Source organism: Streptomyces sulfonofaciens (assembly GCF_014656295.1).
Taxonomy (GTDB): Bacteria; Actinomycetota; Actinomycetes; order Streptomycetales; family Streptomycetaceae; genus Streptomyces; species Streptomyces sulfonofaciens.
On record NZ_BNCD01000012.1, the window covers coordinates 230687 to 288357 of the forward strand.

At 73.3% G+C, this 57671-nt stretch carries 47 protein-coding genes and 1 pseudogene (1 of these 48 cut by a window edge); 28 read left to right on the plus strand and 20 right to left on the minus strand.

What is annotated here, in order from left to right:
- Nucleotides 1-57: 57 nt before the first annotated feature.
- The 6 genes from pcaDC to IE313_RS20705 form a co-directional block, all read right to left on the minus strand.
- On the minus strand, nt 58-1194 hold the full coding sequence (gene pcaDC, locus IE313_RS20680; RefSeq protein ID WP_189934374.1) for a bifunctional 3-oxoadipate enol-lactonase/4-carboxymuconolactone decarboxylase PcaDC: 1137 nt from the start codon (nt 1192-1194) through the stop codon (nt 58-60).
- Nucleotides 1191-2588, minus strand: a complete 1398-nt coding sequence (pcaB, locus tag IE313_RS20685; RefSeq protein ID WP_189934486.1) for a 3-carboxy-cis,cis-muconate cycloisomerase — start codon at nt 2586-2588, stop codon at nt 1191-1193. Before pcaB ends, pcaDC begins: the two co-directional genes overlap by 4 nt.
- A 38-nt stretch (nt 2589-2626) precedes the next feature.
- Entirely contained in the window at nt 2627-3259 is a 633-nt protein-coding gene (pcaG, locus tag IE313_RS20690; protein WP_189934377.1) for a protocatechuate 3,4-dioxygenase subunit alpha, read from the minus strand.
- Nucleotides 3259-4029, minus strand: coding sequence for a protocatechuate 3,4-dioxygenase subunit beta (gene pcaH, locus IE313_RS20695; protein WP_189934379.1), 771 nt, complete (start codon nt 4027-4029; stop codon nt 3259-3261). The genes pcaG and pcaH overlap by 1 nt, the downstream gene beginning before the upstream one ends.
- A gap of 77 nt (nt 4030-4106) precedes the next feature.
- Nucleotides 4107-4799 carry a CoA transferase subunit B gene (locus IE313_RS20700; RefSeq protein WP_189934381.1) on the minus strand — a complete coding sequence of 231 codons (693 nt, stop codon included), beginning with the start codon at nt 4797-4799 and terminating at the stop codon, nt 4107-4109.
- Complete coding sequence (locus IE313_RS20705; RefSeq protein WP_189934383.1) at nt 4799-5554, minus strand: CoA transferase subunit A; 756 nt, start codon at nt 5552-5554, stop codon at nt 4799-4801. The genes IE313_RS20700 and IE313_RS20705 overlap by 1 nt, the downstream gene beginning before the upstream one ends.
- A 343-nt stretch (nt 5555-5897) precedes the next feature.
- Between IE313_RS20705 and IE313_RS20710 the strand changes: the two genes are divergently transcribed.
- On the plus strand, nt 5898-6410 hold the full coding sequence (locus IE313_RS20710) for a MarR family winged helix-turn-helix transcriptional regulator (RefSeq protein WP_229924809.1): 513 nt from the start codon (nt 5898-5900) through the stop codon (nt 6408-6410).
- A gap of 322 nt (nt 6411-6732) precedes the next feature.
- On the opposite strand, the gene IE313_RS20715 is transcribed toward IE313_RS20710, so the two are convergent.
- Nucleotides 6733-7809, minus strand: coding sequence for an ATP-dependent DNA ligase (locus IE313_RS20715; RefSeq protein WP_189934384.1), 1077 nt, complete (start codon nt 7807-7809; stop codon nt 6733-6735).
- A gap of 66 nt (nt 7810-7875) precedes the next feature.
- Between IE313_RS20715 and ligD the strand changes: the two genes are divergently transcribed.
- Nucleotides 7876-8901, plus strand: a complete 1026-nt coding sequence (gene ligD / locus IE313_RS20720) for a non-homologous end-joining DNA ligase (RefSeq protein WP_189934385.1) — start codon at nt 7876-7878, stop codon at nt 8899-8901.
- A gap of 334 nt (nt 8902-9235) precedes the next feature.
- Here the strand turns inward: ligD and IE313_RS20725 are convergent, their stop codons facing one another.
- Together IE313_RS20725 and IE313_RS20730 are read right to left on the minus strand one after the other, a co-directional pair.
- Nucleotides 9236-11392: an OmpL47-type beta-barrel domain-containing protein gene (locus IE313_RS20725; protein WP_229924818.1), complete on the minus strand. Its 2157-nt coding sequence runs from the start codon at nt 11390-11392 to the stop codon at nt 9236-9238.
- A 98-nt stretch (nt 11393-11490) separates the two neighbouring features.
- A complete protein-coding gene (locus IE313_RS20730; RefSeq protein ID WP_189934388.1) occupies nt 11491-14019 on the minus strand; it encodes a ThuA domain-containing protein in 2529 nt (842 codons plus the stop codon).
- 294 nt (nt 14020-14313) lie between these two features.
- Between IE313_RS20730 and IE313_RS20735 the strand changes: the two genes are divergently transcribed.
- The 5 genes from IE313_RS20735 to IE313_RS20755 all read left to right on the plus strand — a co-directional run bounded on the left by IE313_RS20735 (nt 14314) and on the right by IE313_RS20755 (nt 18618).
- Complete coding sequence (locus IE313_RS20735) at nt 14314-15270, plus strand: multicopper oxidase domain-containing protein (protein WP_189934488.1); 957 nt, start codon at nt 14314-14316, stop codon at nt 15268-15270.
- 154 nt (nt 15271-15424) lie between these two features.
- Nucleotides 15425-16483 carry a LacI family DNA-binding transcriptional regulator gene (locus tag IE313_RS20740; RefSeq protein ID WP_229924810.1) on the plus strand — a complete coding sequence of 353 codons (1059 nt, stop codon included), beginning with the start codon at nt 15425-15427 and terminating at the stop codon, nt 16481-16483.
- 187 nt (nt 16484-16670) lie between these two features.
- Nucleotides 16671-17450, plus strand: a complete 780-nt coding sequence (locus tag IE313_RS20745; RefSeq protein WP_189934390.1) for a VOC family protein — start codon at nt 16671-16673, stop codon at nt 17448-17450.
- Between the two features lie 179 nt (nt 17451-17629).
- Nucleotides 17630-17878, plus strand: a complete 249-nt coding sequence (locus IE313_RS20750; RefSeq protein ID WP_189934392.1) for a WhiB family transcriptional regulator — start codon at nt 17630-17632, stop codon at nt 17876-17878.
- A gap of 47 nt (nt 17879-17925) precedes the next feature.
- On the plus strand, nt 17926-18618 hold the full coding sequence (locus tag IE313_RS20755) for a maleylpyruvate isomerase family mycothiol-dependent enzyme (protein WP_189934394.1): 693 nt from the start codon (nt 17926-17928) through the stop codon (nt 18616-18618).
- A gap of 147 nt (nt 18619-18765) precedes the next feature.
- Here the strand turns inward: IE313_RS20755 and ddaH are convergent, their stop codons facing one another.
- Nucleotides 18766-19542, minus strand: a complete 777-nt coding sequence (gene ddaH, locus IE313_RS20760) for a dimethylargininase (RefSeq protein WP_189934396.1) — start codon at nt 19540-19542, stop codon at nt 18766-18768.
- 267 nt (nt 19543-19809) lie between these two features.
- On the opposite strand from ddaH, the gene IE313_RS20765 reads away from it, so the two are divergent.
- Nucleotides 19810-20478 (plus strand): GOLPH3/VPS74 family protein, encoded by a 669-nt coding sequence (locus IE313_RS20765; protein WP_229924811.1) that lies wholly within the window; start codon nt 19810-19812, stop codon nt 20476-20478.
- A gap of 18 nt (nt 20479-20496) precedes the next feature.
- On the opposite strand, the gene ssgD is transcribed toward IE313_RS20765, so the two are convergent.
- Complete coding sequence (ssgD, locus tag IE313_RS20770) at nt 20497-20913, minus strand: spore wall synthesis regulator SsgD (protein WP_189934398.1); 417 nt, start codon at nt 20911-20913, stop codon at nt 20497-20499.
- A gap of 621 nt (nt 20914-21534) precedes the next feature.
- On the opposite strand from ssgD, the gene IE313_RS20775 reads away from it, so the two are divergent.
- From IE313_RS20775 to IE313_RS20790, 4 genes are all read left to right on the plus strand, one after another.
- The gene (locus IE313_RS20775; protein WP_189934400.1) at nt 21535-22338 is read left to right on the plus strand and encodes an endonuclease V; all 804 of its coding nucleotides are present in this window, start codon (nt 21535-21537) and stop codon (nt 22336-22338) included.
- Between the two features lie 90 nt (nt 22339-22428).
- Nucleotides 22429-23592 carry a CaiB/BaiF CoA transferase family protein gene (locus IE313_RS20780; protein WP_189934402.1) on the plus strand — a complete coding sequence of 388 codons (1164 nt, stop codon included), beginning with the start codon at nt 22429-22431 and terminating at the stop codon, nt 23590-23592.
- Between the two features lie 103 nt (nt 23593-23695).
- The gene (locus tag IE313_RS20785) at nt 23696-24916 is read left to right on the plus strand and encodes an acetyl-CoA C-acetyltransferase (protein WP_189934404.1); all 1221 of its coding nucleotides are present in this window, start codon (nt 23696-23698) and stop codon (nt 24914-24916) included.
- 65 nt (nt 24917-24981) lie between these two features.
- A complete protein-coding gene (locus tag IE313_RS20790) occupies nt 24982-27237 on the plus strand; it encodes a 3-hydroxyacyl-CoA dehydrogenase NAD-binding domain-containing protein (protein ID WP_308439196.1) in 2256 nt (751 codons plus the stop codon).
- 343 nt (nt 27238-27580) lie between these two features.
- Here IE313_RS20790 and IE313_RS20795 read toward each other — a convergent pair whose 3' ends face one another.
- A complete protein-coding gene (locus IE313_RS20795) occupies nt 27581-28306 on the minus strand; it encodes a MerR family transcriptional regulator (protein ID WP_189934406.1) in 726 nt (241 codons plus the stop codon).
- 347 nt (nt 28307-28653) lie between these two features.
- Between IE313_RS20795 and IE313_RS20800 the strand changes: the two genes are divergently transcribed.
- Together IE313_RS20800 and IE313_RS20805 are read left to right on the plus strand one after the other, a co-directional pair.
- Nucleotides 28654-30186 carry an amino acid permease gene (locus tag IE313_RS20800; protein WP_229924812.1) on the plus strand — a complete coding sequence of 511 codons (1533 nt, stop codon included), beginning with the start codon at nt 28654-28656 and terminating at the stop codon, nt 30184-30186.
- 164 nt (nt 30187-30350) lie between these two features.
- A complete protein-coding gene (locus tag IE313_RS20805; RefSeq protein WP_189934408.1) occupies nt 30351-31256 on the plus strand; it encodes an oxygenase MpaB family protein in 906 nt (301 codons plus the stop codon).
- Nucleotides 31257-31361: 105 nt separating this feature from the next.
- On the opposite strand, the gene IE313_RS20810 is transcribed toward IE313_RS20805, so the two are convergent.
- A complete protein-coding gene (locus tag IE313_RS20810) occupies nt 31362-32852 on the minus strand; it encodes a M1 family metallopeptidase (RefSeq protein ID WP_189934410.1) in 1491 nt (496 codons plus the stop codon).
- Between the two features lie 263 nt (nt 32853-33115).
- Here IE313_RS20810 and IE313_RS20815 point away from each other — a divergent pair, with 263 nt between their 5' ends.
- Complete coding sequence (locus tag IE313_RS20815) at nt 33116-34753, plus strand: ABC-F family ATP-binding cassette domain-containing protein (protein ID WP_189934412.1); 1638 nt, start codon at nt 33116-33118, stop codon at nt 34751-34753.
- Between the two features lie 95 nt (nt 34754-34848).
- On the opposite strand, the gene IE313_RS20820 is transcribed toward IE313_RS20815, so the two are convergent.
- The 4 genes from IE313_RS20820 to IE313_RS20835 form a co-directional block, all read right to left on the minus strand.
- Nucleotides 34849-37263: a Tex family protein gene (locus IE313_RS20820; RefSeq protein ID WP_189934414.1), complete on the minus strand. Its 2415-nt coding sequence runs from the start codon at nt 37261-37263 to the stop codon at nt 34849-34851.
- 116 nt (nt 37264-37379) lie between these two features.
- Nucleotides 37380-37520 (minus strand): LPFR motif small protein, encoded by a 141-nt coding sequence (locus tag IE313_RS20825; protein ID WP_268256722.1) that lies wholly within the window; start codon nt 37518-37520, stop codon nt 37380-37382.
- Between the two features lie 95 nt (nt 37521-37615).
- Nucleotides 37616-38482, minus strand: a complete 867-nt coding sequence (locus IE313_RS20830; protein ID WP_189934416.1) for an SCO6745 family protein — start codon at nt 38480-38482, stop codon at nt 37616-37618.
- Between the two features lie 289 nt (nt 38483-38771).
- Nucleotides 38772-39539, minus strand: a complete 768-nt coding sequence (locus IE313_RS20835) for an enoyl-CoA hydratase/isomerase family protein (RefSeq protein ID WP_189934418.1) — start codon at nt 39537-39539, stop codon at nt 38772-38774.
- A 301-nt stretch (nt 39540-39840) separates the two neighbouring features.
- On the opposite strand from IE313_RS20835, the pseudogene IE313_RS20840 reads away from it, so the two are divergent.
- A pseudogene (locus tag IE313_RS20840) lies at nt 39841-40341 on the plus strand (ATP-binding protein); the annotation flags it as partial.
- Nucleotides 40342-40391: 50 nt separating this feature from the next.
- Here IE313_RS20840 and idi read toward each other — a convergent pair.
- The 3 genes from idi to IE313_RS20855 all read right to left on the minus strand — a co-directional run bounded on the left by idi (nt 40392) and on the right by IE313_RS20855 (nt 43500).
- Nucleotides 40392-40985 carry an isopentenyl-diphosphate Delta-isomerase gene (gene idi / locus IE313_RS20845; RefSeq protein WP_189934420.1) on the minus strand — a complete coding sequence of 198 codons (594 nt, stop codon included), beginning with the start codon at nt 40983-40985 and terminating at the stop codon, nt 40392-40394.
- A 368-nt stretch (nt 40986-41353) separates the two neighbouring features.
- Complete coding sequence (locus tag IE313_RS20850) at nt 41354-42289, minus strand: cation diffusion facilitator family transporter (RefSeq protein WP_189934422.1); 936 nt, start codon at nt 42287-42289, stop codon at nt 41354-41356.
- Between the two features lie 176 nt (nt 42290-42465).
- Nucleotides 42466-43500 (minus strand): NAD-dependent epimerase/dehydratase family protein, encoded by a 1035-nt coding sequence (locus IE313_RS20855; protein WP_189934424.1) that lies wholly within the window; start codon nt 43498-43500, stop codon nt 42466-42468.
- A gap of 647 nt (nt 43501-44147) precedes the next feature.
- Between IE313_RS20855 and IE313_RS20860 the strand changes: the two genes are divergently transcribed.
- The 12 genes from IE313_RS20860 to shc form a co-directional block, all read left to right on the plus strand.
- Nucleotides 44148-45983 carry a DUF5941 domain-containing protein gene (locus IE313_RS20860; RefSeq protein WP_189934501.1) on the plus strand — a complete coding sequence of 612 codons (1836 nt, stop codon included), beginning with the start codon at nt 44148-44150 and terminating at the stop codon, nt 45981-45983.
- A complete protein-coding gene (locus IE313_RS20865; protein ID WP_189934426.1) occupies nt 45980-46738 on the plus strand; it encodes a phosphocholine cytidylyltransferase family protein in 759 nt (252 codons plus the stop codon). Before IE313_RS20860 ends, IE313_RS20865 begins: the two co-directional genes overlap by 4 nt.
- The gene (locus IE313_RS20870; protein ID WP_189934428.1) at nt 46726-47790 is read left to right on the plus strand and encodes an iron-containing alcohol dehydrogenase family protein; all 1065 of its coding nucleotides are present in this window, start codon (nt 46726-46728) and stop codon (nt 47788-47790) included. The genes IE313_RS20865 and IE313_RS20870 overlap by 13 nt, the downstream gene beginning before the upstream one ends.
- A complete protein-coding gene (locus tag IE313_RS20875) occupies nt 47768-48547 on the plus strand; it encodes a CDP-alcohol phosphatidyltransferase family protein (protein ID WP_189934430.1) in 780 nt (259 codons plus the stop codon). Before IE313_RS20870 ends, IE313_RS20875 begins: the two co-directional genes overlap by 23 nt.
- Nucleotides 48548-48609: 62 nt before the next feature.
- Nucleotides 48610-49617 carry a glycosyltransferase family 2 protein gene (locus IE313_RS35340; RefSeq protein WP_229924820.1) on the plus strand — a complete coding sequence of 336 codons (1008 nt, stop codon included), beginning with the start codon at nt 48610-48612 and terminating at the stop codon, nt 49615-49617.
- 121 nt (nt 49618-49738) lie between these two features.
- Complete coding sequence (locus IE313_RS20890; protein ID WP_189934433.1) at nt 49739-50668, plus strand: ABC transporter permease; 930 nt, start codon at nt 49739-49741, stop codon at nt 50666-50668.
- Complete coding sequence (locus IE313_RS20895; protein ID WP_189934435.1) at nt 50661-51440, plus strand: ABC transporter ATP-binding protein; 780 nt, start codon at nt 50661-50663, stop codon at nt 51438-51440. The genes IE313_RS20890 and IE313_RS20895 overlap by 8 nt, the downstream gene beginning before the upstream one ends.
- Nucleotides 51441-52070: 630 nt before the next feature.
- Nucleotides 52071-52946, plus strand: coding sequence for a squalene synthase HpnC (gene hpnC, locus IE313_RS20900; RefSeq protein WP_189934437.1), 876 nt, complete (start codon nt 52071-52073; stop codon nt 52944-52946).
- Nucleotides 52943-53905 carry a presqualene diphosphate synthase HpnD gene (gene hpnD / locus IE313_RS20905; protein WP_189934439.1) on the plus strand — a complete coding sequence of 321 codons (963 nt, stop codon included), beginning with the start codon at nt 52943-52945 and terminating at the stop codon, nt 53903-53905. Before hpnC ends, hpnD begins: the two co-directional genes overlap by 4 nt.
- A gap of 136 nt (nt 53906-54041) precedes the next feature.
- Nucleotides 54042-55493 (plus strand): hydroxysqualene dehydroxylase HpnE, encoded by a 1452-nt coding sequence (gene hpnE / locus IE313_RS20910; RefSeq protein WP_189934441.1) that lies wholly within the window; start codon nt 54042-54044, stop codon nt 55491-55493.
- A gap of 161 nt (nt 55494-55654) precedes the next feature.
- The gene (locus tag IE313_RS20915) at nt 55655-56686 is read left to right on the plus strand and encodes a polyprenyl synthetase family protein (RefSeq protein ID WP_229924822.1); all 1032 of its coding nucleotides are present in this window, start codon (nt 55655-55657) and stop codon (nt 56684-56686) included.
- A gap of 128 nt (nt 56687-56814) precedes the next feature.
- A protein-coding gene (shc, locus tag IE313_RS20920; protein ID WP_189934445.1) for a squalene--hopene cyclase crosses the window boundary here: on the plus strand, nt 56815-57671 show its start. The gene runs 1153 nt beyond the window's last position; only the first 857 of its 2010 coding nucleotides appear in the window; the start codon lies at nt 56815-56817; its stop codon lies beyond the right edge, outside the window.

Here is a 57671-nt window from a genome sequence, read left to right on the forward strand (position 1 = left end):
ACCGCGCATGCGCCCAGCAGGAGTACCCAGGGCGCCCGGAGGGAACCGGTGCGCCCGTCAGGAATCCGCGCCGCCAGGACCGTCCTCCTCGGCCAGCACCCGCTGGGCGACGGCGAAGGCGCTGTTGGCCGCCGGGACCCCGCAGTAGACCGCGCTCTGCAGCAGCACCGCGCCGATCTCCTCGGGCGCCAGGCCGTTGCGGCGGGCGGCGCGTACGTGCATCGCCAGCTCGTCGAGGTGGCCGTGCGCCACCAGCGCCGTCAGAGTGATCATGCTTCGCTCGCGCCGGGACAGCGTGGTGTCCGTCCAGACCTCGCCCCACGCATAGCGGGAGATGAAGTCCTGGAACCGTGCGGTGAAGCCGGTGGTGCGGGACTGGGCGCGGTCCACGTGGGCGTCGCCGAGAACGGCGCGGCGCACCGCCATGCCGCTCGCCGGGTCACCGGTGAGATGGCCGCGCAGCGCCGCGCGCACGGCCGCGGGCCGCTCGGCTGGCGCCAGGTGGGAGGCGCCGGGCAGCTCGGTGAGCTGCGCGCCGGGCACGGCGTCGGCTATCTCGCGCAGGTGCTCGGGCGGTGTGGCCGGGTCCTCGCGCCCGGCGATGAGCAGGGTGGGCACGGCGACCTCGGGGAGCCTGTCCCGGATGTCGAAGGCGGCCAGTGCGTCACAGCAGGCCGCGTACGCGCCGGGGTCGGCCGTGCGGTGGTCCTCCAGGAGCGCGGGCACGCTGAACCCGGGCGTGAACCAGCGCGAGTCCGCCGTCTCCACCAGGGGTGCCAGGCCCTCGCCGCGGACCGAGGCGGCACGCTCGCGCCACCGGGCCCCGTCGCCGAAGTGCGCGGAGGAGCAGATCACGGCGAGACTGGTGAGCCGCTCGGGATGGTGGACGGCCAGGTGGAGCCCGACGGCGCCGCCGATCGACACCCCGGCGTACGCGAAGCGCTCGATGCCCAGCGCGTCGGCGAGTGCCAGCACCAGCCGGGCCAGGTCGTCCACGGTGGCGCCGGGCCCGATCAGCCCGGGGCTGGAGCCGCCGTGGCCCGGCAGGTCCCAGCGGATCACCCGGTGGCTGGTGGCCAGCTCGGGCGCCACCCCGTCCCACAGTGCGGTGGAGGTGCCGAGCGAGGGCCCGAGCAGCAGCGGGGGAGCGGTGGGCGCGCCCTCGTCCAGGTGGTGCAGCAGGGTGTCGGTCATGAACGCTCCAACGCGCGGTCGGTGAGGTGGGCGGCGTGCCCGGTGTACCGGGCGGGGTCGGTGAGCTCGACCAGGTCCAGGCCCAGTGCGGTGATCTCCCTCAGCTCGGCGAGGACGTCCACGAGCATGCGGCCCCTCTCCTCGGCGCGCCGGGCGGCCTCGGTCAGCAACTGCTTGGCGCGGGCCCGGCCGAGCAGCGGGGCGAGCTCGGCGGACAGCCGCTCGGACACGATCAGGCCATGGGTGAGGTCCAGGTGCGCCCGCATCCGGTCCGGGTGCACCCGCAGGCCCTCGGTGAGTTCCACCGCGTCACGGGCCGCGCCGCCGGTCAGCCGCAGCAACTCCCGCAGCGGCTCCCACTCGGCGTGCCACGTCCCTGCCGGGCGCTCGTCCGGGGCGGCGAGCGCGGCGCAGAGCGTGGCGGCGAGCGCAGGGGCGCGGTGGGCCGCGGCGGCCAGGAGGGTGGCGCGGACCGGGTTGGCCTTGTGCGGCATGGCGGAGGAGCCGCCCCGGACGCCCTCGGCCAGCTCCCCGATCTCGGTGCGGGAGAGGGTGGCCACGTCGGCGGCGGGTTTGCCGAGCGCGGTGGCCGTGAAGGCCAGCGCCGAGGCCAGGTCGGCCACCGGGGTGCGCAGGGTGTGCCAGGGCAGCACGGGCCGTGCCAGGCCGAGCTGGTGTGCGTAGGCGTCGAGCAGCGCGTCGACGTGCGCCGGGCCCGCCGGCTCCCGTCCGCGGACCGCGCCCCCGTGCGGGGTCACCGTGCCCCCGGGCGCGGGGAAGGCCGTGAACGCGGCCAGCGTGCCGGCCGCACCGCCCAGTTGGCAGGGCAGTGCGGCGCGTACCGTCCTCAGGCGGTCCCGGGCGTCCAGGACCAGTGACCGCCAGCCCGCCGCCTTGAGGCCGAAGGTGGTCGGTACGGCGTGCTGGGTGAGGGTGCGGGCCGGCATGGCGGTGGTGCGGTGCGCGGCGGCGAGCCGGGCCAGCGCCCCGGCCGCACGGTCGAGGTCCCCGAGGATCAGGTCCAGGGTCCGTGCGGCCATCAGCATCATCGCCGTGTCCATGATGTCCTGGCTGGTCGCGCCGCGGTGGACGTACTCCCGGTGTGGTTCGGGCACCAGCGCGGTCAGGTCCGCCACCAGCGGGATCACCGGGTTGCCGCCCGTGCGGGCCCGCAGTGCGAGGTCGCGGGCGTCGAACCGGGAGGCGTCGGCGGCGGCCGCCACCGCCTCGGCCGCCTCGGCCGGCGCGAGCCCGGCCGCCGCCTGGGCCCGGGGCAGCGCGGCCTCCGCGTCCAGGAGCGCCTGGAGGAACGCGGTGTCGCCGGTCGCGGCCTCGGCGGCGGATCCGGCCCGCCCCGGTGCCAGCAGGCCGGTGTCGGAGTCGGCGCGTGTCACGAACATCCCCTCACTGCGCGCGTTGCGTCCGCGCGCCCTCAGCCGAACTGCAGGAAGACCGTCTCCGCCTCGCCCTGCAGACGGATGTCGAAACGGTACGTCCGGTGCGGCTCCGGCCGGGCGACCAGCGTGGCGCGCCGCTGCTCGGGCAGCGAGGCGAGCAGGGCGTCACCCGCCGGCACCGGCCCGCCGGCCGTGCTGCCTCCGGCGTCGGGGGCGGCGTCGGCCAGGTAGGCACGGGTGAACAGGTGGTGCAGCAGGCCGCGCGCGAAGACGCACACGCTGATGTACGGCACGCCCGGGTTGCCGGGCGGCAGCGTGCGCAGGGCGTAGTGGCCGTCGGCGTCGGTGCCGACGCGGCCGAAGCCGGTGAAGTCGGTGCCGTTGCGGCCCAGGTGGCCGCCGCCCACGGTGTCGCGGCGCATCGAGCCCGGCCTGCCCTTCAGGGAGCCGTCCGGGCCGCTCTGCCAGAACTCCAGCAGGGCGTCCGGCACCGGGTCGCCGGCGCCGTCCAGCACGTACCCGTGCAGGGTGATGGTGTCGGGATGGCCCTCGGGCGCCACCCGGCCCCCGTCGGGGAAGGGCAGCGCGTAGCCGTAGAACGGGCCGACGGTGTGTGAGGGCGTGGGCGGGAGGGGCGGGGTGGCTTTGGGCGGTGTCGTCGCGGTCATCAGCGGCCTTCCTCGATCCAGGTGGCGGACGGCCCGTCCAGCACGATGTCCCACTCGTAGCCGAGCGAGAACTCGGGCCGGGACAGCTCGTGCCGGTAGGAGGCGACCAGGCGGGCGCGGGCGGATTCGTCGGTCACCGACCGCAGGATCGGGTCGTACCGGAACAGCGGGTCGCCCGGGAAGTACATCTGCGTCACCAGGCGCTGGGTGAACGCGGTGCCGAAGAGGGAGAAGTGGATGTGGGCGGGGCGCCAGGCGTTGGCGTGGTTGCGCCAGGGGTAGGCACCGGGCTTGACGGTGGTGAAGGAGTAGCGGCCCTCGTCGTCCGTCAGTGTCCTGCCGACGCCGGTGAAGTTGGGGTCGAGCGGCGCCGGGTGCTGGTCGCGCAGGTGCGCGTACCGGCCGGAGGCGTTGGCCTGCCAGATCTCCACGAGCTGGCCGCGCACCGGGTGGCCCTTGCTGTCCAGCAGCCGCCCGGACACGGTGATCCGCTCGCCCAGCGGCTCGCCCTGGTGCTGGACGGTGAGGTCGCTGTCGGTGTCGGTGATGTCGGTCGCACCGAAGACGGGGCCGTGCAGCTCCACGGTCTCCGGATCGCCGCCGTCCACCGCGACCAGCGGCTGCTGCGGGTGGCGCAGCACCGAGCTGCGGTACGGGCGGTAGTCGCGCGGCGGGTGGTGCTGCGCGGGGGCGCCGGCGGCCCGCGCCTTGTCATAGGCGTTCTGGAGGTCGCCGACCTCGGTGTCGATGTCCGACTGGGTAAGAGCCATGGTGACTCCAGGGTTGAGTGCCGATGTTCCCTGCCGCGGTCCTGCGCCGGGGTGTGCGGCGCCGGCGCGTGCGGCGTTCAGCGTCCGGTGGTGCTGTCCTCGCGGGGTGCGCCGGTCGAGGACCCGGCCGCGGCGCCGTCCGCGGGGTGCACCGCGGCGGCCGTCTTCTCGCGCACCTCGTCCTCGGTGACGCCCGGTGCGCACTCCACGAGGCGCAGGCCGCCGTCGGTGACGTCGAGCACGGCCAGGTCGGTGATGATGCGGTCCACACAGGACCTGCCGGTGAGCGGCAGCACGCACTCCTCGACGATCTTGGGAGCGCCGTCCTTGGCGGTGTGGGTCATGACCGCGATCACCCGGCGGGCGCCGTGCACCAGGTCCATGGCGCCGCCGATACCGGTGATCATCTTCCCGGGGACGGCCCAGTTCGCCAGGTCGCCGCGCTCGGACACCTGCATGGCACCGAGCACCGCCACGTCGATGTGGCCGCCGCGGATCATGCCGAAGGAGAGCGCCGAGTCGAAGAACGAGGCGCCGGGCAGGACGGTGACGGTCTCCTTGCCCGCGTTGATGAGGTCGGGATCGACCTCGTCCTCCGCCGGGTAGGGGCCGACGCCGAGGATGCCGTTCTCCGACTCCAGGACCACCTGCACGCCTTCGGGGAGGTGGTTGGGTATCAGTGTCGGCAGCCCGATGCCCAGGTTGACGTACTGCCCGTCCTCCAGCTCCCGCGCCGCCCTGGCCGCCATCTGCTCGCGTGTCCATGCCATCAGCCGCGCACCGTCCTCTTCTCGATCGCCTTGTCCGCGGCCTGCTCGGGGCTCAGGGCCACCACGCGCTGGACGAAGATCCCGGGCAGGTGCACCGCGTCCGGGTCGATGGCGCCCGGCTCGACGAGCTCCTCCACCTCGGCGACGGTGATCCGCCCGGCCATCGCCGCCAGCGGGTTGAAGTTCCGGCTGGACCTGGCGAAGACCAGGTTCCCGTGCCGGTCGCCCCGCGCGGCCCGCACCAGCGCGAAGTCGGTGCGGATGGCGTGCTCCAGGACGTAGGGGGTGCCGTCGAACTCCCTGACCTCCTTGGGCGGCGAGGTCACGGCGACACCTCCCTCGCCGTCGTACCGCCAGGGCAGTCCGCCGTCGGCGACCTGGGTGCCGACGCCCGCCGGGGTGTAGAACCCGGGGATGCCCGCGCCGCCGGCCCGCAGGCGCTCGGCCAGCGTGCCCTGCGGGATCAGCTCGACCTCCAGCTCACCGCCCAGGTACTGGCGCGCGAACTCCTTGTTCGCGCCGATGTAGGAGCCGGTGACCCGGGAGATGCGGCCCGCGGAGAGCAGCACCGCGAGCCCGGAGTCCATCGCCCCGCAGTTGTTGGAGACCACCCGCAGGTCCGTCACACCGCGCTCGTACAGCGCCTCGATCAGGGCGTTCGGCACACCGCTCAGGCCGAAGCCGCCCACGGCGAGCGACGCTCCGTCGGGGACGTCCGCCATCGCCTGCGCGGCGGAGGCGACCACCTTGTCCATCCGTGCAGCCCCACCTCTCCAGGGCGCCGGTACCCGCGCCGCCCGTGCCGCCATCGAACCGCGGGCAACGGGCGCCGTCCGGCCGGCACCTCCCGGTAAGAACGGTAAGAATTAATCAGCGCACTGACTATTTCAGCGAGCCGACCCACACGCTGCCACTGCTCACGTCGGCCGTCAATACCCCCTGGACCTCGCAGTACGCTGGAGTGGCCCGGGCGGCCGGTATGGTCGACAAGGCCCCGTCCAGGGCGAGAGTATGGTCAGTGCACAGACGAAACCCCGGAGACCCCGGAGCAGGCCCCACCCCGCCGACCGGGCGCCGGCAACCGAGCGGAGGACTCGCATGGCCGCGGTGGACCTGACCGCCCACCCTGGGCACCTGGCCCGGCGGTTGCAGCAGGCGCACTACCTGCTGTGGACCACGATGGTCTCCGAGGAGATCACCTCGCCGCAGTTCGCGGTGCTCAACGCCCTCGTGGCCGAGCCGGGCCTCGACCAGCGCACGGTGGGCGAGCGGGTGGGGCTCGACCGCTCCACCATCGCCGAGGTCATCAGCAGGCTCGGCCGGCGCGGCCTGCTCGACAAGGTGCGCGATCCCGGCGACGGCCGCCGCTTCCTGCTCCGGCTCACCGAGGACGGCGTCCGGACGCACCGCAGGCTGACCCTGCGCACCGCGCGGATGAACGAGGTGTTCCTCGCCCCGCTCTCCGCCGACGAGCGGCGGGTCTTCTTCGATCTGCTGCGGCGGGTCTCGGACGCGGCCGAGGGCCTGCGCAACCCGACCGCACCGCATGCCGCCGCCGAGGAGGACCGGGAAGCGGTGCCGGGCGCGGCACCGGCGCCGGGAGGCGCGTGAGCGAGCGGGAGCGCTGCGGCGGCCGCCTGAGCACCGCCGCCGCGCGCCTGGGAGCCGCGTAAGTGGAGGCGGCGCCCGGTGGAGTGCGCCTGGTGGAGAACCCGCGGGGGAGCGCCCGATGGAGCCTGCCCGGTCGGCGCGGCCCGCGCGGACGCTCGCCGGCGTGACGCCGCGTTCCTGCCCGCCGCCGGGACGGGCGAGCACGCCCTGGGTGTGCCGGCGGACGACCGGCGGCGGCAGCGCGAGGCGCCGGGGCGTCCGCGGCCGACGGCGCCCGGAGGCCGTCGGCGGCGGGGACGGCGGCCGGCTGCCCGGAACCCGTTCAGCCGGCCGGCGGCGTCCCCAGGATCTCGCCCAGGTCGTAGCGCACCGGTTCCTCCAACTGGGCGTAGGTGCAACTGTCCGGGGTGCGGTCAGGGCGCCAGCGGCGGAAGCGGGCGGTGTGCCTGAAGCGCACCCCGTTCTCCATGTGGTCGTAGGCCACCTCGCAGACCCGCTCGGGCCGCAGCGGCACCCAGGACAGGTCCTTCCGGCCCGACCAGCGGCTCGGCGCGCCCGGCAGCCGGGCGCTCCCGTGCGCCGCCTCGTCGGCCCAGGAGGCCCACGGGTGGTCCTCGACCGACGCCATCCGCAGCGGTTCGAGCTCCTCGACCAGTTCGGCCCGCCGCGCCATCGGGAACGCCGCCGACACCCCGACGTGCTGGAGGGCGCCCGCGGTGTCGTACAGCCCGAGCAGCAGCGAGCCGACCACCGGGCCGCTCTTGTGGAAGCGGTAGCCGGCCACCACGCAGTCCGCGGTGCGCTCGTGCTTGACCTTCGACATCACCCGTTCGTCCTGCCGGTAGCGCGAGGTCAGCGGCTTGGCGACGATCCCGTCGAGGCCCGCGCCCTCGTACTGCTCGAACCAGCGCCGGGCGAGTGCGGCGTCCGTGGTGGCGGGGGCCAGGTGCACCGGGGGCGTCACTTCGGCCAGGGCGAGGGCCAGCCGCTCACGCCGCTCGGTGAGCGGTGCGGACAGCAGCGACTCGTCGCCGACGGCCAGCAGGTCGAACGCGACGAAGGTGGCCGGGGTCCGCTCGGCGAGGGTCCGCACCCGGGACGCGGCGGGGTGGATGCGTTCGGAGAGCGCGTCGAAGTCGAGGTGCCCCTCCTGGGCGACCACGATCTCGCCGTCCATCACGCACCGCCGCGGCAGCCGCTCGGCCAGCGCCGCCACCAGCTCGGGGAAGTACCGGGTCAGCGGCTTGCCCGTGCGGCTGCCCAGCTCGATCTCGGGCCCGTCGCGGAAGACGATGGTGCGGAACCCGTCCCACTTGGCCTCGTAGTGCATGTCCGGCGGGATGCTCGGCACCAGCTTGGCGAGCATCGGCTTCACGGGCGGCATCACCGGCAGATCCATACCTGTACATTCTGCAACGGATCCGAACAATATGCGCCCGGTGGCCCCGGGGTCTACCGTGGCGGCATGGGTGCGAGCGGCAAGGGCGCGGCGGTCGAACTCGACGCGGGCGGTCGCACCGTGCGGCTGACCAGCCCGGACAAGGTCTACTTCCCGGAGCGCGGCTTCACCAAGCTGGACCTCGCCCTGTACTACCTGGCCGTCGGCGACGGCATCGTGAGGGCGCTGCGCGAGCGTCCCACCACCCTGGAGCGCTACCCCGAGGGCGTGGCCGGCGAGTCCTTCTTCCAGAAGCGCGCCCCCAAGAACCGCCCCGACTGGATCCCCACCGCCCACATCACCTTTCCCAGTGGGCGGTACGCCGACGAGATGTGCCCGACCGAGGTGGCCGCGGTCGTGTGGGCGGCGCAGTACGGCACGTTCACGTTCCATCCCTGGCCGGTCCGGCGCGCCGACACCGACCACCCCGACGAGCTGCGGCTCGACCTAGACCCGCAACCCGGCACCGACTTCACCGACGCGGTACGTGCCGCCCACCAACTCAGGGCGGTCCTGGAGGAGTACGGCCTGAAGGGCTGGCCCAAGACCTCCGGCGGCCGCGGACTGCACGTCTTCGTCCCCATCGAGCCGCTGTGGACCTTCACCCAGGTGCGCCGCGCCGCGATCGCCTGCGGGCGGGAGCTGGAGCGGCGGATGCCGGGCCGGGTGACCACCGCCTGGTGGAAGGAGGAGCGCGGCGCGCGCATCTTCCTGGACTACAACCAGACCGCCCGGGACCGCACCATCGCCTCCGCCTACTCGGTGCGCCCCCGGCCCCGTGCGCCGGTCTCCGCGCCGCTGGGCTGGGACGAGCTGGACGCGGCGGCACCCGAGGACTTCGACCTGGCGACCATGCCGGCCCGCTACGCCGCGCTCGGCGACGTGCACGCGGACATGGACGACCGGCGCTGGTCGCTGGACGGGCTGCTGGAGCTGGCCCGGCGCGACGAGCGTGACCACGGGCTCGGTGATCTGCCCTATCCGCCGGAGCACCCGAAGGTGGCGGGTGAGCCCAAGCGGGTGCAGCCGAGCAGGGCGCGGCGCACGGAGTGAGCCGCGCCTCGGTCTTTCGCGGTGGGTCTTTCGTGGTCGGTCTTTCGCGGTCGGTTGGCTTCGGGGCATTCGGCTTCGTTGGCCTTCGGCTTCGGGGCCTTCGGCTGTCGGCCGGTGGGTGGTGTTGCGCAGTTCCCCGCGCCCCTTACGGGTGGGTGGGGGTTCTCGTGGTGCTTTCGGCTGCTGGCCGGTGCGGGTACCGCGCAGTTCCCCGCGCCCCGTTTCGCCGGGACTTGCGGTGTGTTCTCGGTTGCTGGTGGGGGCCTTGTGCGGTTTGCCGCAGCGGGCCCCTCCGCCGGGGGTGCCGGGGGAGGGGCCCGTGGTGGCCGTGGAGCTACAGTTCCCTGATCCGGACGTCCCGGTAGGAGATCCGGTCGGCGGTGCTGTGCACCTGGAGCCCGATGTAGCCCTCCGCCCAGCGCCGCCCGTCCGTGCCCGGGTCGTCGGACCGCGGCGGTTCGAAGACCTGCCCGCCGTTGTTGTCGAACTCATTGATCAGCTTGCCGTTGCGGTACAACTGGAAGTGCTGGTCGACCACGCGGATCTCGTAGTCGTTCCAGGTGCCCTTCGGGGTGACCATCGCCCCGGCGAGCCCGACCCGGTCGAAGCCGTAGACCGACCCGGTCTTGTACATGTCCCCCGTGGGGCTGTCCAGGACCTGCATCTCGTGGCCGTACTCGATGGCCACCCATTCCGGACGGGACTCAAACGGGTTGTCGTGCACCTGGGGGAACCGCACGAAGACACCGCCGTTGGCGTTGGCATCCCCCGCGGCGTCGTCGCGCCACTGCAACTTCAGCGAGAAGTCACCGTACTTGCGCACCGGATACCAGAGCATGCCCAGGTTGTTCGCCTGCTGGCTGGTGATCGAGCCGTCCTCGTTCAGCTTGAACGAGCCGCCGCCGACCTGCTCCCAGCGGTCCAGGGACTTCTGGGTGCCGTCGAAGATCTGCTGGTAGCCCTCGGTCTGGCCCGGCCTGCCGATGCCGGACTGCTTCGCCGCCCTGTTGATGACCCGGTACTCGCGCCGGTCGATCACACCGTCCTTCCGCAGGCGGTCGGTGACCGCCTTGACGTGCTTGAGGAACAGCGCCTGGGAGGTCCATTCCTTCTCGTCCTCGATGAGCTCGTTGATCCGGCACCTGTTGTCGGTCACGCGGTTGGGGACGCCGGTGTCGACGGCGCCCACGAACACCGTCTCGCGCTCGTCGTACTCGGCGCAGGGCGGTGGGGGCACGCCGCCGCCGGGGGCGACGGTGAACGACACCGTCCGCGCCTCGCTGGTGTTGCCCGCCTCGTCGGCGGCCCGGTACGCGACGCCGTGCGCGCCTGCCCGGTCGACGACCACGGGATTGGCGTAGGCGAGGTAGGGGCCGCCGTCGAGCGAGTACTCGACGGACGCCACGCCCGAGCCGTCGTCGGCCGCGGTCACCGTCACCGTGGCCTTGCCGAGGTAGGCGCCGTCGGAGTTCTTCTCGCCGGTGACCTTCGCGCTCACCTCGGGGGGTGTGGTGTCGTCGGCGGGCGGGGCCACCACCGTGAAGTCGGCGGACTTCTCCGCGGCGGTGTTGCCCGCCTTGTCGGTGGCCCGGTAGCGCACCTGGTGGTCGCCGGGCTCGTGCACCATCACCGGTGCGGTGTAGGACTGCCAGGCGCCGTCCGCACCGAGGGCGTACTCGATGGTGTTGACGCCGGAGCCGGTGTCCGAGGCCGTCACGGTCACCGTCGCCGTGCCGACGTAGGCGCCGTTCGCGTCCTTCTCGCCGGTGACGGTGGCCGAGGTGTCCGGTGCCGTGGTGTCGTCCGTCGGCGGTGCGGCCACCGTGAAGTCGACGGATTTCTCCGCGGCGGTGTTGCCCGCCTTGTCGGTGGCGCGGTAGCGGACGGTGTGCGGGCCGACCTGGTCGACGACCAGCGCGGTGGTGTACGGCTGCCAGGCGCCGTCCGCGTCGAGCGCGTACTCGACGGTGTCCACGCCTGAGCCGTCGTCGCTCGCGCCGATCGTCACGGTCGCGGAGCCGACGTAGGCCCCGTCCTCGTTCTGCTGCCCGCCGACGTCCGCGGACGTCGTGGGGGCCGTGGTGTCCTCGCCGCCGCCACCGCCGTCGGTGACGACCAGGGTGCCGCTCATCGAGGTGTGCCCGGGCATCGAGCAGAAGTAGTGGTAGGTGCCCGGGGTGAGGGTGACCTCCTGGGTGTGCCTGCCGCCCTCCGCGTCGGTGGGGCTCGCCATGATGTTGGCCTTGACGTCGTTGTTGTACTGCGCGTCGGAGACGTCGAAGGTGAGGGTGTGCGGCATGCCGGTGGTGTTGCCGGTGGCCGCGCTGTTCTCGAAGACGAGGGTGGCCGGGCCCGCCACCGCGGTGGCGGGCGCGGAGGTGTATGCCGTGATGTCGTCGCCCGCGGTCCAGGTCAGCGTCTGGGCCGCGGCCGTGCCGCCCGGCTCCGCGGTGCGCCCGTAGGCCGCCGTGGAGCCGAGGCCGAGCACCATCACCAGGCAGGCCAGCAGCGCCGGCCACGGATGCCGGCCGCGCCGGCGGCCGCCCACCGGCAGCCCCGCGGATCTCTCCTTGCGTACGGTGCCCGTCATCACTGCGCCTTCCTCGCCAGGTTCGCGGCGGCCGGGGTCGGGGCGCCGCCGGTGTAGGTCACGTGCCACAGCGCCGAGTGCTCGTCCGAGGTGAAGAATCCGCGTCCGTAGTCGAGGACGTAGAGCGAGCCGTCCGGTGCGAACTCCCAGTCCATCAGGTTCGCGATGCCGTCGTTGCCGGTCGGGATGATCTTCTTCAGCGACTCCGAGTGCACCGGGAGCCCGCCGTCGCCCATGGTCTTCGGGTCCATGACGACGGCGTTCCTCGGCTGGTCCTGGTCGTAGAAGTCACCGACGAACCACTTGCCGTCCCAGTACCGGGGCCAGGCGTTCGGGCCCGCGCTCCCGGCGTCGTAGCGGTAGACGGGGCCGTCCATCGTGGCCTGGCCGCCGCCCTTGAGCCACGGCAGCAGGTAGCTGGCCTCCTCCGGCTTGTACGACGGGACGCCGTTCGCGTCGCGCGGGTAGTCCGGGGCGCCGCCCTGCGGCGAGTACCAGATGTTGTTGCCGGTCACCGGCGGCAGGTTGACCAGGCCGTCGTTGTTCGGCGACTCGTTCTTCGGGTGGTCGCAGTCGTACCAGCCCAGCGGCTTGGTCGGGTCGGGCAGGTTGCGGTCGCGGTAGGGCTGCTTGTTGCCCATGCAGTAGGGCCAGCCGCGGTTGCCCGGCTTGGTGATCACGGCGAACTGGTCGTACTTGGCCGGGCCCCAGGTGGGCGACGGGGTGCCGGAGTCCGGTCCCACCCAGCCGGCGTAGAGGATGTCGGTCTTCTTGTCGACGTGGATCCGCGCCGGGTTGCGCACGCCCATGACGTAGATCTCGCCGCGGGTCTTGCCGCCGCCCTCGTCGGTCTCCTTGCCGGTGAAGAGGTTGCCCTCCGGGATGGTGTACGTGCCGTCCGGCTCCGGGTGGATGCGCAGGATCTTGCCGTTGAGGTTGTTGGTGTTGCCGGCGGTGCGGCGCGCGTCCGCGAAGGAGACGCCCTTGTAGTTGGGCTGCGGGTTGTTGCCGGAGTACCCGTCGCTGAACAGGGAGGAGTTGTTGTCCCCGACCGCGATGTACAGGTTGCCCTTGGAGTCCCAGGACATCCCGCCGCCCGCGTGGCAGCAACTGTGCACCTGGGCCGGCCACTTCAGCAGCACCTTCTCGCTGCCCGGGTCGATCTTGTTGGTGGCCCTGTCCAGGGTGAAGCGGGAGACCTGCCGGGTGTCCATCTGCGTCTCGCGGTTCAGTCCGGAGAACGGCGTGTAGTACACGTACACCCAGCCGTTGTCCTCGAACCCGGGGTCGAGCTCGATGCCCACCAGGCCTTCCTCGATCTTGGTGAGCTCGTCGCCGCTGCCCTTGTTGCCGAAGACGTCCAGTTCCGCGGCGAGGGTGACGTTGCCGGTCTTCGGGTCGTAGACGTGGATCTGGCCCTTGCCGCGGCCGACGTTCGGGTCGTTCCAGTCGGTGACCACCGGCTGGTTGCCGTTCGGGCCGCCGCGGCCGATGTAGAGCACCCGCCCGTCCGGCGCGATGGTCATGCCGTGCGGCTCGCCGATCTGGTCGCTCTGCCCGGGCCGGTCGGGCCTGGTGACCCGCTCCGCCTTGTAGTTCGCGGTGATGGTGGCCTTGCAGTCGGCACGCACCAACCGGGTCGTCCACAGCAGTGCGCCGCGCAGATGGGTGCGGAAGTCCGCCTCGTCGTAGGAGGAGGCGGTGCCGCCCATGGCGGTGTAGAAGGAGCGGCCGCCGTCGTAGTCGCGGCACCAGGACACGGGGTGGTCCCAGCCGTTGGCGCCGGTGCCCGGCCGGTACGTCGACTCGCGCACCCGGGCCACGGTGTGCACCGTGCCGGACGGGTTCTGCTGCCAGTTGAACCACTGGTCCGGGCGCTGCCACTGAAGTGGCAGGTCCCTGGTGGCCGGGTTGACCCGGTCGCCCACCTCGACGGTGGCCCGCTGCACGCCGGTCGGCGGCCCGCCGACGGGCCGGGCGCCGATCAGGCCGGTGAACCAGTCGGAGTACGGCTCCGCACGGGCCGCGTCATGGATGCCGACGAAGCCGCCGCCCGCCTCCATGTACGCCTCAAGACCGGCCTCCTGGTCCGGGTCGAGCACGTCTCCGCCGCCGGTGAGGAAGACCACGGCGTTGTAGGAGCCCATCTTCCTGGCGTTGGTGAAGACGGCGGCGTCGTCGGTGGCCTGCACCTTGAAGTGCTGGGCGGCCGGCCCCGTCCCGCCGATCCGCTCGATGGCCTCGATGCCCGCGTCGACGGTGGGCGGCTCGTCGCCCTCGGCGGCCGAGCCGTAGAACAACAGCACCTTGACGTCGGCGCCGCCCGGAGGCGACGGAAGGTCCATGGCGGCCGCCACGTCGGCCGGGTTCGGCCGTGCGGCGGCGGTCGGCCCCGCCAGCACGCCCGCGGCCAGCGCTCCGGCGGCCAGCACGGCGGACAGGCCGCGACCCGCACGGCCCGGTCTGTGGCGTCTTGCTCTGCTCAACCCTGGTGCGGCTGAGGGCTTTTGATGCGGTGTGAACCGCATGTCGTCACCCACCCCTCATCGGTCATAGCAACAGCGCCGATGAAGCTAGACCTCTTTTCATGGTTCGCCAATAGGTATCACCGCAATGGAACAAACTTTGTCCTGAGTGTGGATAAACGAGGGGTGCACAGCTACCGTGTGGCCGTCCCCGGGGTACTCGTGCGCCCCGTGAGTCTCCGTACCAGGAAGGGGAGTTCGGCGATGAACGACGCGACGGGCGAGACACGCGGCACGGCGGCGGGCGCTGAGGGCGGTGCGGCGGCGGACGCCGGCCCCGCCGCGCGGCCGGCGGCACTGGGCAGACGGGCCTTCACCGGCCGCCTCCTCGCCGGGGGCGCGGCGGCGGCCGCCCTCGGCACGGCCGCGGTCGCCGCGACACGCCCCACGGCGGCCGCGGCCGCCGCCCGGCCCGCCGCGACGGCACCCGCGGGCGGCGAGGTCCGGCACCTGAGGATGTACGCGGAGAAGCTTCCGGACGGCCGGATGGGCTACGGCCTGGAGAAGGGGAAGGCGACCGTCCCGGGCCCGCTGATCGAGCTCAACGAGGGCGACACCCTGCACATCGAGTTCGAGAACACCATGGACGTGGCGGCGAGCCTGCACGTGCACGGCGTGGACTACGAGATCACCAGCGACGGCACGGCGATGACGCACAGCCACGTGGAGCCGGGCGGCACCCGCACCTACACCTGGCGCACCCACGCCCCGGGCCGCCGCGCGGACGGCACCTGGCGGGCGGGCAGCGCCGGCTACTGGCACTACCACGACCACGTCGTCGGCACCGAGCACGGCACCGGCGGCCTGCGCGCCGGGCTCTACGGACCGGTGATCGTCCGCAGGAAGGGCGACATCCTGCCGGAGCGGACCTTCACGATCGTCTTCAACGACATGACCATCAACAACCTGCCCGCCGGGCCCGACCTGGAGGCCACCGTCGGCGAACGGGTCGAGTTCGTCTCGATCACGCACGGCGAGTACTACCACACCTTCCACCTGCACGGACACCGCTGGGCCGACAACCGCACCGGCCTGCTCACCGGTCCCGACGACCCCAGCCAGGTGGTGGACAACAAGATCGTGGGCCCCGGCGACTCCTTCGGCTTCCAGGTGATCGCGGGCGAGGGCGTGGGCGCGGGCGCCTGGATGTACCACTGCCACGTGCAGAGCCACTCCGACATGGGCATGGTCGGCCGCTTCCTCGTCAAGAAGGCGGACGGCACCATTCCGGACTACGAGGCGCACCACCACTGAGACGCCGGCGCGCCGCCCGCTGCGCCCCGTCCCACCTCGGATATCACCCGTGCGGACGACACGCCGGTCGCCCGCGGGGAGCGCTCTCTCCTGTGCGCCACCGCGGCTAGGGTGGTCGAGACCAGTCGTCCACCCCAGTCACAGGAGCCCGAAGGTGAGCCAACCGACGACCGATCCGCGTCCCACACTGGAGGCCGTGGCCGCACGTGCCGGGGTGTCACGGGCCACGGTTTCCCGTGTCGTCAACGGCAGCACGGGCGTGCGGAAGTCGCTCGCCGAGCGGGTCAGGCGCGCGGTCGAGGAGCTCGGTTACGTGCCCAACCAGGCCGCGCGCAGCCTGGTGACCCGGCGGCACGACGCCATCGCGGTGGTCGTGGCGGAGCCCGAGACGCGGATCTTCGCCGACCCGTTCTTCGGACTCCAGCTCCGCGGCATCAGCAAGGAGCTCGCCGCGCACGACTCCCAGCTCGTCCTGCTGCTCACCGAGGGCCCGGACGACTACGCGCGCGTGGGGCGCTACCTCGCGGGCGGCCACGTCGACGGCGCGCTCGCCTTCTCGCTGCACCTGGACGACGCGCTGCCCGGCATCGTGCGCGCCACCGGCGTGCCCACCGTGTTCGGCGGCCGGCCCTACTGGTCGGACACCAGGCGCGACGTGCCGTACGTCGACTGCGACAACCGCGGCGGGGCCCGGGACGCCGTCAGGCACCTGGTGGCGCTGGGCCGCACCCGGATCGCGCACATCACCGGGCCGCTCGACCAGACCTCGGCAGTGGACCGCCTGGACGGCTACCGCGAGGTCCTGGCGGGCGCCGACCCGCGTCTGATCGAGGAGTGCGACTTCACCTCGGCGGGCGGCGAACGGGCCATGCGCGACCTGCTCGACCGCTGTCCCGACCTCGACGGGGTCTTCGCCGCCAACGACCTGTCGGCCGCCGGCGCGCTCAGGGTGCTGCGCGAGCGCGGTCTGCGGGTCCCCGAGGACGTCGCGGTGGTCGGCTTCGACGACATGCTGCACGTCGCGGAGCAGACCGATCCGCCGCTGACCACGGTCCGCCAGGACATCGAGGGGATGGGCCGCCTGATGGCCCGCCTGCTGCTGCACGGCCGGGACCGCGGCCAGCCGCCCGGCACCGTCGTCCGGGAGGCGCCGGGCGCCGAGCCCGCCCCCGTCGTCACCCAGACGACCCTGGTGCGCCGCGCCTCGGCCTGAGCCACCGGGGCTCCGGGGAGCCACGCCCCGAGCCTGCGGCGGGTACGGAGGCTCGCGCCGAGAGCGTTCTCCCGCCGGGTGCGCGCGGGCGGCTCCGGCGCTTCCGTGCCCGTCGCACTCGGGCGGCGCGCCGCGGTGGGCGGTGCCAGACTCGGTGCCAGAGCACCCGGGAACCCAAGGAGTGCACATGCTCACCACCCGTTTCGTCGACGGCGCCCCGAACTGGCTGGACCTGGCCACTCCCGACATGGGCGGTGCCCAGGCCTTCTACCGCGACCTGTTCGGCTGGGACTACCGCCTGGCCGGACCCGACGCCGGCGGGTACGGAATGTTCCGGCTGAACGGCAAGGTGGTCGCCGGCGGTATGACCGTCGATCCCGACCAGGGCCCGCCCGCATGGAGCATCTTCTTCCAGAGTTCCGACGCGGACACCACCGCCCAGGCCGCCGAGGACGCCGGCGGCTCCGTGCGCTTCAAGCCGATGGACGTGATGGACCAGGGCCGGATGGCGGTGCTGGCCGACCCCGCGGGCACTCCCTTCGGAGTCTGGCAGCCCGCCGCCAACAAGGGGCTGGACACGGTGAACGAGAAGAGCGCCCTGTGCTGGACCGAGCTGTACACCCCCGACGTCCAGGCCGCCGCCGAGTTCTTCGGCTCGGCACTCGGCTGGACCACCGAGGAGATGCCGTACAGCGGCGGCACGTACACCATCGCCTCCCCGGCCGGCGGCGGCGAGGACGCCGGCTTCGGCGGCCTGGTGCCGCTCTCCGCCGACCCGCGGGCCTCCACCCCCTACTGGCTGCCGTACTTCGCGGTCCCGGACGCCGACGCCGCCCGCGGCAGGGTGCAGGAGCTGGGCGGCAGGGCCCTGGGGACGGCGGTGGACATCGAGGACGTGGGCCGCATCGCACAGCTCGCCGACCCGTACGGGGCCAGGTTCGCGGTGCTCGCGCCCAGCGGGCGGTGACCTTGCGGGTGCGGGTGCGCGAGGGTGCCGGGGATTCGCGGCGCACGGGCGGCGCGCCGGGCGCGGCGCCGTGGCTTATGCTGCCGCGGCCCCTACACTGGCCGTGCCGGAGGGGCTTTCGCGGCGCGTTGATGAGTCGTTGATCGGTTGTTTTGCGCGGCCCGGAACGATGCCGAACCATGCGGATCGACAGCACCATCGGGACCGACATCGCCTGGCAGCAGCAGGCACTCTGCGCACAGGTCGGCACCGATTTCTTCTTCCCCGAGCCGGGCAGCTCCGTTCGGGAGGCCAAGCGCATATGCCAGTTGTGCCAGATGCGCGAGGCGTGCCTGGAGTACGCGCTCACCCATGACGAGCGGTTCGGCGTGTGGGGCGGGCTCTCCGAGAAGGAGCGGCACGACCTGCGGCGCGACGACTCGTCCTGAGGCGGGCGAACCACGGGATCGACAGGACCGTCGGCTAGGTTCCGGACATGGACCATGCCTCCTTCCTCCGCCACCTCGACCGTGAGCTGGGTGCCTTCCGTAGCTGTCTCGGCGCCGACCTCGCGGTGCCCGTGGCGACCTGCGGCGACTGGACCCTGCACGACCTCGCCGAGCACCTCGGCCGCTCCGGCCTGGCGGCCGCGGCCGCCGTGACCGAGGGCCGCGGCGACTTCCGGGCGCCGCCCGCGCCCCGCGACCCGGGCCTGCTGCTGCGGTGGTTCGACGAGGCGGCCGCGACCCTGCTGGACGCGCTCGACACGGACCCGGCCACGCCCGCCTGGACCTTCCACCCGCCGCACACGGTCGGCTTCTGGCAGCGCCGCCGGTGCCTGGAGACGCTGGTCCACCGGTGGGACGCGGAGCAGGCGCTGGGCGGCGCACGGCCGTTCGACGCGGAACTGGCGGGCGAGGGGGTGGCCGAGGTGCTCGACACCCTCGCGCCGCGGCGGATCGCCCGCGGCCGGACCCGCCCGCCCCGGCAGGCGCTCCGCCTCGACGCCACCGACACCGGAGGCTCCTGGGTCTACGGCCCCGGTTCGCCCGTGGCCGCCGTCGCCGGCCCGGCCGGGCAACTGCTGCTGATGCTCTGGGGGCGGCTGCCGGCCGACGGGCCCGGATTCGCCTGGAAGGGCGACCGCGGCGCGGGCCTCGCCGTGCTGGAGGGGCCGCTCGCGGCGTGAGCGCCCGCGCGGGGCGCCGCCTGTGCCGCGCGGCCGGCCCCTGCCGGTCGAAGGCCCCGCGCGGGGCAGTCGCTCAGAAGGAGTCGCGTCGGGCGGGCAGGGAAGAGCGGCAGGACGCCCGCCCGGACACGGGGCGGCCAGGCCGGCTCAGGCGTACAGCTCCCGCAGCCGCACCGACAGGCACGTCACGCCGCCCTCCAGCTTCTCGAACTCGCTGATGTCCACGATCACCGGCTCATGGCCCAGCTCGGCCAGCAGTTCGGCGGTCTTCGGAGCGCTCGCGGCCATCAGCAGCTTGTTGCCGCCGAGCAGCACCACCTGGGAGCCGGTCTCCTCGGGAACGGGCAGGAAGCGGGGGAAGAGCGACGGCTGGTCCACCAGCGGTGCGTACCCGATGACCGTGCCGTCGGGCAGCGCGGTCAGTGCGGACTTCAGGTGCAGCACCTGGGCCACGGGCACCGCGACCACCCGTGCCCCGAGCGGTTCGAAGGCCGCCCTGAGCTGCTGGACGCCCGCCGCGTTGGTGCGCCCGCCGCGGCCCACGTAGAGGGTGTCGCCGATCTTCAGGACGTCACCGCCGTCCAGGGTGCCGGGCTCCCACACCCAGTTCACCGAGGCGCCGAGCCGGGCCACGGCCTGCTCGACCCCGACCGTCTCGGCGCGCCGGGCGCGGGCGCCGGGCCGGGTGATCAGGGCGACGTTGCGGAAGACGACGACGGTGTCCTCGATGAAGACCGAGTCGGGGCACTCCTCGGCCCGCTCGACCTCCACCGTCTCCCAGCCGTGGGAGCGCAGCGTGGCCGCGTACGTCTCCCACTGGTGGAGCGCGAGGCGCACGTCCACGGGGGAGCGCTCCTTGCGGGTGAGGATGCCTTCGGCGAGGCGGGGGCCTGGGCGGCGGATCAAGACCTTCTGGGATGGCACGGCGGCCATGATGCCTGCCGGAATCGGTCGAAAGAAGTCCTTTGGAGTGGCGGTTTCGAAGACGGATCGTTCATGCGCTGGTCAGCGGGGGTGACCGGGGGCGTGAGCGGTGCCAGGGGGGCGCGCCGGATGGGGCGCGTACGCCCCGCCGTTCTCCTCCCGGCGGTGCCGGCGGCCTATCGTGGTGGCCCCCGGCCGCGCGGCCGGGGGCCTGCCGTGTCCGGGCCCCCGGCGGGCCGCGCCGGGGCCCCAGCGAAGGGAACTCCCGTGCCCGTCCCGCCACCTCCGCCGCCCTCGCTGCCCGCCCGGCTCTACCTGCTCGCCTGGGACGCCGGGCGCGGTAGACCGGCGGGCGGAGCGCATCTGCACCACCTGGTGCGCGCGGGCGCGCTCACCGAACTGGCGCAGCGCGGTCTGCTCGCCGACGAGGACGGCATCGTGACGCCCGCGGACGCCGACGCCCGCACCGGCGACCGCGCCCTGGACGGGCTGCTGGAACTCGTCGCGGAGTCCCGGCCGCGCACCTGGAAGTCATGGGTGAGCCTGCGCGCCCGGGTCACCCTCGCCGAGGTGCGCGAACAACTGACCGCCGACGGATGGCTGCGTCCCCGGCGGCGGCGGATACTCGGTCTCTTCCCCAAGGCGGGCTTCGAGCCGGTGCGCACCGACGCGGTCGCGGTACTGCGCGCGGACGTGCGCGACGTCCTGACGGGGCCCGTGCCGACGGCCGAGGTGCCGAAGGACGGTGCCGCACTGGTGGCGCTCGTGGCCGCGGCGGAACTGCGCACGGTGGTGTCAGGCCGGGAGCGCAGGCGCCACAAGGAGCGGATCGAGGCCCTTGCGGAGCGGGCCGGCGCGGCCGGCCCCGCGCTGCGGCAGGTGATCGGGGAGGTCAGGGCGCTGGCGATCGTCGCGGCCACGTCGGGCGGAGGCTGACCGGCTGCCGCGGCGGCGTCAGCAGGCGTCCCGCATCAGTTCCGCGAGGTCGTGGTCGAGGTCCACGTACCGCTCCTCGTCGCCCGTCGCGACCAGGGTCTCCGTACGTCGCAGGAAGCGGCGCAGCTCGTGGCTGCGGACATGGACGAGAGCGGTGCCCTCGGGGGCGTGGAACTCGAGGACCGTGCGCTCGTAGCCGTAGGGGCGCACCCGGACGTCGCCCTCGCCCACGGCGTCCTCCAGGCCGGCGGCCAGCAGTTCACGGGCGAAGGTCCAGCACACCTCGACGCCTTCCAGCGTCGCCGGGGCGGGAAAGGTCATACGGACGGCGAAGGGGTCACTCCGGTCATAGTGGAGGGTGGCGGAAATGGTGGGCATGCGTGGCGCGGCGGCGACCAGGCGGGCCTCTACGGCTTGCTCGATGACGGTGGACATCGCCTGCTCCCTGCTGACGGCTTTACGGCGTGAAATGGTGACGCGCGCTTCCTGGACGGACGGTGGGACTGCGGAGGCCGCCGGAACGGCACGGCCCCCATGGGAAAAGACGGATGAACGGCCGGTTCCGTGCATGCCCTGTCGAGTGACCTCTGTCACCGCCTTCACGCCTCCCGGTGCGCGTCCGGTTCCTGCTTGCCGGACGGACCCGGGCAGCGGGCCGCTGACCTGCGATCAGACCGGGCCCCGGCCGGACTGCTCGCGGTGGGCGGCGAGTTCGCTCGCCGTCCGGAACGCCGTGAAGTCCACGATGCGGTACGAAAAGAACCCGCGATCCGGTACGAGCGGACGCCCGCGGTCGCGAACGGACCCGACCCGGGGGGCCGTTCGCGAGCCGCCCGGTCGGGCGCCACGGCGACGGTCGCCGCTGTCCCGGGTGTCCTCGGCCGCGGCGGTGGAGAAGTCCCCGGCGGCGAGGCGCTCGTCGGGCCGGGCCGCGTGCCGCGGCACCACCGCCCCCGCGGCCTCCGGCGCCGGGGTGAGGGCGGGTGGGTTCCGGCGCGAACACTGCCGGGACCCTGTCGGGGACGGCGCCGCGCGGCCCGTATCCTCGTGCCCACCATGGCCGTGCCGATCTTCGCACCCGTCCCCGCCGACTGGCCCGCCACCGAGGAGCACGCCAGGGCGGTCCAGCGCGAACTGCGCGGGCGCGTCGTGCTCGACGAGCCGGGCCCGCCGCCCGGCACCGGCCGGGTGACAGGCGTCGACGTCGCCTACGACGACGAGCGGGACGTCGTCGTCGCGGCGGCCGTGGTACTGGACGCGGCCACGCTCACCGTCGTCGAGGAGGCCACGGCGGCCGGCCCGGTGGCGTTCCCGTACGTGCCGGGGCTGCTGGCCTTCCGTGAACTGCCCGCCGTGCTCGCCGCCCTGGACTCGCTCGCCGGGGACCCGGGCCTCGTGGTGTGCGACGGGTACGGCCGGGCCCATCCGCGGCGCTTCGGCCTCGCGAGCCACCTCGGCGTGCTCACCGGCCTGCCCGCCCTGGGCGTCGCGAAGAACCCGTTCACCTTCTCCTGCGCCGACCCGCCCGCGGCGCGGGGCTCGACCTCGCCGCTGCTGGACGGCGGTGAGGTGGTCGGGCGCGCGCTGCGCACCCAGGACGGCGTCAGGCCGGTCTTCGTCTCGGTGGGCCACCGCGTGGACCTGGAGACGGCCTGCGCGCACACCCTCCGGCTCGCCCCGCGCTTCCGGCTCCCGGAGTCCACCAGGCACGCGGACGCCCTCTGCCGGCGTGCGCTGCGCGCGGCCACTCTCCACCAACCCCGTGCGCCCGGCCACCCGCCCGTGCCGTGGGGCAAGCCCCCTGAGCCCGGGGACGGACCCGGGAGCACACCCGAGGCCCGGGAGCGGAGCCAGAACTGAGCGCTTGCTTGCCGCAAGCCTTGTGTCGGCCGCGGCCTGTTCCTAACATCATCACTGTTACATCGGTTGTGTCACAGAGCTGGGGGCCCGATGGCGACGGCAGGGTCCGCACAGTCCCCCAAGACGGCGGGGCCGGGACCGCTCTTCGGAGTGCGGGTGGTGGAGCTGGCGGGCATCGGCCCCGGCCCGTTCGCCGCCATGCTCCTCGCCGACCTCGGCGCCGACGTCGTCCGCGTGGACCGGCCCGGCGGTGCGGACCTGGCCCTGGACCCCGCGCACGACCTCACGGGACGCGGCAAGCGCTCCGTCCTGATCGACCTCAAGTCGCCCGCGGGCCCCGAACTCCTCCTCGCGCTCGTGGCCCGCGCGGACCTCCTCGTCGAGGGCTTCCGCCCCGGCGTCGCCGAGCGGCTGGGCGTCGGCCCCGAGCCCTGTCTGGCCCGCAACCCGCGGCTCGTCTACGGCCGGATGACCGGCTGGGGCCAGCAGGGCCCGCTGGCCGGCCGCGCCGGGCACGACCTGGCGTACATCGCGCGCACCGGCACCCTCGGCATGATCGGCGCCGCGGACGGCCCGCCCGCCATCCCCGCGAACCTGCTCGGCGACTTCGCCGGCGGCTCGCTCTACCTCGTCGTGGGCCTCCTCGCGGCCCTGCACCACGCCCGCGCCACCGGCACCGGCCAGGTCGTGGACGCCGCGATCGTGGACGGCGCCGCCCACCTGTCCACGCTCATCCACGGCATGCTGGCGGCCGGCGCCTGGCAGGACCGGCGCGGCGCCAACCTGCTGGACGGCGGCTGCCCCTTCTACGGCTGCTACCGCACCGCGGACGGCGGCCACATGGCGGTCGGCGCCCTGGAGCGGCGGTTCTACGACGAGTTCGTGCGCCTGCTCGGCATCGCAGGCGAGCTGCCCGAGCGCGACGATCCGGCCCGCTGGGAAGAGCTGCGGGCCGCGGTCGCCGCGCGGTTCGCGACCCGCACCCGTGCCGAGTGGACCGAGGTCTTCGCGGACTCCGACGCCTGCGTGGCCCCGGTGCTCTCGCTGCGTGAGGCGCCCGCCGACCCCCACCTCGCCGCCCGCGGCACCTTCACCGAGTACGCCGGCATCACCCAGCCCGCCCCCGCGCCCCGCTTCTCCGGCACCCCGGCGGCGGTGCGCTCCGCACCCGCCCGCCCCGGCGCCGACACGGCCGGGGTGGCCCGTGACTGGGACGTGCCGGGCCTCACCGCAGCGCGCCGGGCGGCACCATGACGGCACACCCGCGCGTCCCGCGCCACCATGGCGCCATGACGACGACGAACGCCGGCCCGCACGGGCCGGCCCAGCCCGGCACAGGCCTAAGGAGGCCACCACGATGACCGCGCCGACCGAAGCGTACGTGTACGAGGCGATCCGCACCCCGCGCGGGCGGGGCAAGGCCAACGGCGCGCTGCACGGCACCAAGCCGATCGACCTCGTCGTCGGCCTGATCCACGAGATGCGCGCCCGCTTCCCCGGCCTCGACCCGGCCGCCATCGACGACATCGTGCTCGGTGTCGTCAGCCCGATCGGCGACCAGGGCTCCGACATCGCCCGGATCGCGGCCATCGCCGCCGGGCTGCCCGACACCGTCGCCGGCGTCCAGGAGAACCGCTTCTGTGCCTCCGGGCTTGAGGCGGTCAACCTGGCGGCGATGAAGGTCCGCTCGGGCTGGGAGGACCTGGTGCTCGCCGGCGGCGTCGAGTCGATGTCGCGGGTGCCGATCGCCTCGGACGGCGGCGCCTGGTTCGCCGACCCCATGACCAACCTGGACACCGGCTTCGTCCCGCAGGGCGTCGGTGCCGATCTCATCGCGACCCTGGAGGGGTTCTCGCGGCGCGACGTCGACGAGTACGCGGCGCTCTCGCAGGAGCGCGCCGCCGCGGCCTGGAAGGACGGGCGGTTCGGGAAGTCGGTCGTGCCGGTGCGCGACCGCAGCGGCCTGGTCGTCCTCGACCACGACGAGCACCTGCGCCCGGGCACCACCGCCGAGACCCTGGCCGGGCTGAGGCCGTCCTTCGCCGACCTGGGCGAGCTGGGCGGCTTCGACGCCGTCGCCCTGCAGAAGTACCACTGGGTGGAGGCCATCGACCACGTCCACCACGCGGGCAACTCCTCCGGCATCGTGGACGGCGCCGCACTGGTCGCCGTGGGCTCCAGGGCGGTGGGGGAGCGGTACGGCCTCACGCCGCGCGCCAGGATCGTCTCCGCGGCCGTCTCCGGGTCCGAGCCCACCATCATGCTCACCGGGCCCGCGCCCGCCACGCGCAAGGCACTCGCGAAGGCCGGCCTGACGATCGACGACATCGACCTCGTCGAGATCAACGAGGCGTTCGCCGCGGTGGTGCTCCGCTTCGTCAAGGAGATGGGGCTGCCGCTCGACAAGGTCAACGTGAACGGCGGCGCGATCGCGCTCGGCCACCCGCTCGGCGCCACCGGCGCCATGATCCTCGGCACCCTCGTCGACGAACTGGAGCGCCGCGACGGGCGCTACGGCCTGGTCACCCTCTGCGTCGGCGGGGGCATGGGCGTCGCCACCGTCGTCGAGCGGCTGTGACCCGCGCAGCGCGCCCGAGCCGCCCCGAGCCGCCCCCCTTCGCCCACCCTCACGGAGAAAGCCAGATGAGCGAGTCCGCAGTGCCCGCAGAGCCGCCGGCACCCGCAGCGTCCGCAGCACCCGCCGTGCCCTCGACGATCCGCTGGGAACAGGACGCAACCGGTGTGGTCACCCTGGTCCTCGACGATCCCGCCCAGTCCGCCAACACCATGAACGGGGCCTTCACCGCCTCGCTGTCCGCCGTCGCCGACCGGCTCGAAGCCGAACGGGAGAGCGTGCGCGGGGTCATCGTCACCTCCGCCAAGAAGACCTTCTTCGCCGGCGGCGACCTGCGCGACCTGATCGCCGTACGCCCTGAGCACGCGCAGGACGCCTTCGACAGGAGCATGCGCATCAAGCGCGACCTGCGCCGCATCGAGACCCTGGGCAAGCCGGTCGTCGCCGCTCTGAACGGCGCGGCCCTCGGCGGCGGCTACGAGATCGCCCTCGCCTGCCACCACCGCGTCGCGCTCGACGCGCCCGGCTCGAAGATCGGCCTGCCGGAGGTCACGCTCGGGCTGCTGCCGGCCGGCGGAGGCGTGGTGCGCACCGTACGGCTGCTCGGCGTCGCCGACGCGCTGCTGAAGGTGCTGCTGCAGGGCACCCGGCACAGCCCGCGGCGGGCCCTCGCCGCCGGACTCGTCCACGAGGTGGCCGACACCCGCGAGGACATGCTCGCCCGGGCCCGTGCCTTCATCGACACCCACCCGCAGTCCCGCCAGCCCTGGGACGAGCCCGGCCACCGCATCCCGGGCGGCACACCCGCGGACCCCGAGTTCGCCGCGAACCTGCCCGCCTTCCCCGCCAACCTGCGCAAGCAGACCGGCGGCGCGCCCTACCCCGCACCCCGCGCCATCCTCGCCGCCGCCGTCGAGGGCTCCCAGGTCGACTTCGAGACGGCACAGGTCATCGAGGGCCGCTACTTCACGGGACTGGTCACGGGCCAGACCGCCAAGAACATGATCCAGGCCTTCTTCTTCGACCTGCAGGCGGTCAACTCGGGGGCCGGCCTCAAGGCCGTGGCGGGTGCCGCGGCCGCCGCCGAGCCGCGCAATGTCCGCAAGGTCGCCGTGCTCGGCGCCGGGATGATGGGCGCGGGCATCGCCTACTCCTGCGCCCGCGCCGGGATCGAGGTCGTCCTCAAGGACGTCTCCGACCAGAGGGCGGCACAGGGCAAGGCCCACTCGGAGAAGCTGTGCGCCAAGGCCGTCGCCCAGGGCCGCACCACCCAGGAGAAGGCCGACGCGCTGCTCGCCCGGATCAGGCCCACCGCCGACCCGCAGGACCTCGCAGGGTGCGACGCCGTGATCGAGGCCGTCTTCGAGGACCCGGCGCTCAAGCACAAGGTCTTCCAGGAGGTGCAGGGCATCGTCGAGCCCGACGCGCTGCTCTGCTCCAACACCTCCACGCTGCCCATCGGGCTGCTGGCCGAAGGTGTGCAGCGGCCCTCGGACTTCGTCGGGCTGCACTTCTTCTCTCCGGTGGACAGGATGCCCCTGGTCGAGATCATCAAGGGCGAGCGGACCGGCGGTGAGGCCCTGGCCCGCGCATTCTCCCTGGTCAGGCAGATCTCCAAGACCCCCATCGTGGTCCACGACGCCCGCGGCTTCTTCACCTCGCGCGTCATCGGGCAGTTCATCAACGAGGGCGTGGCGATGGTCGGGGAGGGCGTCGAGCCCGCGTCCGTCGAGCAGGCCGCGGCGCAGGCCGGCTACCCCGCCAAGGTCCTCGCCCTGATGGACGAGCTCACCCTCGCCCTGCCGCGCAGGATCCGCGACGAGTCCAGGCGGGCCGTCGAGGAGGCCGGCGGCACCTGGCGGCCGCACCCCGCGGAGGCGGTCGTCGACCGCATGGTCGAGGAGTTCGGCCGCACCGGCAGGAGCGGCGGTGCCGGCTTCTACGACTACGCGGACGGCCGGCGCACCGGGCTCTGGCCGGGGCTGCGCGAGCATTTCACCCGGCCGGCCGCACAGGGCGCCGGCATCCCCTTGCGGGACATGCAGGAGCGGATGCTCTTCGCCGAGTCGCTGGACACCGTCCGGCTCCTGGAGGAGGGCGTGCTGGTCTCGGTGGCCGACGCGAACGTCGGCTCCGTCCTCGGCATCGGCTTCCCGGGCTGGACCGGTGGTGTGCTCCAGTACATCAACGGTTACGAGGGCGGCCCCGCAGGCTTCGCGGCCCGCGCCCGCGAGCTGGCGGAACGCTACGGCGAGCGCTTCACCCCGCCGGCGCTGCTGGTCGAGAAGGCGGAGCGGGGAGAGCGCTTCAGCGACCGGGGGTGACCCCGGTGCCGCCCCCTGAGTGCGGCTCGTCCGGGTGCGCGCCCCACGGTGCCGCCCCTCGCGGTGCCACGTGACCACGGTGGCGCCGTTCGGGCGGCCTGCGCCGGTGGGCGGGCCCGCACCGGCGGGTGTGCCGGTGGGGGCGCCGGTGGCGTCGCGTCGCCTTCGTCCCCTCCGGGGGCGGGACACCGTCCGCAACCGCCCGGTGGCCACCGGGCGGCACGGGGCACGGACAGCTCCGGAAGGTCCCGTAGGCCCCGGCGGCCGGTCGCGCCCCGCGGCCTCGTCGCGACCGCTCGCGCGACCGCCCGCGCCCTGCCGGTCGGCCCGGGAGGGCAGTGGCTCAGGAGTCCCCGAGCCACTGGCGGACCTCCTGCTGGAGCGACCGCTGGAAGGCCGTCACCAGCGCCTGCACCACGAGCGGCTGCATGTGCGCCGACAGGGACCGCACGGCCGCCGCCCGCTCGGGGTCCGCGTCGCCGTCCGGGTGCCCGCCCACCTCGGCCCGGAACATCCGGGACAGCTCGGCGGCCGCGGCGCGGCTGTGCCGGAGCAGTACGGCGCGGGCCGCGAGGATCGTCTCGTGCGCGATCGGCACGTCCAGCAGTTGCACACCGAGGCCCAGCAACCCCCGGTCCACCAGGAACGCCTCGCCCCCGCCGGCCGGTGCGACCACCTCCAGGGCGGCCAGCCGTGCCAGGTCGCCCTCGGTGAGGGGGCGGCCCGCGCGGCGCTCCAGCTCCGTGCGCGAGACCTCCTCCGCGGAGTCCGGAGCCCAGGACGCCACCAGGGCGCGGTGGATGGCCAGGTCCTGGGCGCTGAGGTCGGCCGGCAGCCCCTTCAGGTACCGCTCGATGGCGGCCAGCGTCATCCCCTGGTGCTGCAACTCCTCGATCAGCGCGAGCCGTGACAGGTGCTCCTGCCCGTACCTGCCGACCCTGCGCGGGCCTATCACCGGCGGCGGCAGCAGCCCGCGGGTGCTGTAGAAGCGGACGGTGCGCACCGTGATGCCCGCACGGGCGGCCAGTTCGTCGACCGTCAGCGTCGGCTGCTGTGTCCCGGTGGTCATGACGGCCGCCCTTCCCCTCCTGCGCAGTGGTGACCGCTTCCCGGCGGATGCCCGGCGATCCGGTGCAACAGTATTGCTGTCTCACTAGTAATGTGAATGCCCCCTGCAGCCCTCTGACCAGCATGTGAGAAGTCCCGCTCCGGTGATCGACGCCACGGCGCGCGGCGCGGTCGCCCGGGGAAGGCGCGTCGTCGGTCCGGCCCTCCCGGCCCCCCGCCCCTCCCGGCCCTCCCGGCCCTCTCCAGGGGGGCACGCCATGTCGGGCGCGCCGTGACCGGGGGTGCCGCGGACCGTGGCACCACCCCACACCGGACCGTCTCCGGCGCACCAGAAAGTGAAAGCCCCCCTTGAGCGAGAAGCCCGAAGACCCCGGGAGCAACGTGAACCCCGCCCGTGCCGGGGACACGGCCCCAGCGTCCACCCGCGCGGAGGCGGCGGGCGGGGCCGGGGACGCGGGCGACGCCGGTTACAGCAAGAGCCTCAAGGCCCGGCACGTCAACATGATCGCCATCGGCGGCGCGATCGGCACCGGGCTCTTCCTGGGGGCCGGCGGCCGCCTGCACTCGGCGGGGCCCGCGCTGGCCCTCGCCTACCTCGTCTGCGGGGTCTTCGCCTTCTGCGTGGTGCGGGCCCTCGGCGAACTGGTCCTCTACCGTCCCTCGTCCGGCTCCTTCGTGTCGTACGCGCGCGAGTTCCTCGGCGAGAAGGGTGCCTACATCGCCGGGTGGATGTACTTCCTCAACTGGTCGACCACCGGCGTCGCCGACATCACCGCGATCGCGCTCTACACCCACTACTGGGGCGTCTTCACCCCGGTCCCGCAGTGGCTGCTCGCACTGATCGCGCTCGGTGTGGTGCTCACGGTCAACCTCATCTCGGTGCGGATCTTCGGCGAGATGGAGTTCTGGTTCGCGATCATCAAGGTGGCCGCGCTGGTGGGCTTCATGCTCATCGGCATCTTCATACTGGTCACCCGGCACCACGTGGACGGCCGGGCACCGGGCCTCGGTGTGATCACCCAGCACGGCGGGCTGCTGCCGAACGGCCTGATGCCCCTCGTCGTCGTGATGCAGGGCGTGGTGTTCGCCTACGCGTCACTGGAACTGGTCGGCGTCGCCGCGGGCGAGACGGCCGAGCCGCGCAAGGTCGTACCGCGGGCGGTGAACTCGATCATGTGGCGGGTCGGCCTCTTCTACGTCGGCTCGGTGATACTGCTGGCCGTGCTGCTGCCGGGCTCGGTGTACTCGGCCGACGAGAGCCCGTTCGTGACGGTGCTCTCGAAGATCGGCATCCCGGCCGCGGGCGATGTGATGAACCTCGTCGTGCTCACCGCCGCCATGTCGAGCCTGAACTCGGGGCTCTACTCCACCGGCCGCATCCTGCGTTCCATGGCGGCCGCGGGCTCTGCCCCGCGCGCCACGGCCCGGATGAACCGCAGCCAGGTCCCCTACGCCGGCATCATGCTCACCTGCGCGGTGTGCGTGGCGGGTGTCGGGCTGAACTACCTGGTGCCGGCGGACGCCTTCGAGATCGTCCTGAACATCGCCTCGCTCGGCATCATCAGCACCTGGGTGATCATCATGGTCTGCCATCTGTCCTTCGTGCGGCACGCCAAGGAGGGGCTGCTCCGGCGGCCGCACTTCCAGTTGCCCGGCAGCCCGGTCACCGAGATCGTCACCATCGCCTTCCTGGTCTCCGTCCTGGTGCTGATGGGCAAGGACCCGGCCGTGGGCCGCAAGACGCTCTACCTGATCCCGCTCGTCGCCGCGGCGCTCGTGGCCGGCTGGTACGGGGTGCGGCGCAGGGTGGCCAGGGCGGCAGGCGGCGGATCCGGCGGTCCCGGCGGATCCGGCGGATCCGGTGGGCCGAAGGACTCCTGAGCCGCGCCCGCGCCTCGGCGCCCGCGGGACCCGGCGCTGCTTGGGGGCCCGGTCGGGTCGTGCGCATACTGGAGGGGGAGTACGGACGGTCCCTACGGCAGCCCGTCCGGCTAGGTCCGGGGCCGCGAGCCCCGGGACCGGGCGGCCGGGCGCGGGAGCGCACGATGTCCGGACACGACAGGCGGTCGGGCGGCGGCGCGGCGGCGCGGCCGACGAGCGGGCCCGCACAGCCGCTTCCCCCGCCGCCCGGCGGCATCCTCTGGGAGTCCGCGGGCGACATCCGCACGCTGCTCGGGCTGCCCGCCGCCTTCACCCTCCAGGTGGCGCATCCGGCGGTGGGCGCGGGCGTCGACGACCACTCGGCGTTCCGCAGCGACCCGTGGGGCCGCGGCGAGCGGTCGCTGCGCTCCATGCTGCTGTGGGTGTACGGCGGGCCGGCCGCCGCCGAGGAGGGCCGCAGGCTGCGGGTGCTGCACGAGGACATCCGCGGCACCGACGCCCACGGCCGTCCGTACCACGCACTGGAGCCCACCACCTACGCCTGGGTGCACGCGACCGGATTCCCCGTCGCCCGGCGCACCCGCCGCTATCTGAACCGCCGCCCCTTCACCGCGGCCGAGGAGCGCAGGCTGTACGCGGAGTGGCGCCAGGTGGGCCGGGTGCTCGGGATCCGGGAGCAGGACATGCCGCCGAGCGTGGCGGAGTTCTGGCCCTACTACCGGGCAGTGGTGCGGGGGCGACTGGAGCTGACGGCGGTGGCGGCGGAACTCCTCGATCCCGGTGCCGCGGTGCCGCCCCCCGACCGGGGCCCGCGCCCCGTACGGTGTGCGCTGCGCCTGCTGTGGCCGGTGCTGTGGCCGCCGGCGGCCCGCTTCCGGCGCTTCCTCACCCTCGGCCTGATGCCGCCGGACGCCCGCGAGGCGCTTGGCCTGCCGTGGACCGATCGCCAGGAACGCCGCCTGCGCCGCTTCGGACGCCTCACCGCCGCCCTCGTCCCGCTCCTGCCCGACCGCCTCCGCTACCTCCCGCAGGCGCATCGGGCCAGGACGGGCCGGAGCGCTCCGGCGTAGGCGGGTCGGCCGGGCCCGCCCGGAAGGCGCGCGGGGCGCTTCCCGGACGGACCCGCCAGGATCCCGGCGGGCGGCCTGCGCCCAAGGGATCGAAGGGACGGGACCTCAGATGCGGGACCCCGAGTGGGCCCGGGCGATCGCGGGCCAGGACCTCGGCTGCGGAACGCTCCGCGCGGCCTTGAAGCCCAGCGCCTCGGCCGCGGGGGAGGCGGGCCTGCTCGGCTGGTACAGCCACGTGTCGAAGAGGTCGGCGAGCGGCTTGCCGGACACGCGCTCGGCGTACTTCACGAAATCGCCCACCTGGGCGTTGCCGTACGCGTGCTCCTTCTGCCATCCCTTCAGGATGGCGAAGAAGTCGTCGTCGCCCACCGCGTTGCGCAGCGCCTGGAGCGCCATCGCGCCACGGTCGTAGACGGCGTCGTCGAACTGGTGCGCGGCACCGGGGTCGCCCGGGGCGACGGTCCAGAACGGGTCGTCGGCCGGGTGCTGGGCGTAGACGTAGTCCGCGAGCTCCTGCGCCGTCCCCTCGCCCTCCTTCTCCGACCAGAGCCATTCGGCGTACGAGGCGAAGCCCTCGTTCAGCCAGATGTCGGCCCAGTTGTGCACCGACACGTTGTCGCCGTACCACTGGTGCGCCAGCTCGTGCACGATCACGGAGACGTTCGAGCCCTTGGTGAAGAACTTCGGGCTGTAGAACGGCCGCGTCTGCGTCTCCAGGGCGAAGCCGGCGCTCACGTTGGGGACGTAGCCGCCGACCGCGTTGAACGGGTACGGGCCGAAGACGCCCTCCAGGAACTCCACCGCCTCGCTGGTCCGCTCCACGGAGGCCCGCGCCGCGTCCTTCGTGGCCGGGTCCAGGTCCTTGCTGTAGGCGTTGACGACCGGCAGCCCGTTCGCGGTGGTGCCGGTCGTGATGTCGAACCTGCCGATCGCGAGGGTCGCCAGGTAGGTGGCCTGCGGCTTGTCGGAGCGCCAGTTGTAGCGGGTCCAGCCGAGCTGGGAGGTGGTCGAGGTGAGCACGCCGTTGGAGATCGCCTGGGTGCCGTCGGGCACCGCCACCGACACGTCGTAGGTGGCCTTGTCCCGCGGGTGGTCGTTGGACGGGAACCACCACGCGGCCGACTCCGGCTCGTTCGCCGCGACGGCTCCGTCGGGCGTGCGGGCCCAGGACGTGAAACCGAAGAGCTTCACGTCGGACGGCTTGCCCGAGTAGCGCACGACTATGGTGATCGGCGTGCCCTTCGGCAGCCCGGCGGCCGGGGTGATCTCCAGCTCCTCGTCGCCGGAGGTGGCGAAGGAGGCCCTGATGCCGTTGACGCGCACCTCGCTGACCTTCAGGCCGAAGTCCAGGTCGAAGCGGGACAGGTCCTGCGTGGTGGTGGCGAGGATGGTCGCCGTGCCCTCCAGCAGGTCCGTCTTGGGCTGGTACTTCAGCCGGAGGTCGTAGTGCGAGACGTCGTAACCGCCGTTGCCGTAGGCCGGGTAGTAGGGGTCGCCGATGCCCGGCGCTCCGGGCGAGTAGCCGTCGGCCGATGCCGGGATCGCCAGCATCAGGGAGGCGGCGAGAGCGCCCGGGACGATGAGTCTGCGGTACACGAAAGCTCCAAGTCGTAAGTGGGCTCAGTCCGTTGCGTCCGAACCTTATTGAGCCCTGAACGACCGGTCATGTCCATGGCCCCACGTGTCACATGACCGCCATGCAACGGACACGGGCCCCGCGGGCCCCGCCGCCCGCTTTGACCGTCGCCGCCGGTCAGCACGCCCGCCTGCCCCCGCACGGACCCCGGGGCGGCCCGTGCGGGGGCAGGCGGAAAACGGGCGGAAACCCCGGCGCACCGGTCGCTAAGATCGGCTCCCTGATGACTGCCACACTTGTCGCCAAGGACCTCGCCGCGGGGCACGGCGACCGCTTGCTCTTCTCCGGGCTCGACCTCGTCGTCGCGCCCGGCGACGTGATCGGCCTGGTCGGAGCCAACGGCGCCGGCAAGTCGACGCTGCTGCGCCTGCTCGCCGGCCTCGACACCCCCGAACAGGGCGCGCGAAGCCTGTCGCCGCCCACCGCCACCGTCGGACACCTGCCCCAGGAGCCCGAGCGGCGCCCCGGTGAGAGCATCCGCGCCTTCCTCGCCCGGCGCACCGGCGTGGCCGAGGCACAGCGCGCCATGGACGCAGCCACCGAGGCGCTGGTCGCGGGTGCCCCGGGCGCCGACGACGCCTACGCGACCGCTCTGGAGCGCTGGCTCGGCCTGGGCGGTGCCGACCTCGACGAACGAGCCGAGGAGACGGCGGAGTCACTCGGCCTCGGTATCGGCCTCGACAGCCCGATGACGGCCCTCTCGGGCGGCCAGGCCGCCCGCGCCTCGCTCGCCTCGCTGCTGCTCTCCCGTTACGACGTCTTCCTGCTGGACGAGCCCACCAACGACCTCGACCTCGACGGCCTGCAACGCCTGGAGCGGTTCGTGGGCGGCCTGCGCGCCGGCACGGTCGTGGTCAGCCACGACCGCGAGTTCCTCACCCGCACCGTCACCAGGGTGCTGGAACTCGACCTCGCCCAGCAGCAGGTCAACCTCTACGGCGGCGGCTACGCGGCCTATCTGGAGGAGCGCGAGACGGCCCGCAGGCACGCCCGCGAGGACTTCGAGGAGTACGCGGACAAGAAGGCCGCGCTGGAGGGCCGGGCCCGGATGCAGCGTGCCTGGATGGACAAGGGCGTCAGGAACGCCCGCCGCAAGGCCACGGACAACGACAAGATCGCCCGTAGGCACCGCACGGAGACGAGCGAGAAGCAGGCCGCCAAGGCCCGTCAGACCCAGCGCCTCATCGAGCGGCTCGACACAGTCGAGGAGCCCCGCAAGGAGTGGGAGCTGCGCATGGAGATCGCGGCGGCGCCCCGCTCCGGTGACGTGGTCGCCACCCTGCGGGACGCCGAGGTGCGCCGCGGCGACTTCGTCCTCGGCCCCGCGTCGCTCCAGATCGACTGGGCGGACCGGGTCGCGATCACCGGTGCCAACGGTGCCGGCAAGTCCACCCTGCTCGGCGCGCTGCTCGGCCGCCTGCCGCTGACCGCGGGGCACGCGGCACTGGGCGCCGGAGTGGTGGTCGGCGAGGTGGACCAGGCACGCGGGCTGTTCCACGGCCCCGACGCGCTGCTGGACGCCTTCCGTGCCGCGGTGCCCGGCACCGAGCCCGCCGAGGTGCGCACCCTGCTGGCCAAGTTCGGCCTGAGGGCCGACCACGTGCTGCGCCCGGCCGCGACCCTCTCACCGGGCGAACGCACCCGCGCCGCACTTGCGCTGCTCCAGGGCCGCGGCGTCAACCTCCTCGTCCTGGACGAGCCGACCAACCACCTCGACCTGCCGGCCATCGAACAGCTCGAGTCCGCCCTCGCCGGATATCAGGGCACGCTCCTCCTGGTCACCCATGACCGCCGCATGCTCGACGCGGTCCGCACCACCCGCCGCATCGAGGTCGCCGCCGGCGGGCTCACCGAACTCTGAGCCCGCCGCCCCGCATCCGCCCGGGCGCCGGTGCGGGGCCCGGAGCCCGGTGCCGCCGACCGCCCGGCCGGCGGCACCGCGGCACCGGGCCGACGTCACTTGCGGCGGGGGTCCACCAGGCCGGCTCGTCGCAGCGCGTCGGCCATCGCGCTGTTGGCCGGCGCCGGCGCCCCCTGGCGCCCGCGCCCCTGCTGGCCGCCCTGCCGCGCCCCGCCCTGCCGGGTGCCGCCCTGCCGGCCGCCTCCCTGCCGGGGCCCGCGCTGCCGCCCGCCGCCCGCGGGGGAGGACGCGCCGGCGGCCGCCTCGTCGTCGAGCCGGAGCGTCAGCGAGATCCGCTTGCGGGGGATGTCGACGTCGAGGACCTTCACCTTGACGATGTCGCCGGGCTTGGCGACGTCCCGCGGGTCCTTCACGAACGTCCTGGACATCGCGGAGACGTGCACCAGGCCGTCCTGGTGCACCCCGACGTCCACGAACGCGCCGAAGGCCGCGACGTTGGTGACGACCCCCTCCAACACCATGCCGGGCGCCAGGTCGGAGATCTTCTCCACGCCCTCCTTGAACGCGGCCGTCCTGAAGGCCGGACGCGGGTCGCGGCCCGGCTTCTCCAGCTCGCGCAGGATGTCCGTCACCGTCGGCAGGCCGAAGGTGTCGTCCACGAACTCGTCCGGGCGAAGCGAGCGCAGTGAGCCCGTGTTGCCGATCAGCGAGGCGACGTCGCCGCCGGTCTTCTGCACCATCCTGCGCACCACCGGATATGCCTCGGGGTGCACGCTCGACGCGTCCAGCGGGTCGTCGCCGCCGCGGATGCGCAGGAAGCCCGCACACTGCTCGTACGCCTTGGGGCCGAGCCTGGCGACGTCCTTGAGGGCCTTGCGGGAGCGGAAGGGGCCGTGGGAGTCGCGGTGCGCCACGATGTTCTCGGCGAGTCCGCCGCCGATGCCCGAGACCCGGGCGAGCAGCGGCGCCGAGGCGGTGTTCACGTCCACGCCGACGCCGTTCACGCAGTCCTCCACGACCGCGTCGAGGGAGTGCGACAGCTTCACTTCGGAGAGGTCGTGCTGGTACTGGCCCACGCCGATCGACTTGGGGTCGATCTTCACCAGCTCGGCCAGCGGGTCCTGGAGGCGGCGTGCGATGGACACCGCGCCGCGCAGCGACACGTCCATCTCCGGCAGCTCCTGCGAGGCGAAGGCCGAGGCCGAGTACACCGAGGCACCGGCCTCCGAGACCATCACCTTGGTGAGCTTCAGCTCCGGGTGGCGGGAGATCAGGTCACCGGCGAGCTTGTCCGTCTCGCGGGACGCCGTGCCGTTGCCGATCGCCACCAGCTCGACCGCGTGCTCCCTGGCCAGCCTCTCCAGCTTGGCGATGGACTCGTCCCACCGGTTCTGCGGGACGTGCGGGTAGATGACGTCGGTGGCGACCACCTTGCCCGTGGCGTCCACCACGGCGACCTTGACACCGGTGCGGAATCCGGGGTCGAGGCCGAGCGTCGCGCGGGTGCCGGCGGGAGCCGCCAGCAGCAGGTCGCGCAGGTTCGCCGCGAAGACGCCCACCGCCTCGTCCTCCGCGGCGGTGCGCAGCCGCATCCTCAGGTCGAGGCCGAGGCGCACCAGGATGCGGGTGCGCCAGGCCCAGCGCACCGTCTCCTGGAGCCACTTGTCCGCCGGCCGGCCGCGCTCGGCGATACCGAACCTGGAGGCGATGAGCGGCTCGTACGACGAGGTCGCCGCGGGGCCTGCGGTGCCTTCGTCCGACGCCTCCTCCGGCTCCAGGACGAGGTCGAGGACCTCCTCCTTCTCGCCGCGCAGCATCGCCAGGATCCGGTGCGAGGGAAGCTCGGTGAACGGCTCGGCGAAGTCGAAGTAGTCGGAGAACTTGGCGCCCGCCTCCTCCTTGCCCTCCCGCACCCGGGCGACCAGCCGTCCGCGGGTCCACATCCGCTCGCGCAGCTCGCCGATCAGGTCGGCGTCCTCCGAGAAGCGCTCGGCGAGGATCGCACGCGCGCCCTCCAGGGCGGCCGCCGTGTCGGGCACGCCCCTGCCGTCGTCGACGAAGGCCGCTGCGGCGGCCGACGGCTCCACCGAGGGATCGCCGAGCAGGCCGTCGGCGAGCGGCTCCAGACCCGCCTCGCGCGCGATCTGGGCCTTGGTACGCCGCTTGGGCTTGAAGGGCAGGTAGATGTCCTCCAGGCGCGCCTTGGTGTCCGCCGAGCGGATCTGCGCCTCGACCTCCTCGGTGAGCTTGCCCTGCTCGCGCACCGAGTCGAGGATCGCGGTGCGGCGCTCCTCCAGCTCCCGCAGGTAGCGCAGCCGCTCCTCGACGGTGCGCAACTGCGCGTCGTCGAGCATGTCGGTGGCTTCCTTGCGGTAGCGGGCGATGAAGGGCACCGTCGAACCGCCGTCCAGCAGGTCGACGGCCGCCTTCACCTGCCGCTCCCGTACGCCGAGCTCCTCGGCGATCCTGCCTTCGATGGACCCTGCCTGGGGTGCCGCGGGTGTCGTCACGATCCCGTACCGCCTTCTCCACTGAGGTTGCGCGGCAATTGTGGCAGGCGGCACCGACAGCTCGGGCCCAGGGCACACACTCGCGTGCCGCCGGGCCCGGTGCGCGGCCGGACGCGTCAGATCCGGCGGGTCCGGCCGCCGCGGCCGGCGCCGGCCACGCCGCCGAACAGGCGGGCGACCGCTCGGAACGGCAGCGTCACCACCGCCGCCAGGGTCGCGCCGATCTGTCGCAGTACATCGGCTATGGCGCGCAACACGGATGTCCCCTTCCGTCGTTTTTCCTCTTCTTTCTCCACTTCTCCAACTGGCCGCCGGGGCACCGGGCTCCGGCGGACAGGACACGGGTACCTCGTCACCTGCCGAACATGCCTTCAGGGAACGCCCCGGCGCTGAGCGCGGGCATGAGGAAGCCGGTGGCGAGTTCGGTGAGGCGTTCGACCCCTGCGGCGCCCAGGTGTTCGTACGGGCCGCGGTCGAGCCGGTCGGTCTCCGCCTCGATGCCGCGCCGCAGCAGGACGCCCTCGGCCGTCAGTTCGCCTTCGGGGCCGAGCAGTCCACGCCCCCGCAGCCGTTCGCCCGCCGCGTCCCACTCCGCGCTGTTCCAGCCGCGGGTGCGCAGCACCCAGGCGGGCGTCATGCCCTTGCCGGTGGCCGTGTGGCTCAGCAGGGCCTCGACGGGGTCGAGCTCGGCGGCCAGCAGCACGGCCAGGTGCGCGTCGCCGCGGTGCTCCCGCAGCAGCGTGGCCGCGTACCAGAAGGCGAGATGCGGTTCTCCGGGCACCGGCAGGTCCGCGTGGGCCGCGTACAGGGGCCGGCCCTGGGGCGTGCAGCCCTCGGTGGCGCGCAGCGCGAGCGAGGCCGCCTCCGCCATCGCCGCCGAGGCCACCGCCTCGGCGCCGAGCAGCCGCCGCAAGGTGGCGTCCACGGCGCGCAGGCGTGCCGCGAGGACCTGTTCCACGGTCGCGGTCCGCCACAGCGCGGGCAGGTGCCGGGCGACCAGCTCGTGCTTGAAGTTGTAGAACGCGGCGGTCACCGTGCCCGCACCGACCGGGCCGAACGCGGCCGCGCGCACCGCGAAGTAGGCCGCGCCGGGGGCCTCGACGCCCAGGGCGGCCAGCTCCCGAGCGAGGTCGGGGGAGAAGTAGTGCGCCGAGTGCAGCGGATTGACGACGTTGTGGCAGCGGCGGCCGGCACGGTCGGGCGGTGTGGTGGTGGTCATGCGGGCACGTTACCGACCGGTCAGTATGAGGGGGAACCCGCCTGCCCCGTCCGGCTGGCGGCCGCGGTGTGCGGGGCGGTCGTGGTGCCTGGGCCGTTCGCGGTGTGCGGGGTGGTCGTGGTGCCTGGACCGGTCGTGGCGCTGGTGGGTGTGGCGGTGGCGGTAGCGGTTCGCGGGCGGGGACGCCGGGGCTTGCGGACGGTGTGGGTGCCCGTGCCCGTGCCCGTGTCCGCGCCGGTGCGGGTGCGGGCACGGGTGTGGCTCTGCGCGTGTCGTGCGGGCCGTGCGTTCACCCGGCCGGACGCCAGGGGAACCGCGGACTCCTGCGCTCCAGGAAGGCGGCCGCCCCCTCCGCCGTCTCCCCGCCGACCCGCGCCTGCTCGGCCCAGTGGGCGGCCCGGTCCGTCCGTCCCGCGAGGAACTCCTTGGCCGCGACCTGGGTCAGTTGCGAGCGCGACGCGAGGATCCGGGCGAAGGCGTCGACGCGTCCGCCGAACGCGTCCGCCGGAAGCACCTCGTTGACGAGGCCCATGCCCAGCGCACGCTCCGCGCCGACCAACTCACCGGAGAACAGGAGGTACTTGGCGGTGGCGGGGCCGACCAGATCGGCCAGCCTGCGGGTGGCGGACGGGGCGTAGACCACACCGAGGCGGGCCGGGGTGACGCCGAAGAGTGCGTTCTCGTCCGCGAACCTGAGGTCGCACGCCACCGCGAGCTGACAGCCGCCGCCCACGCAGGGACCGCGTACCGCGGCCAGCGTCGGCAGGGGGAAGGCGGCGAGCGCCTCCTCGGCGAGCACGGCGAGCTGCTGCGGCCCCATGGAGTCCGGTCCCGCACCGGCGGCCGCCCGCAGCGAGGAGATGTCCGCGCCCGCGCAGAAGGTGCCGCCGTCGCCGGTGAGCACGAGGACGCGCACCTCCGGGTCGGCGGCGAGCTTGTCCAGCAGCGGCGGCAGAGCCTGCCACATGGCCGGGGTCATCGCGTTCCGCTTGGCGGGATGGTGGATGACGACGGTGGCGACGCCGGACTCGACGCTGTGCAGCAACTGGGGCTCCATGCCCCGGATGCTAGGCCGTGCGCGGCGTACCCGTCCGGCACTCCGGTGTTCCGGGGGCCGCCACGGGCGGCGGCCCGCCCCGCGTGGGCGTTACAGAGCGTGATCAATACCCGTACAACCTGAAAAAGACCGCAACCGGGTGGAAGAAGGGCAGGACCGGTCGCTGTGCCGTCCCTGCCAGGCGGTGACGGTCGAATCCCGTCGATACCCGCCGAGTTCTGTGCAGTCATCCGTGAGTGCGGCCTGCGTTCCCAACACTCGGGGTGTGCTGACAACCGAGCGTAAGGACGGCGACCTGACGATGGACAGCGACGGGTGGAGAGACCTTCCACGCCCCCAGGGCAGCGGGGGAGCACCACCCGGGCCGGCGGGCGGCAGGACCGCCGCCCGTCCGTACGAGGGCGTCTGGCGCTTCACCGCCCCCGCCGTCGACGCCTCGGTGCCGCAGGCCCGGCACGCCGTGCGCGAGCTGCTGGCCCGGCAGGGCGTCCCGGCGGCCGACGAGGTGCTGCACGGGCTGCTGCTGATCGTCTCCGAGCTGGTCACCAACGCCGTACGGCACGCGGCGCTGCTCTCGCCGATAGTGGCCGTAGAGGTCGGGGTGGGCTCCGAATGGGTGCGGGTCTCCGTCGAGGACAACCACCCCTACCGCCCCACCGCTCTGATCGCCGACCACGGGCAGACCGGCGGCCGCGGGCTGCTGCTGGTCCGCGAGATCGCCCGGGAGGCGGGCGGTGTGTGCGACGTGGCGCAGACCGCGAACGGCGGAAAGATCATCTGGGCCGCGCTGCCCCTGCGCCCCCCGACGCCCGGCCGGGGCCAGGGCCGCCGGCGGGCCGCCGAGGGGATGGTTCACCAGCCGGTGGCCGGGCCGGTCAGCTCCCTGATCGCGGGCCGTGCCGCGTCCAGCACGGTCATGAACCAGGCGGAGAACGGGTCCTGAGCATGCCGCCCGGCCAGCTCAGGGGCGGTCACGAAGGCCGTCGCGCCGATCTCCGCGGGATCCGGCCGCAGGCTCTGCTGGACCAGGCCGACGAACAGGTGGTTGAACTCCTGCTCGACGAGGCCGGAGGCCGGATCCGGGTGGTTGTAGCGGACCGTGCCGGCCTCGGCGAGCAGCGAGGGGGACACCCCCAGCTCCTCCTGGGTGCGGCGGGCGGCGGCCGCGAAGGGGGCCTCGCCGGGGTAGGGATGGCCGCAGCAGGAGTTCGACCAGACACCGGGGGAGTGGTACTTGCCGAGCGCACGCTGCTGGAGCAGCAACCGGCCCGCCGCGTCGAAGAGGAACACCGAGAACGCCCGGTGCAGCCGGCCCGGTGGCTGATGGGCGGCGAGTTTCTCCGCCGTGCCGATCGTGGTGCCGTCCTCGTCGACCAGCTCGAGCAGGATCGCGTCGGCGGATCCGTTCGGTGAACGGTGGTCCGCGGTGGCAGGTGTGATAGGCATACCCATCCTTCGCCTCGTTCTCGAACCTCAAGTCTGCCGTACGGTGCCGACACTCCCGGTACCGGCCGGGTCCCCGCATGTCCCGCCGCGCCGGCAGCGCAAGCGCGGACTCCGCGGCGGGCTCCCGGCGTGGCAGGAGCCCTGATCCTGCCCTCCGGCCCCGGCCCGGAACCGTCCGGGGCCGGGCCGTGGACGCGCACGCGCGGTCCGGCCCCGGGCCGTGCGAGCAGGGCGCGGCGCGGCGCCTGCGCGCGCCCCCGGCGGCTGCCCCGCGGGCACCATGGGGCACCCCGGCGTATCCCGGGGCAGGCGTCCCGCGGGCGCGCGCCCCGGTGCACCCGAGCACCCTGGCGTGGCGGGGGCGCGGCTCAGGTGCAGAGGCCCGCCTCGTGCTCCGCGTGGCCCCCCGGTTCCAGTTGAAAGGTGCAGTGCTCGACGTCGAAGTGGTGGCCGAGGCAGTTCTGCAGCTCGTGCAGCATCCGCTCGTGTCCCGGGTCCGTGAGGGCGTCGGAGCTGACCACCACGTGCGCGGACAGCACCGGCATGCCCGAGGTGATCGTCCAGGCATGCAGGTCGTGCACGTCCTCCACGCCCGGCAGCGCCAGGATGTGGGCGCGCACATCGGCCATGTCGACGTCCTCGGGCGCGGCCTCCAGCAGGACGTTCAGCGTCTCGCGCAGCAGCTTCACGGTCCGCGGGACGATCATCACGGCGATCACCAGCGAGGCGATCGGGTCGGCGGCCTGCCAGCCGGTCGTCAGGATCACCGCCGCCGAGATCAGCACCGCCACCGAGCCCAGTGCGTCGGCGGCCACCTCCAGGAAGGCGCCGCGGACGTTGATGCTCTCCTGCCGTCCGCGCATCAGCAGCGTCAGCGAGACCATGTTCGCGACGAGGCCGAAGAGGGCGAAGGCCACCACGAGGCCGCCGGTGGTCTCCGCGGGGGTGAGGAAGCGGGCGACCGCCTCGTACACCACGTAACTGCCGACGCCGAGCAGCAGCAGACAGTTGGCGAGGGCCGCCAGGATCTCCGCACGGGCGTAGCCGAAGGTACGCCTGCCGGTCGGCGGGCGGGCCGCGAAGTGGATCGCGAGCAGCGCCATCGCGAGGCCGAGCGCGTCGGTGGCCATGTGCGCCGCGTCCGCGATCAGGGCCAGCGAGTCGGCCAGCAGACCGCCGGCGATCTCCGCGAGCGTGATGACCAGCGTGATCGACAGTGCGATCCGCAGCCGCCCGCGGTAGGCCTGCGCCGCGGTACCCGTGTGGGCGCCGTGCGCATGCCCGTGATCGTGCCCAGCCCCCATGCGCGCTTCCTCCGCCTCGGTCGACCCGTCGTCCACGACCTGCCCGACGCTCTTCAGTGAACTACGCCCCGGCGATACCGGGCAACTCGGTACTGAACACCGTTGTCACTGTTCTGACCTGCGCAAACGAAGTGCAGGTCAGAGCGCCGGGCGGGTGTCTGCCGCCGGGCGCGGCATCATCGGGCGGCGGCCTGCGGGTGGTGCTGGAGCCAGCCCTGCCAGGCGGACTCGACCATCTCGCGCACGCCGCGCCGGGCGCGCCAGCCCAGCACCTCGGCGGCCCGGTCCGCGGCCGCCACGGCCCGCGGTGCGTCGCCCGGGCGGCGGGCCTCGACCAGGGCCGGACGGGTGTCGCCGGTGACCTCGCCGATCAGGCCGATCAGCTCCCGGACGGACACGCCCTCGCCGCGTCCGATGTTCACCGTGAGATCGCCCCCGCCGTCCGCGCCGTGCGCCCCCCTGCTGAGGTCCGCGCCCGGGGCGTCGCCCGCACCGGTGCCGGCGAGCAGGCGGGCCGCCGCCAGGTGGGCGTCGGCGAGGTCGGCGACGTGGATGTAGTCACGGACGCAGCTTCCGTCCGGCGTCGGGTAGTCGGCACCGAAGATCCGGGGGGCCTCGCCGCGGGTGAGCCGGTCGAAGACCATCGGGATGACGTTGGACACGCCGGTGTCCGCGAGCCGGGGCTCGGCCGCCCCCGCGACGTTGAAGTAGCGCAGACAGGCCGTCCGGATGCCGTGCGCCCGGCCCGCGGCCCGGACCAGCCACTCACCGGCGAGCTTGGTCTCCCCGTACGGGTTCATCGGGGCACAGGGCGTGTCCTCGGTGATCAGGTTCACATCGGGATTGCCGTAGACGGCGGCGGAGGAGGAGAAGACGAACCGCGTGATCCCGGCCGCCGCCACCGCTTCGAGGAGCGCGGCGAGGCCACCGATGTTGTCCCGGTAGTACCGCAGCGGCTGCTCCACGGACTCGCCGACCTGCTTGTGCGCCGCGAGGTGCACCACGCCCGTCACCCCGTGCTCCAAGCACAGCCGCTTCAGCAGTCCCTCGTCCGAGACGGAGCCCCGGACCACCGGGACCTCGGGCGCCAGGCGCTCGCGCACCCCCGTCGAGAAGTCGTCGAGCACGACCACCCGCTCGCCCGTGCCTGTCATGGCCCGCACCACATGGGCCCCGATGTAGCCGGCTCCGCCGGTGATAAGCCACGTCATGGGCGCCAGACTATGCCGGACCCGGCGAATCGCCCGCGCCCCGGTCCGGGCCCGGCCCCAGGCAAGGACCGTCCGGCCCCGCCCTCCGGCCTGCGCGGTCCCGAGCCCCTTCGAGCCTTGCCGAGACCTCCTCCAGTCCCTCGTGGTCCCGTCCGGGGTCCCTTGGCGCGCGCCCGCTCCCCGGCCGCCGCCGCGCCCGCCCTCCGGCCCCCGCCCCGCCCCGGGGCGACGTGCGCCGTGCGCGGCGGCCCGGCCGGGTCGCGCGGGCGCCGACCGCCGGGCTCGCCCGCCTCGGCCGTGTGCGCATCCGTCCCGCGTGCGTCCGTCCCACGCAGGTCCCCGCGTACGTCGTCCCGGGGCCCCGGGTGTGCCGGATGTGCCGGGCGCCCCGGGTGTGCCGGGTCACCCGAGTGGCGGCGCGCGGCCGCGCGTGGTGGCACGGGTGGTGGGAACGGGGCGTCCCGGCCGCCCTCCGCCCGCCGGAGCCCGGGGCTGCGCCGATCGGAGCGTGAACGGCCGGTGAACACCCTCTTCCCGTCATCCGATAGCCTCTGCCGACATGCCGCCCGGCCGTCCCGGCCAGGAGCGCCCCCGTCCCGCACATGCCCCGGTGCCCCGACGCGCCGGCCCCCAAGGAGTGAGTTCGTCTGTCGACCGCCATCCTCACCGGCCAGCCGGTCCCCGGATCATCGCTCGAAGACGATCTGCGGTCACTCGGCTTCGACGTGCGCCACGCCACAGGCACCGCGGACGTCCGGACGCTGCTCACCGACGTCCCGGCAGGACAGCGCACGGCCGTGGTCGACACCCGCTTCGTCGGCCACCGGCACGCCCTGCGGCTCGGCCTGACCGACCCCCGCTTCCCGGCCGGCACGGTGCCCGGCGCCGTCGCGGTCCAGGGCGGCGCCCGCCAGGAGCTCCTGCGCGCCCTGGCCGCCGAGGAGGAGACGCGCCCGGCAGGCCCGGCCTCCGCCGGCACCGTGGCCACCGCCCTCACCGACCGCCTCACCGCGGCCCTGGAGGCCGGAGGCACGCCGGTGCACCGCCCGGAGCTCGGCACCCTCGTCGCCGCCGTCCCCGAGGACCCGCAGGCCCGCAACGAGGCCCGGCAGGCCGTCGCCGCCGTCGACGAGGAAGACGTCCGGCTGCGCAGCGCCGTGAAGTCGCGCGACGGGTTCTTCACCACGTTCTGCATCAGCCCCTACTCGCGCTACCTGGCCCGCTGGTGCGCCCGCCGCGGCCTGACGCCCAATCAGGTGACGACGGCGTCGCTGCTCACCGCGCTGATCGCTGCCGGCTGCGCGGCCACCGGCACCCGGGTCGGCTACATCGCCGCGGGCGTGCTGCTGCTCTGCTCCTTCGTGCTCGACTGCACCGACGGGCAGCTCGCCCGCTACGCGCTGAAGTACTCGACGCTCGGCGCCTGGCTCGACGCCACGTTCGACCGGGCCAAGGAGTACGCCTACTACGCGGGACTCGCCCTCGGCGCGGCGGCCGGCAGCGGCGCGGGGGCAGGCGACGACGTGTGGGCGCTGGCGCTCGGTGCGATGGTGCTGCAGACCTGCCGCCACGTCGTCGACTTCTCGTTCAACGAGGCCAACCACGACGCGACTGCCAACACCAGCCCCACCGCCGCGCTGTCGGACCGGCTCGACAGCGTCGGCTGGACCGTCTGGCTGCGGCGGATGATCGTGCTGCCGATCGGCGAGCGCTGGGCGCTGATAGCGGTGCTCACCGCCGCGACGACACCCCGGATCACGCTGGTGGTGCTGCTCATCGGCTGTGCGTTCGCGGCCTGTTACACCACCGCGGGCCGGGTGCTGCGCTCGCTCACCAGGCGGGCGCGGCGCACCGACCGGGCGGCGGGGGCGCTCGCGGACCTCGCCGACCGCGGGATCCTCGCGGCGGCCTTCTCCGCCGCCGCACAGCGCCTCGCGCCCCGGTTCCCGTCGTTCGCGCCGCCCGCGATCGCCCTGCTCGGCGGTGCGGCCGTCGTCGCGGTCAGCGCCTTCACCCCCTTCGGTGACACCTGGCCGGTCGTCGCCGCCTGCGTGTACTGCGCCGCCGCCGGACTCGCCACCGCGCGGCCCCTCAAGGGCGCCCTGGACTGGCTGGTGCCGCCCTTCTTCCGGGCCGCCGAGTACGGCACCGTCCTGGTGCTCGCCGCCCGCGCGGAGGTGAACGGCGCCTTGCCCGCGGCTTTCGGGCTGGTGGCCGCCGTCGCCTACCATCACTACGACACGGTGTACCGCATCCGCGGGAACGCCGGGGCACCTCCGTACTGGCTGGTGCGCTCGATCGGCGGGCACGAGGGCCGGACACTTCTGGTCACCGTTCTCGCCGCGGTGCTCACCGCCACAGGTTTCACCGCCGCGCTCACGGTCCTGGCCGTGCTCGTGGCCCTCGTGGTGCTGGCCGAAAGCGTCCGCTTCTGGATCTCCTCGGCGGCACCCGCAGTACACGACGAAGGAGAACCCGCATGATCGGCCTCGTGCTGGCGGCCGGCGCCGGACGGCGTCTGCGTCCCTACACCGACAGCCTCCCCAAGGCTCTGGTGCCGGTCGGCCGCGCGGGCATAGAGGCCGAGGACGGCCCCACGGTGCTCGACCTGACGCTCGCCAACTTCGCCGAGGTCGGTCTCACCGAGGCCGCGATCATCGTCGGGTACCGCAAGGAGGCCGTCTACGCGCGCAAGGCGATCCTGGAGGCCAGGTACGGCATCGAGCTCACGCTGATCGACAACGACAAGGCGGAGGAGTGGAACAACGCCTACTCCCTCTGGTGCGGCCGGGACGCCGTCCGGCACAGCGTGATCCTCGCCAACGGCGACACGATCCACCCGGTCTCCGTGGAGCGCACCCTGCTCGACGCGCGTGACGGCGAAAAGAAGATCATCCTCGCCCTCGACACGGTGAAGCAACTGGCCGACGAGGAGATGAAGGTCGTCGCCGACCCCGTCAAGGGCGTCCGCAGGATCACCAAGCTGATGGACCCCGCCGAGGCCACCGGGGAGTACATCGGCGTCACCCTCATCGAGGGCGAGGCCGCTCCCGAGCTCGCCGACGCGCTCAGGGTCACCTACGAGCGCGACCCCCAGCTCTACTACGAGGACGGCTACCAGGAGCTGGTGAACCGCGGCTTCAGGATCGACGTGGCGCCCATCGGCGATGTGCCGTGGGTCGAGATCGACGACCACGACGACCTGGCCCGGGGACGGGAGATCGTATGCCGGTACTGACCAGGCTGATCCCCTCACCCGTCGTCGTCGACATCCGGCGCGGCGCGCTCGACGACCTTGCCGCGATCCTGTCCGACCAGCGCATCGCCCCCTCCGGACGGATGGCATTCGCCATCAGCGGCGGGTCCGGGCAGGCCCTGCGCGAGCGGTTCGCACCCACACTGCCCGGCGCGGACTGGTTCGACGACGCAGACGGAACCATCGACGGCGCCGTGCGGCTGGCCGATTCGATCAAGAAGGCCGGCCACTACGACACGGTGGTCGGACTCGGCGGCGGCAAGATCATCGACTGTGCCAAGTACGCGGCGGCGCGTGTGGGCCTGCCGTTGGTCGCCGTGGCCACCAACCTCGCCAACGACGGGCTGTGCTCGCCGGTGGCCACCCTCGACAACGACGCAGGCCGCGGTTCCTACGGTGTGCCCAACCCGATAGGGATCGTCATCGACCTGGACGTCATCCGGGACGCTCCGGTGCGCTACGTGCGGGCCGGTATCGGGGACGTGATCTGCAAGATCTCCGCCGTGGCCGACTGGGAGCTGTCGCACCGGGAGACCGGCGAACAGATCGACGGTCTGGCCGCGGCCATGGCCCGCCAGGCGGCAGAGGCGGTACTGCGCCATCCCGGCGGCGTCGGCGACGACGACTTCCTGACCACGCTCTCCGAGGCCCTGGTCCTGTGCGGCATCTCCATGTCCGTGGCCGGTGACAGCCGGCCCGCGTCCGGTGCCTGCCACGAGATCAGCCATGCGTTCGACCTGGTGTTCCCCAAACGCTGTGCCCTGCACGGCGAGCAGTGCGGTCTCGGCGGTGCGTTCGCCACCTATCTGCGGGGCGACCACGACATGGCCCGGCAGATGGCCGGCGTCCTGCGCCAGCACGGCCTGCCCGTGCTGCCCGAGGAGATCGGCTTCACGGCGGACGAGTTCATCCAGGTGGTGGAGTTCGCCCCGAAGACCCGCCCCGGCCGCTACACCATCCTCGAACACCTCGACCTGTCCACCCATGAGATCAAGGACCGATACGCCGACTATGCCAAGGCCATCAGTAGCTGAACTCCGTCCCGTCGTTCACCCCGCAGGGGTGAAGGACCGGCGCAGCGGTGAGCATTGGGGGGGACGCCTGTACATGCGGGAAATCTCGCTGCGGGTGGACCGGTACCTGGTGAACACCAGGGTCACGCCCAACCAGCTCACCTACCTGATGACCCTCTTCGGCGTCCTCGCCGCGCCGGCGCTGCTGGTGCCCGGCATCACCGGCGCGGTGCTCGGCGTGGTCGCGGTCCAGCTCTACCTGCTGCTCGACTGCGTGGACGGCGAGATTGCCCGCTGGAAGAAGCAGTTCTCGCTCGGCGGGGTGTACCTGGACCGGGTCGGCGCCTACCTGTGCGACGCCGCGGTCCTGGTCGGCCTCGGCCTGCGTGCCGCGGACCTGTGGGGGTCCGGGCGCATCGACTGGCTGTGGGCCTTCCTCGGCACGCTCGCCGCACTCGGTGCCGTCCTGATCAAGGCCGAGACCGACCTCGTCGGCGTCGCCCGGCACCAGGGCGGGCTGCCGCCCGTCAAGGAGGCGGCGAGTGAGCCCCGCTCCTCCGGCATAGCACTGGCCCGCAGGGCCGCCGCAGCACTCAAGTTCCACCGGCTGGTCCTCGGCATCGAGGCCTCGCTGCTGATCCTCGTTCTCGCGATCCTGGACGCGGTCCGCGGGGACCTGTTCTTCACCCGGCTCGGCACCGCCGTGCTCGCCGCCATCGCGCTCGTGCAGAGCCTGCTCCACCTGGTCTCCATCCTGGCGTCCAGCAGGCTGAAGTGAGGACGTCCGTGAGCCCTGACACCGAGAGCACGCCACTGAGGGTGGGTGCGGTCATCATCACCATGGGCACCCGTCCGGCCGAGCTGCGCGCGCTGATCGACTCGATCGCCAAGCAGGACGGCGACCCGGTCGAGGTGGTCGTGGTCGGCAACGGCTCACCGGTGCCCGACGTCACCGGCCTCTCCTGCCCCGTACGGACCGTGGAACTGCCCGAGAACCTGGGCATTCCGGGCGGTCGCAACGTGGGCATCGAGGCATTCCGCACCGGCTCGGACCCGGCCGCACCCGCCGGCAGCCCCCTCCAGGGCGGCGCGGCGGTCGCGGGCGGTACGGCGAGCACGCCGGGCGCGGGCGGCACGGCCGGCTCGGACCGGCCGGGCGCCGCCGGGCGGCCCCCCACCGGCGCCGGTGCCCGGTCCGGCCCCTTCGACGTGGACGTCCTGCTCTTCCTCGACGACGACGGGCTGCTCGCCCACCACGACACCGCCAAGCTGTGCCGCGAGGCATTCGCCGCCGACCCCGAGCTCGGCATCATCAGCTTCCGCATCGCCGATCCCGAGACCGGCGTCACCCAGCGCCGTCACGTTCCGCGACTGCGCGCCTCCGACCCGATGCGCTCCTCGCGCGTGACCACGTTCCTCGGCGGTGCGAACGCCGTGCGCACCCAGGTCATCGCCGACGTGGGCGGTCTGCCCGGGGACTTCTTCTACGCCCACGAGGAGACCGACCTCGCATGGCGGGCCCTGGACGCGGGCTGGATGATCGACTACCGCTCCGACATGGTCCTCTTCCACCCCGCCACCGCGCCGTCCCGGCACGCGGTCTACCACCGGATGGTGGCCCGCAACCGCGTCTGGCTGGCCCGCCGCAACCTCCCCGCCGCCCTGATCCCCGTCTACCTCGGCGTCTGGCTGCTGCTGACGCTGCTCAGGCGGCCCTCGCGCGCCGGGCTCAAGGCGTGGTTCGGCGGCTTCAGGGAGGGCTGGGCCACGGCCTGCGGACCCCGCAGGCCGATGAAGTGGCGTACGGTGTGGCGGCTGACCCGACTGGGCCGGCCCCCCATCATCTGAGAAGCTCGGATCTGAACGCAGCCGGCCGTGTCCACGGCCCCCGGCTTCCGCCCACGCCACGGCCCCGGGCTTCTGCCCACGCCCCGGAGGACCGGGCCGAAGACGACGAAAGTTTCCGCCTGTGAGTGAGACAACGCACGACGCCGGTGTCGCGGTGGGCACCGCCCCGTCTCCCGACGACGGGCTGTCCCCCGGCGAGCTCGCCGCCAAGTACGGACTCTCCGTGAGCGGCGCCCGGCCCGGTCTGTTCGAGTACGTCGGCCAGCTCTGGGGACGGCGCCACTTCATCCTCGCCTTCTCGAGCGCCAAGCTCACGGCCCAGTACAGCCAGGCAAAGCTCGGGCAACTGTGGCAGGTGGCGACCCCGCTGCTGAACGCGCTGGTCTACTATCTGATCTTCGGGCTGATCCTCAAGGCCAGCCGCGGTATGTCGCACGACGTCTACATCCCGTTCCTGGTGACCGGGGTCTTCGTGTTCACCTTCACGCAGAGCTCGGTGATGGCGGGGGTCCGGGCGATCTCCGGCAACCTCGGCCTGGTCCGCGCGCTGCACTTCCCGCGCGCCTCGCTGCCCGTCTCCTTCGCGCTCCAGCAGCTCCAGCAGTTGCTCTTCTCGATGATCGTGCTCTTCGTGGTGACGATCGCCTTCGGCAGCTACCCGGGGATGTCCTGGCTGCTGATCGTCCCGGTGCTGGTGCTGCAGTTCCTGTTCAACACCGGCCTGTCGCTGGTCATGGCCAGGCTGGGCAGCAAGACCCCCGACCTCGCCCAGTTGATGCCGTTCGTGATGCGCACCTGGATGTACGCCTCGGGTGTGATGTTCTCCATCCCCGTGATGCTCAAGGACAGGCCGGGCTGGATCGCCGACGTGCTCCAGTGGAACCCGGCCGCCGTCTACATGGACCTGATGCGCTACGCGCTCATCGACGGTTACGGCTCATCGAACCTGCCACCGCACGTCTGGGCGGTCGCGCTCGGCTGGGCGGTGCTCGTCGCGGGCGGTGGTTTCGTGTACTTCTGGAAGGCCGAGGAGCGGTACGGCCGTGGCTGAGCAGGGTACGGGGCCCCGCGTCCCCACCGTCATCGCGGACGAGCTGCACATCGTCTACCGCGTCAACGGCGGCAGGACCGGCCGCGGCTCCGCCACCGCGGCGCTCAGCCGGATCATGAGGCGCCGCGAGGAACGCGGTGTGCGCACCGTGCACGCCGTCAAGGGTGTCACCTTCACCGCCTACCGGGGCGAGGCCATCGGCCTGATCGGCTCCAACGGTTCGGGCAAGTCGACGCTGCTGCGGGCCATCGCGGGCCTGCTGCCCGCCGAGCGAGGCAGGGTGTACACCGACGGGCAGCCGTCCCTGCTCGGTGTCAACGCCGCCCTGATGAACGACCTCACCGGCGAGCGCAACGTCATCCTGGGCGGTCTGGCGATGGGTATGTCCCGTGAGCAGATCAAGGAGCGCTACCAGCAGATCGTGGACTTCTCGGGGATCAACGAGAAGGGCGACTTCATCACGCTGCCCATGCGCACCTACTCCTCCGGTATGGCCGCCCGGCTGCGCTTCTCCATCGCCGCGGCCAAGGACCACGACGTACTGATGATCGACGAGGCGCTGGCGACCGGCGACCGCAAGTTCCAAAAGCGCTCCGAGGACCGCATCCGCGAGCTCCGCAAGGAGGCGGGCACCGTCTTCCTGGTGAGCCACAACAACAAGTCCATCCGCGACACCTGCGACCGTGTGCTGTGGCTGGAGCGCGGCGAACTGCGCATGGACGGCCCCACCGACGAGGTGCTCAAGGAGTACGAGAAGTTCACGGGGAAGTAGCCCCCGGGCGGCCTCGGCGCGGTGCGCCGGACCGCCGGGTGTGCACCGCGGGCCGCGCTCCACGGTCCGTGGCCCGGATGTGGCACATCCCACTTCCAACGACGTCGGACCCCGTCGTCAGCAGGGCCCGCCGGACCCGTCCGGCGGGCCCCGCGGTGTCTCGCGGGCCAACTCGCCGTCAACTACGTGGCATTGACACCGATCTGTCGGCCCACCACCCGGGACACCCACGGAAAAGGGCTTCCCGTACTCCGCCGTCGATGTTGGAATCTTGACGCCGATCGGTGTGTTCTTGTGATGTGCAGGACACCCCGACGATCTCGGATGCGTTGTACAACGTAAGCTGTAGCGGTGCTGAAAGGCGCCAACTGGGGCAATAATGCCCGACGCCCCGGCGCGGGGGCCGGAGCGCCGAGTGCAGGCCCGGGCGGCGTGTCCGAAAGAGGATGTATTGGGTCGGCAGTGTAGAACGGGAGATGTGACGGCAATGGCTACGGGAAGTCCCCACCTCCGCGGTGCTCGTGCCGTCCCCGCCCCAGGCAGCACGCGGTGACGGGACCCGAGGCCGCGGGTGCTGGGACAGCCGCCGGGTGCACCGCCGCCACCGCGGCCCCGAGCACCGAAGCGGTCGTGCGCGGCACGCTCGACAAGGCGGCGCACGAGAACTTCCCCGTCGCACCGTTCTTCCTGCCCCGTGCCTGGCGGGACGACCTCATGGCCGTCTACGGCTACGCCCGCCTGGTGGACGACATCGGCGACGGCGACCTCGCGCCCGGCGGGGGCGACGCCCGCCATCTGGGCGTCGCCCCCGAGCACGCGGACGACCGGTCGGCACTGCTCGACGCGTACGAGGCCGACCTGCGCCGCATCTTCGACCGTGCGGGGGACGGTCCCCGCCATCCCGTGCTGCGCCGGCTCGCCCCGGTCGTGCACCGGCACTCCATCGGTCCGGAGCCGTTCCTCGGGCTGATCGAGGCCAACCGTCAGGACCAGCTCGTCAAGCGGTACGAGACCTACGACGATCTGCTGGCCTACTGCGAGCTGTCCGCCAACCCCGTCGGCCGGCTGGTGCTGGCCGTCACCGGTACGGCGACACCCGAGCGGATCCGGCTGTCCGACGCCGTCTGCACCGCCCTGCAGATCGTCGAGCACCTGCAGGACGTCGCCGAGGACCTGCGCCGGGACCGCATCTACCTCCCCGCCGAGGACATGAGGCGGTATCAGGTGCAGGAGGAGGACCTCGCCGCACCGACGGCAGGTGAGCCGGTGCGCGCCCTCATCGCCTTCGAGGCGGGCCGTGCCGTGCGACTGCTGACCGAAGGAACCCCCCTGGTGGGTAGCGTCCACGGCAGGCTGAAGCTCCTGCTGGCGGGGTTCGTGGCCGGGGGGCGTGCGGCGGTCCGCGCCGTCGAGGCAGCCTCCTACGACGTACTTCCCGGACCACCGAAGGCGGGCAGGGTTCATCTGCTGCGCGAGGTGGGAGCGACTCTGCGAGGAAAGGGGTGAGTCGGACCGTGGAACCCGAGCAGCACGTGTCCGCGCCGGTACTCGCCGCATACAGCTACTGCGAGGCCGTCACCGGGCAGCAGGCCCGGAATTTCGCGTACGGGATCAGACTGCTCCCGACGCCCAAGCGCCGGGCCATGTCCGCGCTGTACGCGTTCTCCCGGCGGGTGGACGACATCGGCGACGGAGCGCTGGACCCGGAGGAGAAGGAGCAGAGGCTGGCTGCGACCCGTGCCCTGCTGGCCCGTGTCCAGGCCGGCGAGGTGGCCGAGGACGACACCGACCCGGTGGCCGTCGGCCTCAGCCATGCGGCACAGCACTTCCCGATCCCGCTCGGCGGCCTCGATGAACTCATCGACGGCGTCCTCATGGACGTCCGGGGCCAGGCCTACGAGACCTGGGACGACCTCAAGCTGTACTGCCGGTGCGTCGCCGGCGCCATCGGGCGGCTGTCGCTCGGTGTGTTCGGCACCGAGCCCGGGGCGCGCGGCGTCGAGCGTGCCTCGGAGTACGCCGACACCCTGGGGCTCGCCCTGCAACTGACCAACATCCTCCGGGACATCCGCGAGGACGCGGAAGGCGGACGCACCTATCTGCCGAGCGACGACCTCGGGAAGTTCGGCTGTTCCGCCGGCTTCGGCACGGCCGGCGCGCCGCCCGGGGCGGACTTCGCGGGCCTGGTGCACTTCGAGGTGCGCCGGGCGCGGGCGCTGTTCGCCGAGGGGTACCGGCTGCTGCCGATGCTCGACCGCCGCAGCGGTGCGTGCGTCGCCGCGATGGCCGGGATCTACCGCAGGCTGCTGGACCGCATCGAGCGCGACCCGCAGGCGGTGCTGCGCGGTCGGGTCTCCCTGCCGGGCCATGAGAAGGCATACGTGGCAGTGCGCGGCCTGTCGGGCGTCGACGCACGCCATGTCTCCCGTACCGTCTCCCGGCAGAGCGTCAGGAGGCGTGCCTGATGCATGCGCGCAGCACGCACCGCCCACCTCGCTCACGGCGCCGGTCAACCTTGCGCGGGTACACGGCGTCCCTGACTGCGATGGCCCTGTCCCCGGCCCCCGAGCGGGCCCCGGACCTGGCTGACAAGGAGCGTGCATGAGCGAGGACACCATGCAGCCCGACGGGGCCGACACTCGTACCGAAGGCCGCCCCGGGAGGGCGGCCGCCGTAGTGGTCGGCGGAGGGCTCGCCGGGATCACCTCGGCACTGGCGCTTGCCGACGCCGGAATGCAGGTCACCCTGCTGGAGGGACGGCCGCGCCTGGGCGGGCTCGCCTTCTCCTTCCAGCGCGGTGAACTCACCGTCGACAACGGCCAGCATGTCTATCTGCGCTGCTGCACGGCCTATCAGTGGTTCCTCGACCGCGTGGAGGCCACCTCACTCGCGCCGCTGCAAAAACGCCTCGACGTCCCTGTGCTCGACGCCGCGCCTTCGAGGGGACCTCGCCTGGGCCGGCTGCGGCGCACCGCGCTTCCGGTGCCCCTGCATCTGGCGCAGAGCCTGGCGACCTATCCGCATCTCTCGCTCGTCGAGCGCGCACAGGTCGGCCGTGCCGCCCTGGCCCTCGGGAGACTCGACCCCGCTGACCCCGCCCTGGACGGTCAGGACTTCGGTAGCTGGCTGGCCCGGCACGGGCAGTCGCCGCGTGCGGTCGAGGCGCTGTGGGACCTGGTCGGTGTGGCCACCCTGAACGCCGCCGCGGGCGACGCCTCCCTCGCACTGGCCGCCAAGGTCTTCAAGACCGGGCTGCTGTCCGAGCCCGGCGCCGCCGATATCGGCTGGGCGCGGGTGCCCCTCGGTGACATCCACGACACGCTGGCGCGCAAGGCGCTCGACTCCGCGGGCGTCCGTACCGAACTGCGGACACGCGTCACCTCCCTCTCCCGGTCCGCCCGCGCGGCGGACAATCCCCAAGGGGAGAACGGCCATTGGACGGTCGAGGTTCCCGGCGAGCGGATCCAGGCCGACACCGTCGTGCTGGCGACCGCGCAGCACGAGGCGCACGCCCTGCTGCCGGCGGGTGCCCTGGACGCCCCGGAGAAGCTGCTGGGCATCGGCACCACCCCCATCCTCAACCTGCACGTCGTCTACGACCGCCCGGTCCTCGACCACCCCTTCTTCGCCGCGCTCGGCTCGCCCGTCCAGTGGGTCTTCGACCGCACCGAGGCGTCCGGCCTGAAGGAGGGCCAGTACCTGGCGCTGTCGCAGTCGGCGGCCCGGGACGAGATCGACGAGCCGGTCGCCGCGCTGCGCGAGCGTTTCCTGCCGGAGCTGGAGCGGCTGCTGCCACCCGCGCGTGAGGCCCGGGTGCGGGACTTCTTCGTCACCCGGGAGCGCACAGCGACGTTCGCGCCCACCCCCGGCGTCGGCAGGCTGCGGCCCGGCGCCCGCACCAAGGCACCGGGCCTCTACCTGGCCGGTGCGTGGACCGCCACGGGCTGGCCCGCGACGATGGAGGGCGCGGTACGCAGCGGGATCAGCGCTGCCCGGGCCGCCCTCACCGCCCTCGGCCGGCCGCGCGGCCATCTCTACGAGGAGGCGGCATGACACCCGAGCCGAAGAGGGCGGCCCCCCGTACCACCGCCTCCGCCGCGCCCACCGACAGCACCGCAGGCGGCGCCGGCGGAGCCCTCGGTGCGGCCGGCACCGGCACCGCAACAGAAGGAGAGACCGTGCCCACTGTGCCCCCGGGCGAGTCCACCGCCGAGATGGTCGACGTGTCCACGCTGCTGGAGCGCGGCCGGGAGCTGACCACCCCGGTGCTGCGGGCCGCCGTGGACCGCCTCGCGCCCCCGATGGACACCGTCGCCGCCTACCACTTCGGGTGGATCGACGCCGAGGGCAACCCGGCGGACGGCGACGGCGGCAAGGCGGTGCGCCCCGCGCTCGCCGTGCTCTCCGCCCAGGCCGCGGGCGCCGCACCCGAGGTCGGCGTGCCGGCCGCGGTCGCCGTCGAGCTGGTGCACAACTTCTCGCTGCTGCACGACGACCTGATGGACGGCGACGAGCAGCGCCGCCACCGCGACACCGTGTGGAAGGTGCACGGTCCCTCGCAGGCGATCCTGGTCGGCGACGCGCTCTTCGCACTCGGCAACGAGGTCCTCCTGGAACTCGGCACCGTGCAGGCGGGCCGGGCCGCGCGCCGGCTGATCGCCGCCACCCGCGCCCTCATCGACGGCCAGGCGCAGGACATCGCCTTCGAGCACCGCGAGCGGGTCACCGTCGAGGAGTGCCTGGAGATGGAGGGCAACAAGACCGGCGCCCTGCTCGCCTGCGCCGTCTCCATCGGGGCCGTGCTGGGCGGTGCCGACGACCGCACCGCCGACACCCTCGCCGACTTCGGCTACCACCTCGGCCTGGCCTTCCAGGCGGTGGACGACCTGCTGGGCATCTGGGGCGACCCGCAGGCCACCGGCAAGCAGACCTGGAGCGATCTGCGCCAGCGCAAGAAGTCCCTGCCGGTGGTGGCGGCGCTCGCGGCGGGCGGGCCGGCCTCCGAACGGCTCGGTGAACTGCTCGCCGCGGACGCCAAGAGCAGCGACTTCGACAGCTTCTCCGAGGAGGAGTTCGCCATCCGGGCCGCCCTGATCGAGGAGGCCGGCGGCAGGGAGTGGACCACCGGGGAGGCCCGGCGCCAGCACACCGTCGCCGTGCGGGCACTGGAAACCGTGGACATGCCGGACAGGGTGCGTGCGGAACTGGTCGCGCTCGCCGACTTCGTCGTCGTGCGCAAGAGATGACCGATACCGGCCGGATGCACGTGCCGGCTGGAGGAGCACTCCAGCACCCGTAGCGAGTCGCCGGCCGCTGTCCCACCCGGGACGGGCCGACGGCGGACCCAGCAGACCCACTGCACGAAGGGGAAGCCATGACAGCGACGACCGACGGAAGCACCGGAGCGGTACCGCCCCGCGCTGCCTCGGCCACCGAAACCACCACAGCAGCGAAGGAGGAGCCCGCGGCCCTCGAAGCCCCCACCACCCCCGAGGACGCGGCGCGCCGCGCCGTGCAGCGGGCCACCGACTTCCTGCTCGCACGGCAGGACGAGGCGGGCTGGTGGAAGGGCGACCTCGAGACCAATGTGACGATGGACGCCGAGGACCTGCTGCTGCGCCAGTTCCTCGGCATCCTGGACGAGGCCACCTGCAAGGCCGCCGCGCTCTACATCCGCGGAGAGCAGCGCGAGGACGGCACGTGGGCCACCTTCTTCGGCGGTCCCGGCGAGTTGTCCACCACCGTCGAGGCGTACGTGGCACTGCGGCTGGCCGGCGACGCCCCCGACGAGCCGCACATGGCGCGTGCCTCCGCATGGGTGCGCGAGCAGGGCGGGATCGCGGCGAGCCGGGTCTTCACGCGGATCTGGCTCGCCCTGTTCGGCTGGTGGAAGTGGGACGACCTGCCGGAGCTGCCGCCCGAGCTGATCTACTTCCCCAAGTGGTTCCCGCTCAACATCTACGACTTCGGCTGCTGGGCGCGGCAGACCATCGTGCCCCTCACCATCGTCTCCGCGAAGCAGCCGGTGCGTCCGGCGCCGTTCCCGCTCGACGAGTTGCACACCGACCCCCGCAACCCCGGCCCCGCGCAGCCGACCGCCCCGCTGGCCAGTTGGGACGGCGCCTTCCAGCGCCTGGACAAGGCGCTGCACGCCTACCACAAGGTCGCCCCGCGACGGCTGCGGAAGGCCGCCATGCGCAGTGCGGCCCGGTGGATCATCGAGCGCCAGGA

Excerpts from the sequence above, each read along its gene's own strand:
- pcaDC (WP_189934374.1), bottom strand. The coding sequence starts at position 1,194 with ATGACCGACACCCTGCTGCACCACCTGGACGAGGGCGCGCCCACCGCT.
- pcaG (WP_189934377.1), bottom strand. The coding sequence starts at position 3,259 with ATGACCGCGACGACACCGCCCAAAGCCACCCCGCCCCTCCCGCCCACG.
- pcaH (WP_189934379.1), bottom strand. The coding sequence starts at position 4,029 with ATGGCTCTTACCCAGTCGGACATCGACACCGAGGTCGGCGACCTCCAG.
- IE313_RS20700 (WP_189934381.1), bottom strand. The coding sequence starts at position 4,799 with ATGGCATGGACACGCGAGCAGATGGCGGCCAGGGCGGCGCGGGAGCTG.
- IE313_RS20705 (WP_189934383.1), bottom strand. The coding sequence starts at position 5,554 with ATGGACAAGGTGGTCGCCTCCGCCGCGCAGGCGATGGCGGACGTCCCC.
- IE313_RS20710 (WP_229924809.1), top strand. The coding sequence starts at position 5,898 with ATGGCCGCGGTGGACCTGACCGCCCACCCTGGGCACCTGGCCCGGCGG.
- IE313_RS20715 (WP_189934384.1), bottom strand. The coding sequence starts at position 7,809 with ATGGATCTGCCGGTGATGCCGCCCGTGAAGCCGATGCTCGCCAAGCTG.
- ligD (WP_189934385.1), top strand. The coding sequence starts at position 7,876 with ATGGGTGCGAGCGGCAAGGGCGCGGCGGTCGAACTCGACGCGGGCGGT.
- IE313_RS20725 (WP_229924818.1), bottom strand. The coding sequence starts at position 11,392 with ATGGTGCTCGGCCTCGGCTCCACGGCGGCCTACGGGCGCACCGCGGAG.
- IE313_RS20730 (WP_189934388.1), bottom strand. The coding sequence starts at position 14,019 with ATGCGGTTCACACCGCATCAAAAGCCCTCAGCCGCACCAGGGTTGAGC.
- IE313_RS20745 (WP_189934390.1), top strand. The coding sequence starts at position 16,671 with ATGCTCACCACCCGTTTCGTCGACGGCGCCCCGAACTGGCTGGACCTG.
- IE313_RS20750 (WP_189934392.1), top strand. The coding sequence starts at position 17,630 with ATGCGGATCGACAGCACCATCGGGACCGACATCGCCTGGCAGCAGCAG.
- IE313_RS20755 (WP_189934394.1), top strand. The coding sequence starts at position 17,926 with ATGGACCATGCCTCCTTCCTCCGCCACCTCGACCGTGAGCTGGGTGCC.
- ssgD (WP_189934398.1), bottom strand. The coding sequence starts at position 20,913 with ATGTCCACCGTCATCGAGCAAGCCGTAGAGGCCCGCCTGGTCGCCGCC.
- IE313_RS20775 (WP_189934400.1), top strand. The coding sequence starts at position 21,535 with ATGGCCGTGCCGATCTTCGCACCCGTCCCCGCCGACTGGCCCGCCACC.
- IE313_RS20780 (WP_189934402.1), top strand. The coding sequence starts at position 22,429 with ATGGCGACGGCAGGGTCCGCACAGTCCCCCAAGACGGCGGGGCCGGGA.
- IE313_RS20785 (WP_189934404.1), top strand. The coding sequence starts at position 23,696 with ATGACCGCGCCGACCGAAGCGTACGTGTACGAGGCGATCCGCACCCCG.
- IE313_RS20790 (WP_308439196.1), top strand. The coding sequence starts at position 24,982 with ATGAGCGAGTCCGCAGTGCCCGCAGAGCCGCCGGCACCCGCAGCGTCC.
- IE313_RS20795 (WP_189934406.1), bottom strand. The coding sequence starts at position 28,306 with ATGACCACCGGGACACAGCAGCCGACGCTGACGGTCGACGAACTGGCC.
- IE313_RS20805 (WP_189934408.1), top strand. The coding sequence starts at position 30,351 with ATGTCCGGACACGACAGGCGGTCGGGCGGCGGCGCGGCGGCGCGGCCG.
- IE313_RS20815 (WP_189934412.1), top strand. The coding sequence starts at position 33,116 with ATGACTGCCACACTTGTCGCCAAGGACCTCGCCGCGGGGCACGGCGAC.
- IE313_RS20830 (WP_189934416.1), bottom strand. The coding sequence starts at position 38,482 with ATGACCACCACCACACCGCCCGACCGTGCCGGCCGCCGCTGCCACAAC.
- IE313_RS20835 (WP_189934418.1), bottom strand. The coding sequence starts at position 39,539 with ATGGAGCCCCAGTTGCTGCACAGCGTCGAGTCCGGCGTCGCCACCGTC.
- idi (WP_189934420.1), bottom strand. The coding sequence starts at position 40,985 with ATGCCTATCACACCTGCCACCGCGGACCACCGTTCACCGAACGGATCC.
- IE313_RS20850 (WP_189934422.1), bottom strand. The coding sequence starts at position 42,289 with ATGGGGGCTGGGCACGATCACGGGCATGCGCACGGCGCCCACACGGGT.
- IE313_RS20855 (WP_189934424.1), bottom strand. The coding sequence starts at position 43,500 with ATGACGTGGCTTATCACCGGCGGAGCCGGCTACATCGGGGCCCATGTG.
- IE313_RS20865 (WP_189934426.1), top strand. The coding sequence starts at position 45,980 with ATGATCGGCCTCGTGCTGGCGGCCGGCGCCGGACGGCGTCTGCGTCCC.
- IE313_RS20870 (WP_189934428.1), top strand. The coding sequence starts at position 46,726 with ATGCCGGTACTGACCAGGCTGATCCCCTCACCCGTCGTCGTCGACATC.
- IE313_RS20875 (WP_189934430.1), top strand. The coding sequence starts at position 47,768 with ATGCCAAGGCCATCAGTAGCTGAACTCCGTCCCGTCGTTCACCCCGCA.
- IE313_RS35340 (WP_229924820.1), top strand. The coding sequence starts at position 48,610 with ATGGGCACCCGTCCGGCCGAGCTGCGCGCGCTGATCGACTCGATCGCC.
- hpnE (WP_189934441.1), top strand. The coding sequence starts at position 54,042 with ATGAGCGAGGACACCATGCAGCCCGACGGGGCCGACACTCGTACCGAA.
- IE313_RS20915 (WP_229924822.1), top strand. The coding sequence starts at position 55,655 with ATGGTCGACGTGTCCACGCTGCTGGAGCGCGGCCGGGAGCTGACCACC.